Below are 57,671 nucleotides of genomic sequence, written 5' to 3' on the forward strand. Positions count from 1 at the left end.
TCGGGTGTTGAAGCCAGGAGGAGTATTTACTCTAATAGATTTTCACGCTCCCACAAATCCAATATTTTGGCCTGGAGTATCAGTGTTTTTGTTGTTGTTTGAGACAGAAACAGCTTGGGAATTATTAAAAACTGATTTGCCTGGTTTGTTAACCGAAACTGGCTTTGAGGTGGGTAAGCCAACTTTGTATGCAGGTGGTAGTTTGCAAGTTGTACAAGCAAAGAAGTAAAAAATGGGGCGTTTGTATTCAAGACTTTAGTCCTTGCTTTTTTAAGCACTAAAGTGCTTACTACGAACCTCTCAAAACTTTTGCGATAGGCTATCAGTTGGTACTCGCGCACAATCTACCAGACTCACACTATCTCAATTAAAAACAGGAGGCCAAAGTTCTGATACTAAAGTTCCCACTCAGCGAACAAATCACAGACATCGACTGGCGATTTACCAAGAAAAGCAGAAGTTCGTTCGCGCAGCGTGTCGAAGATAGGGCAGAAGGCACTTATGTTAGGAGTAACAATTAAAACTTTAGTTCTGGGTCTAGAGCGGCGTTTAGATAAGTAATTATATTGAGACTGCTTGCAGCAAGGTATAAAACGTCCTTGTTCCAATCCCACTCTTTTAAGGGTGGATTACCTTCTGCCTTCTGCCTCCTGCCTTCTGCCTTCTGAATACATAAGATCCTCGCCTCCAACTTAACCGAATTTACCCATCAATTCAAACTTAATAGACCACTAATCGCAATATATTTTTGCTTAAGTGTCTTATCTGTCTTATCTGTCCTTATATTTCTGCTTAAGTGTCTTAACTGTCCTTGCATCTGTTTTTCAGTCATGTTAAGTTCTTTACGAAGTTTTCGATTGACGTAGAGAAAATCATGAAAAGTATTGCTAAATTCGGACGACGCTTAATATCAGTGTTGTTAGTTGTGGTTGTAAGTACCTTGATGTTTTTGCCATCACCAGCGATGGCGGCTAATTGGGTGACCGTTAATCCAGGAAATCTTGAAAGCGAATTATTAAAATCCGACAAGACTGTAATTGTACTTTTGGTTTCGGATTTGTTCCCTGAAGATGTCAAAACAAAGTTAAAATCTGAAGTTGAAAAGACTTATGGTGATAAATACAAACTTACTGTAGGCAGTATTGAACAGAATGAATTCATTTACAGCACTGTTCTCGCACCACGAATATACCCACCTTTCCCAGGAATTACTGTTGTCAAAAACGGTCAACCGTTACGGGGAATATATATTAATCTAAATAACCCCTCACAAGCATTTGAATTCATCGACGATATAATCGCAGATAGCTAATTTTTAATACCTGAATACGTGCAAACTCATCTCGATGAAGTTTGTCTAGCAGGTTGGCAAGAAGGAGATCGAACAATGGTTCCCGATACCGTCAAATCTAAAAGTTACTTCTCTGCCGTATAGGTTTCTCAAGATTGATAATATGAACTAACAATTAACCCGTTTATGCGGGTTTTTTTATTGTCAAAATGGTTTTACCGTACTTAGTCGGTGTTGGGTTTCACTTCGTTCAAACGCCACTTGCTACCCTATGAGTTCCGCGTTAGCGTTACAAGCCTCTTAACCCGTCCTGCCCCAACCTACAATTTTTGGCTACATTTTAGCTTTGCCACCCCACTACTTAAGATTTACTTTATAAATAGGACTTACGCAAAATCTCTCTCAAACTCTCATTTCTCCGTGACCTCTGCGCCTCTGTGGTTCGATTTTCCGTTAGCTGTGCGTAAGTCCTAAAATAGTTTCTAATTTAGATTTATGCTCATTCAACTTGAACCCCGTAATATTCCGTCGAAAATATGGCAAGTTTTATCACCTATGGTTGCAATACTGGCAACGGTGATTTTAGGATTTATATTATTTTATTCATTGGGGAAGCCGCCGATCGCCGCTTTACAAACTTTATTAATTTCGCCGTTAACCAACTTTTATGGATTGTCAGAATTAACTGTCAAAACAGCACCGATTTTATTAATTGCTGTTGGTTTATCGGTGTGTTTTCAGGGTAAGGTATGGAATATTGGCGCAGAAGGGCAGTTTACTATCGGTGCGATTTGTGGTGGTGCTGTAGCTTTAGCATTTCCTAGTATTAATAATTATAGTTTATTGCTACTTAGCTTAATAGCCGGTGTGTTGGGTGGTGCGATTTGGGCAAGTATTTCTGCTTGGCTGAAGGTGAGATTTAATACGAACGAAATTCTCACAAGCTTGATGTTAAATTATATAGCGATTTCTCTTTTAAACTATTTAGTAGATGGGATATTAAAAGATCCCCAAGGATTTAACTTTCCGGAATCTGCACCTTTTAATAAATTTGCTAGCTTACAACCATTAATTGCTGGTACGAGATTGCATTTAGGTGTAATTTTGGCAGTTGTGGCAGCTGTGTTAATTTGGGGAGTATTGCGACAAACGTTTTTTGGTTTTAGCGTGCGGGTAATTGGTTCTAGCGCTAAGGCTGCGATATATGCTGGAATAGAGAGCGATCGCATTATTTGGCTAACTCTCCTCATTAGCGGTGGATTAGCAGGTTTAGCTGGCGTTTGCGAAGTATTGGGCCCCATTGGTCAACTACGCCCTAGTATTTCTCCAGGTTACGGTTATACTGCTATTATTGCTGCTTTTATCGGCAGATTAAATCCATTGGGTATTATTTTATCCAGTTTACTCATAGCACTTTTGTATGTAGGCAGCGAATTAGTACAGATTAAATTGGGACTTCCTTTAGCTTTAGCTGGAATGTTTCAAGGGATTTTATTCTTTTTTGTTTTAGCAGCAGATATATTAATTTACAATCGAGTAAAAATTAAATGAAGATAAATTTAGTATTCTAAATTATGACCAAATAATTATTAATTTATAATTCATAATTCATAATTCATAATTCATAATTTCAGGTACATGGTATGATAGCCATCCCCCAACAACCCCAAAAAATGACCGTTGAAGAATATCTCGAATGGGAACCTCAACAAGACGTTCGCTACGAATATTTCTATGGCGAAGTGTTTGCCATGACAGGTGGTACAATTCCCCACAATGACATTGCTTTAAATCTCTACACTGCTCTACGTCCTCATCTGCGTTCTAGGGGTTGCCGAGTGAATGTGTCAGATGTAAAAGTGCAAGCAAATTTTCAGAATCAGTACTACTATCCTGATGTTATCGTCAGTTGTGACCCTCAAGACATCAACGCCCGCAAATTTATTCAAAACCCCAAGTTGCTAGTCGAAGTTCTTTCTCCTAGTACAAGTGCTAAAGATAGAGGGGAAAAATTCACTTACTACCTGACAATCCCCAGTTTACAGGAATATATCTTGATTGACTCTGAAAAAATCTCCGTTGAGCGTTACTGTCGGGGAGAAGGAAGAATGTGGCTTTACTATCGTTACACTGCTGGAGAAACGATCGCTTTCTCCAGCATTGAATTTGAGTTTCCTATAGAATTGCTGTATGAAGGTGTTGTCTTAGAAACAGAAGTATAAAAGCACACTTCATGTTGATTTGATGTAATAAATAATTTGTAAGCTAGTTCTTAATGGCAAATGACAATGAAAAATAACAAAAATCAGGAGATTTAATGTGTCCAATGATAAATTATCTGTCAGTTTAAAATTGGTAGTCGTTACATTAGTGACTTGTGTTACTACTTTAGGCATCAGCGTGTTTTTAGGTACAACAAAAATTGATTATTTATTGGGAATTAAACCGCTAAAAAATGAGAAAGCAAGTCAAGATCGGGCAATTATTGGATCTGCACAAGCTGTCTCCTCAACAACAAACCAAATAAATCAAATTCCGAATAAATTTCAGGGAACAGTCATTTATCAAGGAAAACTCAAGCCAACTGAGAAAGTCATCGCCCTAACTTTTGATGATGGTCCCAGCCCTAAAAATACAGGGCAGATATTAGAAATTTTGCAGAAAAATCAGATCAAAGCTACGTTTTTTATGATTGGGCAAATGGTGAAATATTTTCCCCAGGTTGCCAAGCAAGTTGCAGCTGATGGCGAGGTAATTGGCAACCATACATGGCATCATTCCTATCGTCATGTCGATGTAGTTACTGCGGCTAATGAAATAAATACTACAGCAGACATCATTTATCAAACTACAGGAGTGAAAACTACTCTGTTTCGTCCCCCTGGTGGCTTCTTAAAGAATGGATTAGCTGACTATGCTAAAAGCCAGAAATATACTGTCATAATGTGGTCAGAATTATCGGGAGATGCCGAACGTAGTTCGCCTCAAGTGCCAAAGATGGTCAAAGATGTGCTGAAAAATGCCAAACCAGGAGCAATTGTACTAATGCATGATGGTGGCGGAAATCGTTCTCGGACTGTCAAAGCTTTACCGCAAATTATTGATGGTTTAAAGGCACAAGGTTATAAATTTGTGACAATACCCGAACTACTGGAAATACAAGCCCAAGAAAAAAATTTGGTAACACCAGTATCAGCTGTAGTTACAAATCATGAATATCCAAACAATCAGCTTCATCGTTAGCGATAGCATACGGGCAGCTACACCTCTAATTTTTGCAGCATTAGGTGAATTAATAACTGAAAAATCGGGGGTGTTAAACCTTGGTGTTGAAGGAATGATGCTGGTTGGAGCTGCGGGTGGTTTTATTGCGGCTTCAGTTACAGGTAATATTTACTTTGGATTATTAATCGCATTAATATCGGGGATAGCGATCGCTCTGATTTATGCTTTACTAACAGTTACTATAGCTGCCAACCAAGTGGCAACGGGTTTAGCCCTGAGTATTTTTGGTTCCGGACTCAGCGCCTTTATTGGTGCGGGTTATGTAGGCAAAACAATTACCGGACTGCAACCTGTTGACATCCCGATTTTAAAATCAATTCCGCTTTTGGGTAAAGTTTTATTTAATCAAGATATTTTGGTGTATGCCTCAGTTATCTTAGCGATCCTGCTGTGGTGGTTTTTGCGAAGTACGCGGGCGGGTTTAGTGTTGCGGAGTATTGGCGAGTCACCTGATGCTGCTGATGCTTTGGGTTTACCTGTTAGCAAAGTTCGTTATTTGGCGGTAATGTTTGGTGGGGCGATGGCTGGGTTGGCGGGAGGTTATCTTTCCCTTGCATATACGCCGCTATGGGCGGAAAATATGACTGGTGGACGAGGATGGATTGCGATCGCATTAGTTGTGTTTGCTACGTGGAAACCTGAAAGAATCCTTCTTGGTGCATACTTATTTGGCGGGGTTGGTGCTATACAATTAATACTTCAAGGGTTAGGAGTTAATATTTCTCCTTATATTTTGTCTTCTTTACCTTACTTAGCTACTATCTTGGTATTAATATTTATCTCAAGGGATAATACACGCATTAAACTTGAGACGCCTGCATCATTAGGACAACCTTTTAGATCTAGTCATTAGTCATTAGTCACTTGTACTGAGCGGAGCCGAAGTATTAGTCATTTAGGGTTAGTGTAACAAAGGTAAGTTTTCAAGAAGATAAATTTTTAAATTTTCAGTGATTCGACCTTATTTAAATAGTTAATCAAAGATTGCCGATTGTGTGCTTGAGTTCTACCAACAACTAGCAAAAACCTTAACAAATAGTGTCGCAGTTTTAGCAACTGTCACTAGCACCAAAGGTTCCACACCAAGAGAAGTAGGTGCGAAAATGTTTATTAGCGCCGATGGTAAAGCAGTAGGAACAATTGGCGGTGGTGCTGGGGAAGCAAAAGTTTATCAACAAGCTTTGCAATTATTAAAAACAGGTAAAAAACAATTTGTAGAAATCGATTTATCTGGCGTACCCCAACGAGAAACTCAAGGTGTTTGTGGCGGTACAATGCAGGTATTATTAGAGTTATGGTCAGGCTCGGAAAGCTTAAATTTAGCCAATCAAATTATAGATGCTTTAACATCAGGACATTCAGCAGCGATTATCACCCCATTTAACACAGATGAAAAAACTTACTTAATCGAAGAAACAGAAGTAATTGCATCTTTACAAGGTACAGCATTAATTGAACCTTTACTACCGCCGCCAAAACTTTTAATTATAGGTGGAGGACATATTGCAATTTCCCTAGTGCAGATATCCAAAATAGCAGGTTTTCAAGTTATTGTACAAGACGATCGCTCCGATTTCGCCACACAAGAAAGATTTCCCGATGCATCGCTGGTGCTAGCAGAACCCATCACCTCAATTCAAGAAATATTAAATAAAAATAGTAATTTATATGTTGCTTTAGTTACTAGAGGTTATCTGCAAGATTTAGCTGCTTTACGGCTATTATCTAATTATCAACTGTCATATATTGGGATGATTGGTAGCAATAAGCGAGTCAACACCGTATATAAAATACTCCAAGCGGAAGGTTGTAAAACTGACTTTTTAAATCAAATATATGCACCAATTGGTTTAGATATTGGTGCTTTAACACCAGAAGAAATTGCAGTTAGTATCTGTGCTGAGTTAATTAAAGTTCGCCGTGGTGGTACTGGGAATTCTTTATCTAGGGAGTAGGGAGTAGGGAATGGGGAATGGGGAATCAGTAAATAAATGTAGGGTGTGTTATGCCGTAGGCTAACGCACCTCGATAGATTCTACTATATCAATTGAGGTGCGTTACGCTTTGCGACAACGCACCCTACTATTGTTTTATATTTAATTAAATTGACCTACTTAATCAAAGAAAAATTCTATATTTGATAATAATTCTGCAAAATCAAGCAAGAGATTCAAGCCCCAAAATACAGATATGCTGAAGTTTCTTAATGCGTGAATTTTGAATTGGTATTATTTATGAACTTTGCTATTGTTCTCGCAGCCGGAAAATCTACCCGTATGGGTACTTGTAAAACTTCACTTCCTTGGGGTGCAGGTAAGACATTATTAACTTATCAACTAGAACAGTGGTTGAGTTTAGGTTTTACCCCTGTGGTAGTGCTAGGTTTACACAATAGCCAGCAACAAAAAGATTGTCTTTGTGGTAGTTTAAGTGTAATTAATCCTTATAGTGATGCAAGGAAAACAACCTCTCTGTTGACAGCATTGGAATACGTTCCCCAAAACTTTGAAGTATTGGCAATTTCCGCAGTCGATCAACCGAGAAAATTAGAGATTTATCAAAAATTACTTACAGCACACCAAGATAATTTAGCATTGATTACTGCACCCACATATCAAGGCAAAATGGGCCATCCATTGTTATTTAATAATCAAATACGATCGCACTTACAAAATATTCGTGAAGAAACTCTTGGTTTACGCCAAGTTATCCAAGAATTTTACCCTGTAATTTGCAAAGTAGAGTTTAACGATCCTTCTGTATTATTAGATATTAACACGCCAGAAGTTTATTTAGATAATTTAAGATGACAAAAAAATATAGCATAAGTTTGAGATGTTATCCTATGAACTTTAGGCTTAACTAAACTACCATTTAAATCTATTAAAAGAGCGAATTTTTCTAATAACTTATGATGAGAAAACCTCTATCTGGGGAGTGATTTGGCTCATGAGCCAGATGAAGTAAATATAAAGTACAAAAGCAAATGGACATTGTGTTCTATGAAACTGGATTTTGTTACAAAAGGGCTTTCGGTTGTCGGACGTTGGATAGCTACAACATTGTTTTGCGTATCAGCGATCGCTTTTATTTGGCATGGTGCATTTATTGTAAACACCTCAGCAATGGCGAATCCTGCAACAAACTTAATTGCATCTGTTGATGCCGATGATGCTAAAAGCAAAGCTAGTGAAGATGCTAGAAACACCAAGGGTTTCGTGCAAGAGACACGAGACAAGCTAAAGGAAGCAGCAAACAGCAATGCCAATAAAGTAGACAACGCAACAGATAATGGTAGCTTTATTGGACGTAAAGCACAAAGAGATGCAGCTCGAATTGAGAAAAGAGCAGACGAAGATGCATCTCGCACACAGAAAGCAATAGACGATACCAAAAATGTTGTTGAACGCGCTGTTGACAACATCAAGGATGCTTTTAGTAAATAGGCAATAGGGAACGGGCAATAGGCAATAGGCAATAACAAAAGTTATTAGTTGCCTGTTGCACATTTCCTTTTTGCCTCATCCTCCAACATGGACGCCAGGACGGCTTTCGGGATTTTTTTCAGCGCGACGAAGTACTTCACGGGTGAGAACGGCAATATCACCTTCACCAAATAAAATAAAGCGCAGTAAGTATTGTATGGGGTTTCCCTCCACCCAACCGAAGTAAGCATGGGGAATCTTACCTGTTCGATCGCGAATATACAATAATAAAGCAGCGATCGCATTGGGTACTGCCGCACTCTGAGCGCGTAGGATGCGGTAATCTCCAACTTGCACCCCTTTGACTTTAATCACCTCAGCAAATTCTGAAGCATCTGCCACCATAATTTCTAAAAAGAGAATTGGATCGTCAGCTGGAATATGATTGTCTTCACGCACTTCTTTCTCTTTTGAAGAATACTCTTCGATATCTCCTGTATTCAAGCGATTGGCAATTATTCGTATTGCTCCCTGGCTTTCTTCGGCAATGAATTGTTGGGCAATATCATCAATTTCAATTCGCTCAACTCGCAGTTCAGTCGAACGCCAAACGCGAGAAATCAAGGAAGTACAAATGATTGCACCGATAAAACATGCAGCAATGCGAATCCCTTCTGGTCTTTCGATGATATTAACAACAGTGGTATATACAAATAACACTGTAATTGTTCCAAAGATGAAGGTTGCGTGCTTCTCTCTGTGACGGCGAGCTGATAAAGTCACAGCAAAGGCGGCTGAGGTTATCAACACCAGCACCCCAGTTGCGTAAGCCCCACCTTGAGCTTCGACATTTGCTCGAAAGATAATTGTGACAAGAAAAGCGATCGCTGTATAGACTAACACTAAAGGTCGGCTGACTCGTGCCCAATTGGGTGCCATGCCATAGCGCGGCAAGTAACGAGGCACAATATTTAATAGCCCTGCCATTGCCGATGCACCAGCAAACCACAAAATAGAAATCGTGCTTAAATCGTAAATTGTGCCAAAGCTATTGCCTAAATAAAGATGCGCCAAATAAGCCAAGGCGCGTCCGTTGGCTTTGCCTCCCTGTGCAAATTCTGGCGCGGGAATCAGCAGACTAGTTATAAAACTGGTGGTGAGCAAAAAGAAGCTCATAATCACAGCAGCAGTAGTCAGCAGCTTGCGTGTATTTTGAATCCTGGCTCTGGGATACTGGGGAGTGTCGCTGCTGCTACCTTTAACAAGGGGCATAACAGTGACGCCAGTTTCAAAGCCTGATAATCCCAGCGCCAACTTGGGGAATACCAAAAGAGCTAAACCGACTAGTAGTAAAGGATTAGAATTGCGGGCAAATAAGGCAGTTTGCCACTGGGCGATCGCTTCTGGATGATTTAGAATCTGATACGTACCAACGCTAACCACAATAAAGTTCAGCAGCAGATAAACTGCCACCAAAAACACTGCAATACCGATGGCTTCTTTGAAACCTCTCAAGAAAACTGCGCCTAGTAATGCAATTAATATTAAAGTAATAGCGATGGGCCGATCGTGAAGCCAATTTGCAGCCAGGGGATTTTCGATGATATGGGCTGTAGCATCAGCAGCCGACAGAGTAATTGTGATAATAAAGTCCGTTGCTACGAAGCCGAGTAGGCACAGTACGAGTAATTTGCCTTGCCACCAGGAGAGCAAACGCTCTAACATAGCGATCGACCCTTCCCCATAAGGGCTTTCGGCAGCAATGCGGCGATAAATGGGCAATGCGCCAAACAGCGTCAGCAAAACTAGAATCAGCGTCGCCACAGGAGAAAGAGCGCCAGCTGCCAATGCTGCAATTCCAGGTTGATATCCCAGAGTCGAGAAATAATCTACACCAGTCAAGCACATCACTTGCCACCAAGGATGCTGGCGATGTGATTCTTCCTTGTGGTAACGCCCTTGCCGCTTTCGTCTATTTTCTTCCAGCAACCAGCGGATGAACTGTTTGCTGAGCCGTTTTGTTGAAACAATTGATTTAGCCATCAAATACGCTTGTGTTGCAGAAGTCAAAGTGACTGATAGAATCTTTGCTTTTCTCTGTGCGCTCTGTTTTGCAAGAGTGCTCAGCTAGAAGTTAGGAGTTATTATTCTCCTCTTTATCTTCCCACTGCCTGAAGAATTCTTTGCCAACAATTTTACCTACATTGGCATGGCTAAGTCCATCATAAAATCTACCAGAAACTAACGACCAAACCAAACACCTCAAATCAAGGTTATTGTAGATAATCTCATCCAAATGCGATCGCTTGTATTTTAAGCAAGATAAGTCCGATATTTGAGATAATTGACAATATAAGTCTTACTAAAAAAGATCGGGTTAATCCCTATCATCAAGAACGCATCGAAATTACTCCTGGTGTATGCGGAGGTAAACCCAGGATTGCAGGACATCGCATTAGAGTCCAGGATATTGTTATCTGGCACGAACAGATGGGAATGTCGCCTGATGAAATTCTTGAGTGTCATTCTAGTATTAGCCTAGCTGATGTTTATGCAGCCTGAGCCTACGATCGCGATCGTAAAGAATAAATTCGGCAACAAATTGCAGTTGATGAAGAATTCGCTCGCCAACTCCAAGATCGAAATCCATCGCTGTTGCAACGAACAAGGCAAAATACTAAAGAAGCTTAGTTTTCAATATTGAAGCATTATATTTAACCATCGCCTCTACACCGATCGCCATACTTAATTACTTCATCAAAAACATAAATTACAGTCAAATTAATCAGGAAAATACTTAATTCCTTTCTCATTTTCTGGAAATGCTTTCTCAAATCACAGTTTGCTTTCTCATTTTAGTGTTTTCCGCAAGTAAAATCAGGTTTTGCTTTCTCAAATCACAGTTTGCTTTCTCATTTTAGTGTTTTCCGCAAGTAAAATCAGGTTTTGCTTTCTGATTTTAGTGTTTTTATTAAGTAAAAGTAACTTTTGCTTTCTCAAATCACAGTTTGCTTTCTCATTTTGGTGTTTTCCGCAAGTAAAATCAGCTTTTGCTTTCTCATTTGGGTAAATTGTGTACTAATTTAAGTAATTAACGCAGTCAAAACAACGATCCCTTTAAACTAAACTCGTGAGTGCTAAATTATCCGAAATAACCGAGACTTTCATTTACCTTGCTATGATGAACATTTAACCAGACTTTTTAATTTCTGCGCTGGTTGCGTTGTTTACAAAAGCTTGTGGTTTAGTCATAAATGAAAATTGGCATTCAAAAAACAGCAGAAATCTTGGAGCAAGTTCACCAATTAGAATCGACAGTGGGTCTCAAAAATGAAGCCTGCCGTTCTAAATTTTTGATTCACCCTGAATTCACATCAAAAGTTTTTTTGTTTTTGCATGGTTTTACAGCAGGCCCCTACCAGTTTGAGCCGCTTGGTAAAGCCTTCTTTAATAAAGGATATAATGTTTTAATTCCTTTACAACCCGGTCATGGGCGATCGGGCAACTGGAGCCGTCAAAATCCTCCACCACTACCAACAGATATTCAGATATATCAACAATTTCTCCTCGAATGGTTGCAGATTGCAAAAACATTAGGAGAACAAGTTGTAATTGGTGGATTATCATCAGGTGGGACTTTAGCTGCTTGGTTAGGTTTAGAGCATCCCCAGGAAATTGACCGCGCTTTATTGTTCGCGCCTTTTTTCGGTAGCCGTTACTCGCTATTCGATGGACTTATCAAAATCCTGCCAATTTACTTTGAATGGTTCAACAAAGACGCACCTGGAAATTTTGGTTATAAAGGTTTTCGTCTCAAGGCATTACGGATATTTCTTCAACTGGGAGAGGAGGTTTTAGAAAAGGCTCAAAGCTCTGTTTGTGCCCCTGTTTTAATGGTATGTAGTGAAGCGGATACTGCTGTTAGTCGCTCCAAACATCAAGAATTTTTCCGAAGGGTAGTTAAGCAGCAACCGAAATCCTGGTATTACTGTTTCGATGATTCGCTTCACATCGAACACCGAATGATGACAAAAATGGAAGACAATGATTATGAGGAACTAGTAATTACCCTTGCCAAAGCATTTGTTGAGAGCGATTTGACTTGGCTAGAGTTTGAGCAAATGGCAAAGCGAATTGCCCAAGGACAAGCCCATGAACAAATTCTGCAAGAATTAAACCTCGACAGTCAAGTTTCTCAACAGCTATCTGTAATGATGACTCAAGGTTTTGGCTGTGAGGATCTTAAGTGCATCAATCCATATTATTAAATTGGGGAAAGGGAAAAGGGGAAAGATTAAATTTATTCCTTTTCCCCTACTCAAGGACAAGGGGAAAGGAAAAGGGGTAAAGGGAAAAAGGGAAAGATTAAATTTATTCCTTTTCCCTTTTCCCTTTAACCTTTTCCCCTTTCCCTTTCCCCTGCCCCCTACTTATCACCTCAGGAATTGTTAACACCTTAGATCCCAACCATAACCAAGGTGCTACAATCAACAACCATGCTAGGGGTGCCTACATCATCAGGCTGAGATTACACCCTTAACACCTGAGTCTGGGTAATACCAGCGGAGGGAAGCTGTTTACTGAGGAATTCAATATGAGAACAGAATGGGTTGCTAAGCGGCGTGGCCAGAGTAATGTATCTCAGATGCATTATGCACGCCAAGGTGTTATCACCGAAGAAATGCACTACGTCGCCCAACGGGAAAATCTACCTGCTGACCTCATTCGTGAGGAAGTAGCGCGGGGGAGAATGATTATCCCGGCTAACATTAATCACACTAACCTAGAGCCGATGTGCATCGGCATCGCCTCTAAATGTAAGGTAAATGCTAATATCGGCGCTTCACCCAATTCTTCCAATCTTCAAGAAGAAGTAGATAAGCTGAATCTATCGGTGAAGTACGGTGCTGATACTGTAATGGACTTGTCTACAGGTGGCGGGAATTTGGATGAAATTCGCACCGCCATTATCAACGCTTCTCCAGTTCCCATTGGTACGGTGCCAGTATACCAAGCTTTAGAAAGTGTCCACGGCACAATTGAAAAGCTGACTGCTGATGACTTTCTCCACGTCATCGAAAAACACGCCCAGCAAGGGGTAGACTACCAAACCATCCACGCTGGGATTTTGATCGAACATTTGCCCTTGGTGAGAGACCGCATTACTGGTATTGTTTCTCGCGGTGGCGGCATCTTAGCACGGTGGATGTTACATCACCACAAACAAAACCCGCTTTACACCCATTTCCGAGACATCATTGAGATTTTCAAAAAATATGATGTCTCCTTCAGTTTAGGAGATTCCCTGCGTCCTGGCTGCACCCATGATGCCTCGGATGCAGCACAATTGGCTGAATTGAAAACCTTGGGACAGCTAACCCGCAAAGCCTGGGAACATGACGTACAGGTGATGGTGGAAGGCCCCGGACACGTACCAATGGATCAAATTGAGTTCAACGTCCGCAAGCAGATGGAAGAGTGTTCTGAAGCACCTTTCTATGTTTTGGGGCCATTGGTAACAGATATTGCTCCTGGCTATGACCATATTACTTCAGCGATCGGGGCAGCGATGGCGGGATGGTACGGTACAGCAATGTTGTGTTATGTAACGCCAAAAGAACATTTGGGATTACCAAATGCCGAAGATGTGCGGAATGGTTTGATTGCCTACAAAATAGCAGCTCACGCAGCGGATATTGCTAGACATCGCCCTGGTGCAAGGGACAGAGACGATGAACTTTCCAAAGCCCGTTACAACTTCGATTGGAACCGTCAGTTTGAATTAGCACTCGACCCCGAAAGAGCTAAGGAATATCATGATGAAACTCTACCAGCAGACATTTATAAAACTGCTGAGTTTTGTTCCATGTGCGGCCCGAAATTCTGCCCAATGCAAACTAAAGTCGATGCTGATGCGCTGACAGAATTAGAGAAGTTTTTGGCGAAGGAGACTGTTACCCAAAGTTAATTGATGCTGGGTACGGGGCATGGGAAGGGGAAAGGGAAAAGGGAAAAGGGGAAAGGGAAAAGGGGAAAGGGGAAAGGCATTGATTTTTAATTATTCTCCTCTGCCCCTCTGCCTCCCCTGCTCCCCCTCCCTCCCCTGCTCCCTGCTTTCGTGCTTCTCCTCTACTCCCCACTCGCCATTTTTCTTGAGTTATTGTTGTTGGGTAGAAGAAAACTTTTTTAATGACTGCCAATTAAACATATTAGAAAAGGATGCGAGGAGCGATCGTGGGACAGACACAGGAGCTAGGACAGATTATTATCTTGAATGGTGCCCCGCGATCGGGGAAGTCGAGCATTGTCGAAGCGATCCAGGAGATGTTTGATGGCGTATGGATGAACTTGGGTGTCGATAGGTTTATGCAAATGACTCCCGCACGCTACCTGCCAGGAATCGGTTTGCGACCAGGGGGAGAACGCGAAGACATCGAATCCCTCGTTCCTGTTCTCTACAGCGCCATGTATGAATCCATTGCCGCCCACAGTCGCTTGGGACTGAATGTCGTTGTTGATGTCGGACACCATGACGGATATGCAATCAAGCGGGGTATTTTAACCGATAGTGCCCGACGTTTAAAGGGATTGCCTGTCTTGTTCGTAGGCGTTCGCTGCCCCATTGAGATAATTATCGAAAGACGACAAAACACGGGGTGGAAGGCGGTAAGTGTAGCTGACTCTCCATTGCCAAATCCGGTTGAGTTATGGCAACGTGAAGTCCACATCCCCGGCATCTATGACCTTGAAGTCGATACTTCGTTGTTAAGTCCGGGTGAGTGTGCTGAGGTGATACGCCAGCACCTGGTAAATAGTCCAGTACCATCGGCATTTCAACGACTCGCAGCACTATCACCCAACTAAGGGGGTTGGAAATAAAAAATAAATAATCGCTTTGGTAAGCAGCTACGGTGTACACACAAGTCGGAAATACTAGTCTGTCAAGGAATAATTGACGAGTACATTCTCTGTAGAGACGGCGATTTACCCAAGTCTTTCTAACGTGTCAGTCTTTTAGACGCGATAAATCGCGTCTCTACATGAGGGCTTTCTCGCTTATCCCAAGGGTATTGGCTTAAAATGCAATTTCTATGGTGAAGCTGCGAATTTTCCCTGTATCTAGGTTGGCTTTATCTTGCACTTCCAGCGTCCAGTTTCCTTGGGGACTTTTACCTTTAAAGGCAGCAAGTTTGGGGGTGTTCACTTCGTCATAGGTTGTTTTGATATTATCTGAAGATCCGCCGAGGCGATCGTGGAGAATTATCGGAGGTACGCCTGTTTGGGCTGGGGGGTTGAGAGTAACTATGAGGTCAGCAATGTAAGTATGCTCGATGTCTACGGTAACTTTGATAGATTTGATGAGGTTGGTATTTGCGATCGCCAATGGTAATTTTGATGTTTGCAAGTCGGCAATTGGTACATCTTGCACTGCTTGGAATATGCCGATGGGTGATGGTTGATTTGGCTTGGCTAATTCCACGGCTTTGAGAGCATTGATTCGACCGTAACCGTAGAAGGGACTGCGACCGTTGGCATCATATTTACCTCCGACTGGATCGATGCGATCGCAGGAGCGTTTAATGATGTCTCGTACTTCATCCCACCGCAGATTTGGGTTTCTGGCAATGATTAAGGCTACTACACCAGCTGCACCCGGACAAGCGCTAGAAGTTCCACCGAATTCATTTGTGTAGTTACCTCCGGTGTCACCCAAGCTGACTTTACCAGAGTTATAGCCAACTGTACCAGAGCGATCGGTTGTCCAAATTCCAGGAGTTTGAGAAGCATCACCATTATTGCTGGGAAAGGCGCACCAGATTGCTTTACCAAAGTCGCTATAAGCGCTTCTTGTGCCGTAGTCGTTACAAGCTGCCACAGCAATCACATTTTGGTAGCTGGCGTAGCCGTCGTTATCCACGCTTTCGTTACCATTACCAGCAGCGAACAAAACTACACAGCCTTTGCCGTTACGTCCATTATTAATCGCAAAATCGATCGCCAGTCTTGTAGAGTCGGGTAGAGGCACTTTTTGGTTGTGTAGAGGATCGTTTGGTTCAAACCAAACACCGTCTGCGGGGCCCCAGCTACAAGAAATCACATCAGCACCATTTTGAGCCGCCCAAACAAAGGCATCAGCTTCGTTTTGCGATCCCAGTGCTGAAGCTAAACGAATCGGTATCAATTTTGCTCCGGGCGCGACACCAGATGCGCCAAAGTTACCGTTTGCACAGGCTACTCCAGCACAGGCTGTGCCGTGGTTATCATCGTTTCCTGGTCTGGGATCGTTTGTTTTACGCGTGACATCACGCGGGGCAACAATTTTTCCAGAGGAACGGAATTCTTCATGATCGAGATCCACGCCGTCATCGATAATTGCAATAGTCGCTCCTGTACCATCGCTCAATTTCCAAGCTGCCTCAACGTTGGCATGGGCGTTGATAACTTTACCATTAATTGTTGTTTGCTTGAGATGCCACTGCTGGGGAAAAACCTGACGCGGGCGTAATTCACGCACTAATTCCGGATGGCACAACTCGACTGATTGCTCGTTGAGAAGTGTCTGGGCGATATCAAAGATGGCTAAACCAGTATTAGCAGGTGCGCTGACAAAATAAGCATTTCGCGCATACTCAAGTTTGCGTTTGATTGTTAAGTTGTAACGTCCTAAAACTTCCTCACACACCCTTGACTCTTGGCGATTATCGAATTTAACGAAGAGGTTTTCGGTATAGATTACAGGTTCTTGGGATCTGGGATCGACGAGAACGCGTCCGGCGAATTCAACTTTAGGTTCTTCATTAAGAATAGCCCTGGCGCGATCGCGCAGAGCTACACCTTGAGTCGGAACTTTTGCACGCAGAATTTCTACACCCGCTTGTCGAAACCGCGCTGTTAACTCGAATTGATTAAGGATGCTACGAGCTGCAATAGATACAGGTGCAACTTCAAAGGGCCTTTGACCGATCAAAGGGCTGCGGTTTTCGGTACGAACTACAATGTGTTCATCACTAATTGCAAGTTCATAACGTTGACCATTTTCACCACCATAGCGAACTTCAACCATAATTTAATCTCCTATATTTATTGGGCATGGTGGATGGGGCTGAGGGGCTGAGGGGCGGAGGGGCTGAGGGGCTGAGGGGCGGAGGAGAAAGAATTTGTACAACAACTCTCCCCTGCTCCCCATCTCCCCTGCTCCCCATCTCCCCATCTCCCCTGCTCCCTCACTCCCTCATCTCCTTTATCGATTTTCATGTGTTATATCTGGATTAGGGCAAAGAAAAGATATAGCTTAAACAGAATTTAATCTCTCTAAGTTCATACAAGTCTTGAATTCTTCTTTCCAGAAAACAAGGGATTGAAACTCAGGTTGATTTACGAATCTTCACTGTATTTGTGCAGCTGTAGGAAAGATTTGTATTTGATACCACTAAAAAACGCTATAACATCATTAGAAGTTAAGAAAAATGATCTATTTTCCAGCTGAGTATTTTCTGACGATATATTCTCTACCCCGGATTGCTGAAGTGAGATTCCAAAAAGATTACTTTTCTGAGTATCCCCAACAAATTCGCGTTGGCAGTGAAGGCTCTGTTGTATCTTACACTCGTCAGCCTGGATACTATGCAATACATTACAATCAACCCAGCACAGTGGCTCCAGGAGCAATTTTACAACTTAACGAAGGAGCGATCGCAGTTTTTTCCGGCGAACCCAATCAATCAGAAAAAAATACATTGAGTCCAATTTATACACTAGAACCCAATGGTTCCCTTGCTGTACCAACTGGGCTGGTTTTCATTCGTTTTGCTGAAGGTGTTGATGTGGAATCTCAGCACCAAGCCATCAATCGAGCAGGTTACGAGGTAGAGCAAAGTCTCACCTATGCGCCCCACGCTGCCTGGCTGCGTCCCAAATCGGGTAATATTATGGATGCGATCGCTGGAATTTCTCGCTTAGAAGCCATACCAAATGTTGAGAATGTCGAACTTCAAATGCTGATGGAAAGAAGTTTGAAGCTGGGGAAGAATAGCTAATAACAAATTATCAATGACTAATGGCAAAAGGTATTTTATGACTAGTAATTTGCTGAAAAATACGGAAGATTCACTATCAAAAGTTAGCTATTCAGTATTAGTTGAAGCCAAAGAAGGCGGATATCAAGCAACAGTTTGGGGTTTACCAGACTGTCAGGTATTTAGTGCAACGCGGGAAGAAGCCCTGAAAAATTTACACGAACTGGTGAATTCTCGATTTCAAAATTTAGAAATTGTTACTCAAGAAATAGCAGCGGCAAAATCAGAACATCCTTGGATGAAATTTGCAGGTATGTATAAAGATAATCCTTTATTTGAGGATGTTTTATCAAACATCGAAGCTTATCGCTGTGAAGTCGATACAGAAATAGATATAGAGGATTGATTTTCATGATATGGATACTAGATACGGATAGCCTCACGCTTTTTCAAAATCAGCACGTTTTAATTACACAACGTATAAATCAGGTAAATTTTGAAGATATTGCTATTACTGTGATTACAGTTGAAGAACAAATGCGTGGGTGGTTGGATGCTATCCGCCAGTCTTCCGAAGCTCAAAGACTAAGATGGGGCTATTTAGGATTGCGGCAAGGAATACAATTTTTTAACACAATTAAAATACTTGATTTTGACGATAAAGCTATAAATTATTACACAGAATTAAAAAGACAAAAAGTTCGTATTGGTACTCAAGATTTACGAATAGCGTCAATTGCAATTGCTAATAACGGAATTTTGGTAACGCGAAATCAGCCTGATTTTTCTCGCGTACCTGAGTTACAGTTTTAACATTGGACGGTGGAAAATTAGCGCGTAATTTACCGCCGTAGCTATGGCACATAAATTATTATTATGCTATTTAATACTTTCAAAAAAAATAAATCTAATATTTCACCAATAGAGATTCCCTTTAGCTGGTATGTCGTTTGGGGAACATTAAATACTCTAACAGAGGATGTAGTCTGGCAAGATGACAAATTTGCTATCATTTCTGCGCTAACTACAGAACAATTTGCACTCAGTTCTACAGAACAATTCGTAGTAGTTGGAGATTTGTGGCTAAGTAACCGACTGGAGTTGCTGCAAAAATTAGGAGTTGATGTAAATAGTTTTTCTACAAACAATTGTCAATTAATTGCTGAACTTTGGGAAAAATTTGGTTGCGAATGTCTGAAATTATTGGAGGGAATGTTTGGGTTAGTAATTTGGGATCGCCAGAAACAAGTATTATGGCTGGGACGCGATCGCATTGGTAGCCGGACTCTCTATTACACTACTGCTGGTGCAATTCGCGCCATCGCGCCAAAAATGCGATCGCTTGCATTCTATCGTTCAACAGATGTAGATTTGGTGGCGTTGCGGGATTATCTCTGCTGCGCCTTCGTACCGGGAGAACGCACACTTTGGGAACAGGTGCGAGAAGTGCGTCCGGGAACTGTTATCGAAATGCCTGCAAACAAAGTTTATACTTACTGGGAATTGCAACAGCAGATTACAGGAGAGAATGAATCTTTAGTATGGCATGGCGATCGCTTGCGTTCTCTACTAAATCGAGTTGTTCGAGAATATTTACCGCAAAACGCACCCGTTGGTGTTTTCCTTTCTGGTGGTTTGGACTCTAGCAGCATCACCGCTTTAGCAGCAAAGTTTCATCATCAACCAGTGCATACTTACTCGATTCATTTTGGTGCTGAATGTCCCAATGAATTAGAGTTTTCTAATTTGGTAGCCGAACATTGTCAAACTCAACACCACATTCTCGAAATTACTTTTAAAGATATGTGGGAACGCTTACCCCAAACAATAGCCTATCTTGACGATCCGATTGGCGATCCGCTGACAGTCCCAAATTTTCTTTTGGGAAGAATGGCGCGAGAAAATGTGCGAGTTATTCTCAATGGTGAAGGTGGCGATCCGTGTTTTGGCGGCCCGAAAAATCAACCGATGCTAATTAATAGTTTATATGGTTCAATTAATAATCAAGATTCATTACAAGCATATTTAATTGCTTTTCAAAAGTGTGCGTTAGACTTGCCGCAACTTTTTAAACCAGAAGTTTGGACAGATGTTAAAACAGAACCATCTGTATTTTCGCGTGATTTAAATTCTGATGCCAGTTACTTAAATCGATTAATGGCACTGAATATCAAATTTAAGGGAGCAGACCAAATTTTAACAAAAGTAAATAACTTAACTCAAGCAGCAAATTTACATGGGCGATCGCCACTTTTTGACCAGCGAATTGTTGACTTGAGTATGCAAATTCCTCCACAATATAAACTTTCTGGAGTAGAAGAAAAAGCAGTACTAAAACAAGCCGTTGCTGATATTTTACCAAACTCGATTATTCATCGTCCCAAAAGTGGAATGATGGTACCCGTACAAATGGGATTTCGGAAGTACTGGCAACGAGAAGCTAAGAAATTATTGTTAGATAATAAAAGTGCGATCGCGCCTTATTTTAATCAGTCCCTACTACGTAATTGGCTACACTATAAAGGCGATATTTGGGGGCGCTATGGTGTTAAACTTTGGTTATTGGTAAGCTTAGAAATTTGGTTGCGGGTAAATAAAAAGTAGAGTTATGAAAATGTATTAACCTTTACCCACGTCTAAATTTATAACCTCCCACCATGCAACGCTATCCACTGACCCACAAATCTAAAAATTCCATCAGCCTGTCTCAAATTCAAACGCCTGTTGTAGGTGAGGGAAAGGTTATACGCATAGACGGCAATGGCTACGGGCACGTCATTATTCAGCTAGAACCAAATTTTGATGGAGACGGCTGTTTTATGTTGTGGTCGGTCACCGAAAACAGCACTTTAAATGACGATACGAATTACTTACTGACAACGCGATTTTTAGCAGATGTGTATCAGGGATTGTGTGAGGCGATCGCTGAAGATTCAAACAAGTTTGCCTCTATTAAATACGTTCCTTTTCCCTATGAAAACACGAATATTAGAATCATTGGCGGTTCTGAGCATTCTATTGATTCTAGACCCTACTCTTATCGCATCGCTGCTTACCTAGCTTTAGAACAAGCTATGTCAAAGATATTAGGATTAGAGTTACAAGAACCTCGTTTAAAGCTCAAAATTGAGGTTGACTCACCTCCAGATGAACCCATCATTGAAAATCCAAAGTATCATCATTTACAAATGAGTCTGCGTCAAAAAAACTGGCGAGTTGCAGACGATCTGACCCGTAGAATGATTTTTGAACTCAGTGGAGGAGAATACTACAGTCCAGATGACACTTACTGGCTATCCCTAAATTGGGCGATGAAGATTCCTGGTGCAGATTTGCAGGAGATCGATCGCCTATGGACAACTTACAGTCGGGGTCACTTTGGCTTGAGCATACAGAAACAAATCTTTTTAGAGTGTGGCGGCCAACTGGGCGATCGCAGCGAACAACAAGTATGGGAATGTTTTGGCGATTGCGTTGGTTGGAGGTTGAGCAATCAACGCTGGATTTGGTTAGAAGATGCAAAATTCGATCTGTCGGCTCCCAAGGGACATCTGCCTTGTTTGGAGTGGTGGGGGCAGGGCATTAAACACGATATTATGAAGTTGCTTTTGTCAAGTAATTTATAGCAGTGAAATTGTAGGAGCGAATGGCCCTTCGCTCATACTAGAGATTGTGGTTCAAATAGATGAAAAATGCTATTTAGCGGTAAAGCGATCGTGCAATCGGCACAGGGCGATCGCATTTACATACTATATAAATAAGTAAGTGGACATAATTATTTAGAAGACGCATTTCGACCCTTCTCTACGAGAGGCTTCGCCAACGGCAAGCTCAGGGCATCGCTGCGCTCAATGCTCCAACCTTGAGAAAATGAGGGTTGAGCGAAGTCGAAACCCGGCAACCTCAAGTTAGCTTTAATTTAGTCCTTCTACTTAGTAGAATTTTCCAGTAGGATTGCTAACTCGATACAAACTTATAAACCTAGATAAAATTTAGCTTTCTTAATGCGTGAATTTTAAATTGATATGAGGCTTATCCATGATGGCTGAATTGAAATCTGATGTTGTAACCGTCCTATCTCAGGCTGCGGCTGCATATCGAGGAGAAAAAGCTACACGTCCTAGTGCTGAAATATTAGTAAATGCGTTATTAGAAGCAGAAAAAACTGCCAAGCAACAACGGCTGAACTATGGGTTTGAGTCTCTTATAGGAAAATGGCGGCTTTGCTTTGCCACTGGTACAAAAAAAGTTAGAGAACGAGGAGGAATTGTATTAGGTAAGGGTCTGTATGTGCCCAAATTTGTCGGAATTCATATTTCCTTTAGTGCAAATATAGAACAGGGTTTAGGCAAAGGTGAAATTGGTAATCAGGTGGAATTATTTCCTCTATTGTTAAAGCTTACTGGGCCAATACAATACACGGGTAAGAAAAATTTGTTGGCATTTGATTTTAATAATATGCTCATCAGTCTATTTGGTCGTATTGTTTATAACAAAAAGATTCGCTCTGGCAAAGTCAAGTCCGAAGATTTTTATAGCCAGCCCATAGCTAAATTACCCTTCTTTGCCTTCTTTATAGTTACAGAAGATTTCATTGCAGCTCGTGGGCGTAGCGGAGGGCTAGCACTTTGGATTCGAGAAAAATGATAAAACAGAATTCAGAATTCTGAATTCTGAATTTAGGATTTAGGAGACTGTGAGAAATAATGCTAAAGAATTTGCGAAGGGGACTGATTTAAGATTTCTAAAAGCGATCGCTCTATAATTTCACTGACAAATTGATTGCCTTGCAAGTTAAGGTGAATGTGGTCGTGAAACAAACTTTTCGGATCGGGGTTAGAATTAAATATTGGTAAAAAATCGATATATTTAATTTGCTGGGCTTTAGTAAAATCGTTCAAGCGATCGCGTGCTTTAATTTCATAATCGCGGGAACCAGGTTCGCCAATTTCTCGTAGCAAGGGAGTCATGACAAGCAAAAATTCGCTCTGAGTTTGGCGAGTTAACTCTTGAATTTTACCAATTGCCTCCAGATTAAGCCCAACGCGATCGCCTGCTTCATTATGAACTGCTTTCATTTCTGGAATTGGCTTTTGCTTAGTGAGATAACGCTGCCAAACTTCCACTAATCCCAAGGATGGTTTACTATCTGGATAGTTGCGATCGCGTCCCACTGGTAAAGAAGTCGGAGCAGTAGCAAACAAATCATCGGTATTAATTAGTAATACTATTACCTGAGCATTAAAATTGCTAAACTTATGTAAATAAGCTAATTCATTTCTTGGCCCCCAAGAGTTAGCTGAAGCATTTAGCACTTCTACTTGCTGATAATTACTGTTAGTAGCTGATGCCAGGGAACGCATCATCAAACTAGATATTGTATTATCTTGCTCCGTCCACCAACCGCCGTTAGCAATAGAATCCCCTAAAAGTAAGACTCGCAGCGTCGAAGGTGCAGGTATCTTGGCGATCGCACTACCTCGCATAGAATACTGATTAATTTCAATGCGATTGCCAAAACGACGGGTACGCTGGTTAGGAGCCAATAAATAACCTATTTGCTCATCAGCAACATAAATCAAGGGATTGCCAAAGCCAAAAAGCGATCGCAATCCTATCTCCAACACCAAAACCAATCCCACAACCACTGCCAAAATTACCAACACCAATATTTTCATCATTAGTCATTTGTCCTTAGTCATTAGTCATTAGTCATTTGTCCTTTGTTATTTGTCATTTGTCATTAGTGAAAAACTAATCCCTTATGCCCCATACCCGCGGAGGCAGGGGAAAAGGTTAAAGGGAAAAGCAATACATTTAATCTTTCCCTTTTCCCCGGTTGGTGAGCTTGTCGAACCATACCCCTTTCCCTTTCCCCATTCCTATACCCCATGCCCCATGCCCCATACCCATCTTCCTAAAGAAGTAAGTAATTGTGGCGATGGAAAAGTTGCCAAGCTTAAACAAAATAATATTGGGAATTTAATGTTATCCGCCAATATAACGACTACAATCAAAACGGACAAATCTTTCACGCTGTAACAGAGGAGGATTACAAAACTGTGTCCGACTTAAATCGAGGAATTATGAAGTTTGAGGGGGCAGATTCCCCAAAAGTAGTCACCATCTCTACCGTGCTGCTTCTGGGGTCGATCGCTGCTCTGATCGTTTGGGCGCTCCAAGCCGCCTATGCCCTAAACTAAAACCATTTTTAGCCTAAAGGGACACTGGCAAAAACGATCTCCGTCTTCGCCAAGTGTCCTTTAGGAAGAATACAGAATTGGTGAATTCAGAATTCATAAGTAAAGTAAAACAGGCATGATGGCTGCTTGAAAGCTAGTTTGTGTAGTTTAGCTTAAGATATCCTGTCTTTATAGGGAGTCTAGGTATGATTGGTATATTCATTCATCAAATATTCTCCTGACTTGTGAATTCTGCCTCCTGAATTCACCAATTCTGACTCATGAATTCCTTTTGTTTAAAGTGCCTTTATAACCATCAAAAATTTCATAAAAATTTTAGAGTTGAGATTTGAGATTTTAGATGGCAAATTTAATCTAAAATCCAAAATCCAGAATGTTTGAACTTTGGGCTGTCTTGGTTATTTTAATTGTCTGCCCTCTCTTGGGCGGATTGCCGCTGATTGGATGGATTACTTACGCCCTCAAGGGTAAGCAATTATCACAAGTTGGCACAGGAAACATCAGCGTATCAGCTGCTTTCTATCACGGAGGTACATTTGTCGGAATTCTGGCAGTTTTGTCAGAAGCTTTAAAGGGTATTGCGGCGGTCTTACTGTGCCGCGCTTTCTTCCCAGATGGCTCATTTTGGGAAATAGTCGCTCTCATTGCTCTGGTAATCGGTAGATACTGGATAGGCAGAGGGGCAGGTACGACAAATGTTGTCTGGGGATTTGTCGTACACGACCCACTGGTGGCAATATTTGTATTTTTCTTTGCAGCCATTAGCTTTTCGCTTATGCACTCCAGACAGGTAGTGAAATTTGGGGTTTTGCTACTGTTTCCTTTGTTTGTAACGCTTTTGCACCTGAGCGATATCCCCAAAATCCTTGCGGCTGTTGCTTTAGCTGGCCTAATGGCCTGGATTTATACAAAAATTCCTGACGATATGAATCTGTCAGCCGAAGAAGCACAGACAGAATCGCAAGCGATGTTGGAATTTTTACGCGGCGAGCGAGTAATGGTTTCTTTAGATGAAGAGTTAGATGCTGCTATCGTTGGCGAAAAGGCAGCTAAATTATCTCAAATTAAGCGCTGGGGTTACTCAGTTCCAAAGGGATGGGTACTTGCCCCGATTGATGAAGATCCGCAACTGTTAACGGAATTTCTCCAACCATCAGAATTATCTCCCTTGGTGGTGCGTTCCTCTGCTATTGGTGAAGATTCAGAACACGCTTCTGCGGCTGGGCAGTATAAAACAATTTTAAATGTTACCAGTCCCCAAGCATTACAAGAAGCGATCGCCGAAGTGCAAGCTTCCTACAATCATCCTTCTGCTGTACAATATCGGCGCGATCGCGGTTTAAAAGAAACAGCAATGGCAGTGCTGATTCAACAACAAGTCCAAAGTGTCTTTTCTGGCGTTGCTTTCAGCCGCGATCCCATTACCCAGCAAGGTGACGCAATTATTATTGAAGCCCTCCCAGGCAGTCCGACACAAGTCGTTTCTGGAAAAGTCACACCAGAACAATATCGCGCTTTTATTTTTGAGGCAGAAAATTCTTCCTCCGTACAATTGGAGGGTGAGGGACGAGTCCCACAAGCATTAATCAAGCAAGTTGCATACTTAGCTTACCGACTGGAAAAACGTTACAACGCCGTTCCTCAAGATATCGAATGGAGTTACGACGGTCAAACGCTTTGGGTATTGCAATCTCGCCCAATCACCACTTTGCTACCCATCTGGACGCGGAAAATAGCCGCTGAAGTAATTCCGGGAGTCATTCACCCCTTAACATGGTCGATTAATCGTCCCTTAACTTGTGGAGTTTGGGGGGAAATTTTTACTTTAGTTTTGGGCGAACGTGCTGACGGCTTAGATTTCAGTGAAACGGCAACTCTGCATTATTCGAGAGCTTACTTTAACGCATCCCTCTTAGGAGATATTTTTATCCGCATGGGATTGCCGCCGGAAAGCCTAGAGTTTTTAACCAGGGGAGCGAAACTCAGTAAGCCGTCTTGGAAGTCCACTTGGGAGAATTTACCAGGACTAGGGAGGTTACTCAAGCGAGAGTTAAGTTTAGAAAAGGACTTTAAAGAGGATTATTACAAACACTTTATTCCTGGGTTGTCGCAGTTGGCGCAGGAAGATATAACTAACTTGGAAGCGCCACAGCTGTTGGCAAGAATTGACTTGATTTTAGAATTGCTGCGTCAAGGAACGTATTACAGCATTTTAGCTCCCTTGAGTGCTGCCCTCAGACAGGCGATTTTTCGGGTGAAGGATAAGCAAATCGATCGCAGCGTCACCCCAGAGGTAGCAGCATTGCGATCGCTATCTGCAATAGCCGCAGATGCCAAAGAGATATTACCTCACTGCGAACCACAACAGGTGTTTGAAGAGTTAAAGCAAACCCCCGAAGGAAAGAAAATCCTGCAAGAATTTGACGAATTGCTTCAAGATTATGGCTATTTAAGCGAAGTCGGAACAGATATTTCCGTTCCTACTTGGCGGGAGAATCCGCAATTCATCAAGCAGATGTTTGTGCAGTTAATCCAGGGGAACGAACTACAAGCAGGCGCTAAAGACAAGAACAATAACATCTTTTTCAGTCCCCGCAAACGTGGGTTTGTCCAGCGGCGCGTGGATATCAAAGGACGAGTCACCGAAGTTTATTCAAGGCTTTTGGCTGAATTGCGTTGGTGTTTCGTTGCTTTAGAAAAGATTTGGTTAAAGTCTGGTTTACTCAATAAAACAGGCGATATCTTTTTTCTGCACTTTGATGAAGTGCGGCGTTTAGTAGCTCTTGAAGATTCCACATTAGCTGAAAACTTGGTTGAGTTAGTGGAATTTAGGCGATCGCAATTTGTCCAAGATAGCGAGATTACTCAAGTACCCTTTGTAGTCTACGGCAATACGCCGCCTCATCCCTTAGCGCCTTCTGCTCTCTATTCTGACCAAATTTTACAAGGCATTGGAGCTAGTCACGGACAAACCGAAGGCAGAGTAAGGGTGTTGCGGAATTTACAAGATGTACCGAACATCGATCGCGACACAATATTAGTAGTACCTTACACAGATTCCGGCTGGGCGCCATTATTATTAAGGGCTGGAGGATTGATTGCCGAAGCTGGCGGACGGCTTTCTCATGGTGCGATCGTTGCACGCGAATACGGCATTCCCGCAGTTATGGATGTTCGCGGTGCAACATGGTTATTGCAAGATGGTCAACGGGTACGGATTGATGGAACTAGGGGTATTGTGGAATTGTCCAACGATTTGAGACCCGAATGATTACTATGGCAGGCAATCGGCAATAGGCTTGAAAGAACAATTCGCAATTGTGAGGACAAAGAGTATACTCTGAGAAGAAAGTATAGCAGTTGCCAGCTAGGTCGGGACATAAAGCGATCGCAAAACCCGACAGCAAGAAACTTTCTTTGCCTGTTGCCTATTGCCTATTCCCTACCATATCTAACGAAAATTAGAATTGTGGCGTATCAGATTCATAAATTCCTGACGAGTCCGGGCATCATCGGCAAAAACACCACGCATTGCACTAGTAACAGTCCAAGAACCGGGTTTTTGCACGCCACGCATTACCATACACATATGGGTTGCTTCTATTACCACTGCAACTCCTTGGGGTTTGAGTAACCCTTGCAATGCATCAGCAATTTGCACCGTCAGACGTTCTTGTACTTGTAAACGTCGTGCATACATCTCGCAAATACGGGCAATCTTTGATAACCCTATAACTTTACCATTGGGAATGTAAGCAACATGAGCACGGCCAATAATCGGCAAGATATGATGTTCGCAGGAGCTGAAAATATCGATGTCCCGAACTAAAACCATTTCATGGGCATCTTCTGTAAAGACTGCTCCATTTAGCAGGTCATCCAAAGACTCATGATATCCTTTTGTGAGAAACTGCAACGCTTTCACCAGCCTTTTTGGAGTATCTTTTAGTCCTTCGCGGTCTGGATCTTCTCCTAATCCAATCAATAAAGTACGTACAGCCTGCATCATTTCGGTTTCTGTGACAGTCTGCTGTTCTTCAGTCACTAAAGATGACAGTCTCTGATCGGCAGAATTTAGATCGGGACGAATCGATAGAATCATTTTGTAAGTTCTGTGGGAATGTTTGACAAATCAGCCTTTTGCCAGATGTGTGTTTCCACCAGCTACTGACTCGCCACTCAGTTTAACATAACTTTATATTTATTTAAATATGCATTAATACGGTTCATGTAAGAAAGTTTTTCGGTGGAAGCAAGGGAACAGGAAACAGGAGTGAGAAAAAACAGGTTTATCTGAGCTGTATTGAAATATGCATAAATAATATTTTTTCAGCCGCAAAATGAAGCAAGTATGTGGCTTGTGGAAACGCTAACGGGAAATTCACTTTTCTACTGCGTCTGTGTGGAGAGAAGTAGTGTTTGTTTAAAAAAGTATGCGACTAAGTAACATCAAAAATTTAAGTATTTTTAAATACTTTTTAAACAGTTTTCACTTAGCATATCTTTTTGGCGATCGCCTTCAACTTTCTTTGAGAAAATCAAACTGCATTTTCATAAAACCATCTAATGTGAGATATTTGGACGCAATTCTTATAGTTATGTTTTTATTTATAGCTTTAGAAGTTTTTTCACTGAAAATATTTCCATAAATACTGATTTTAAAAGTAGTTATTAAAAGTTAGGTAGAAAACTTATAGCTACAATTCATAGCATGAATTATTGATAAACAAGCTTTTAAGTAGATAGACATAATTAAATGTAAAAAACAAAAGTTTCAAAATCTGGTAAAAACTGGCTTTTCCCTTCTGCCTAGCCTGCGGCAACGCTTACGCGAACTACCTCCTGCTTTCTTAACAATACAGAAAAAAGTCCGCGATCGCGGACTTTAGTAAGGGCTTCTGTCACTTTTTTCGGCTACAATCATGTATGAATCATGATATTTTTATTTTTAATGATTATTTCCTAAAATGCAAGTGCTTGAGTTTAAAATAATAGACATAATTACTTTAATTATATCTTTTACCTGAAATAGGTAAAAATGTTATTTTGGAATGAAATTATATCCGAATATAAATTTTTTTAAATTCTGCTTGCAGCCGATAATAATAACACAAAATAGCTATTTAAATGCAATTGTTTTTGGACAAAACACAGATAGATATGTCTTTTCAAACTTCAGTAATCACAAGATTTTTACATTAAAAAGGTAAAGGTGGTCAGGTATAACAGCCCCAGGAATGAATTCTCAATCCTGGGGTTTTACTTTCTATGAACATGCCATTACCACCAAAGAGGGGGGGAGCAGGAAGCTTTCTAGCAAGGGGTAAAACTGAAACAGAGCTTGTACTCGCCAAGAGCAACGCCCTAGAAGGGCGAGGCACCCTCCCTATCTTCCACAACGCTTGTCGCAGTTCTTGAAAGGACTTGCTCCCCCTGCTCCCTGCCCCCTTTCCCCCTGCTTCTTCGGTCAGATAGATTCAAAACTGCATTAGCCATTGTTGTTAGTTCCTGTTAATTTTGAATTGTTCTCATCCCACCGTCACCATTCGGCGAATTTCGTCGCTGCGAAACCCGATCGCCATTGGACGACGCACCCCTGGTAAGGCTACCACGTCGTATAATTCCGATACCACCCCTTGTAAGCGTAAAGAATGAACGAGATCGCCGCTCCTCAGGTCAATTACCAGTAACCCACAGCGAGGTTCGACATTTTTCTGTTGCAATTTCTCGTCTAAAAGCAAGCCACTGAAGGTTTTGTTATGTCTGGGTTGGGAAATTCCCACCACAGCAAAGTTGCCATAAAAAGTACAACCGCGCAGATATCCTGGGCAAAAGGTGACTGGTTCAAACACTCCCCGTTCTATGTCTGCAAACCCAAACTCTCCCGTACCAGAGTTGAGCAGCCAGAGTTTGTTCTGATACCAGCGCGGTGAGTGGGGCATGGATAGGTCGCGCAATATGATTTCATTACTCTCGACATCAATTACGCAACCTCCATTTCGCCGATGCTCCCGCCAGCCTTCTGACACATCCGACTGGCTGACAGCAGTGACGTATTTGGGTTTTCCTGCCTGCATTGCCAAGCCATTCAGGTGACACCTATCTTCGGCTGCTAGCTTGCTGATAAAGCTTGGTTGCCATAGAGGAACGAAACTGTGGGTTTCACTAACTGTTGCCAAACAACTAAATAATGTATTGACAAATACTAGCTTTTGTGGATTCTGAACTTTTTCTTCTATTTGACTCAAAGCAACATCGTGAATATCCAAATCTCCCGTGACATAACTCATCTGCGGCAAATAAACAGCATCGTAGTCTTGGTGGTTTTGTCCGGGTTGGATGATGTTTTCAAATCGCCACAGCTGATACAGGGAACTCATGTAGAGGCTGGTGTCATTGGCATACAATCCCATACACCGTTCAAAGGTGCGTTCAAATACAGATAATCTGCCGTTTGGTTGCAAGCCAATGAAAAATAATTTTCCTGCTTGATAGGTAGTGAAGGATAAACTCAGGTTTTGCTCATACAGCCAAGCGGTGAACTGACGAGAAGCCTCGATTTCTAAAGATGGTTTTTCACTGGGATTCACTTGGCTTTGACTCCTTGATAACTCTGGTGTTGAAATGATAAAAATTCCCGACTGGGCAGAAACTAGTAGATGATACCAAGAGAACTTTGGTGAAAAAAGTTGACGGCTAAGTATTTATATAGTATATTTGTACTATATACAGAATTCAGTGTTGTATAAAACTTTAACACTTGCGACTAGGCCAACAGGAGAGCAAAATTAATGAGGCTATCTAAGGTAGACTTGAGCAGTTTAGTAGCGATCGCTCACTCTGACGGATATTTGCAGTTGTTACTCGATCGGGGTAACGAGCTAGAGTTTTTGGAAATTCCCGCACCGATACAAGCTTATGAAGGATTGCAAGAACTTAACGAAGCCATCGCTGAAACTACTGCACTACCCTTTGAAGAAGAACCAATTGCTATGTTACCAGTTAGCTCATCAATGGCGGCAGCTGTGGGTTACAATCCTGGCGAACAGATTTTACAAGTTGAGTTTCAAAATGGCGCTGTTTATCAATACTTAGGCGTAGACGAGGATACTTGGGAAGATTTACATGATTCAGACTCAATTGGCAGCTTTTTCAATCAAGAAATTAAAGGCAGATATGAGTGCGATCGCATAGATGGCACTGATTATAGTAATTATTAATGTGGATGATATCACAATCTGTAGAGACGTTGCAATTGCAACGTCTCTACATCTGGATTCATACCAAAATTGAGCAACGTCTAAAATAATGCATTATTAAAATGATTTCTAGCGAAGAAAATACCAACGCTGACGAGTTTTGACTTTGCTCCACTCCCGACTATGAAGTTGGTTGCGCGACTTGCCGTGAGCGGAGTCGTTGGCGCAGACTCTCGTAGAGAAGGGAGTCGAAACCAACGGCTAGGGTAAATTCATTAATGGAATTCACCTAAACCGCAGAGGGCACAGAAAAATCAAAAGATTACGCTATTTTTGATCCACTAAATTGCCTACTTGCGCTACTAAGTTATATATAGCAGGCAACAGGCAATATGTTTGGAAGTCTTTTGATGTCTGGGTTTTACGGTCGGCTTATGTTCTAAATTATGCTTCAAATGCTATATATTTATTTACATAGATTAGATTAATCTTACCTACTTACTTATAGAAAGAGAATCTTGCTCGTTAGATTAGCTTTAGAAGAGGGAATCAAATGTGCAACTAAACATACACCAGTAACGCTTTGTTCAGCGAGAATAGAAAAAGCCCACATAATGTTGACGCAGTTATGACAACTACACTTACCTCTCGTGTTAAACCAAGAGCTGAAGATAGTTTTACCATTAGCTTTGCACCATTGTCTCTCGAAGAGATTTATACCAAGTCTGACGATCCAGCTAACGGTGCGGTAGTTGTGATGAGTGGAATGGTTCGCAATCAAACTGATGGTAAACCTGTGGTTGCCCTAGAGTATCAAGCTTATGAACCTATGGCATTGCAAGTATTCTATCAAATTGCTAGTGATATTCGTTCATCTACGTCTGATGTGAATCGAGTAGCAATTCATCATCGCATCGGACGTTTGAGAGTTGGAGAAATCAGCGTTTTAGTAGCGGTGGGTTGTCCTCATCGCAGTGAAGCGTTTGAGGCTTGCCGCTATGCCATTGATACCCTCAAACACAATGCACCTATATGGAAGAAAGAACATTGGCAAGATGGTTCTAGTTGCTGGGTGAGTATCGGTGCTTGCGAACAGTTAGGACAAAATTGTTCTTAGAAATTGGGCATGGGGCATGGGGCATGGGCAAGCAGGAAGTGTGGGAGGTGTGGGAGGATGTGGAAGAAATCTTTCCCTCCACACTCCCCACACTTCCCACACTTCCCCATCTCCCCATCTCCCCATCTCCCCTGCTTCCCCTGCTCTCTTACCTCCTTCATCCCCAGTCCCCAGCCCCTTGTGTTATTTACAGTAGTCTTTAGCACTTTGAGTGGAATGGACGGTTACTTGCGACCATTCTCTAATGACAAATTCGCTTAAACCGACGTGTGGCGATCGCTTGGGGTCGAGTTTTTGCCAATCGCTATGACTTCCCCAATCGTAAGTATATCCTAGTTGTGTCCACGGGTAATTAATAGCGCCAGCTGATGCATTACTTGATGAACCGTAGCGACTCTTAAATTGCTGGGTAAACCAATCTTGGTAGCTGTTTGAGATTGACTCAAAGGCATTAGGTAAAGGAAATTCCAGTTCTGCCTCATGGTCGGTAATGTTAGGATCTTTACTAGGACGAAATAGCGATCGCGGTTCTACCCAAAGTTCAACAATATATCTGTTTGCAGTTCCAGTATCTGGCGGTAAACCCAAAACTTGGTTGAGTCGATAGTCTAAAGATGTTTGAGTTGTGGAACGATAGGCTTTGCAGAATTTTTGTAAGTCGGGGACAGCAGTAACCCACAAATCGCGGGGTAAAAGCATCGAGTTGCCCACATTTTCTGCATATCCACGAAAGCTTGTCCAGGCTACTACTAAAACACGGCTCTTGTCCCATTTCAGATCTGAATTATACCAGACAATGGGAGTTAGGTTGCGATAGATTTCACGAGGTTCTGCGATTTTTGCATCCTCCACCGCATCCACATAGGCTTGTGGTAAAGGTGGTTGCTCCGACGAAGCATTTCCTGTTGTTTGCGCCACAGATACACAATCAACAAATGCTGCGGTAATACTGGCAATAATAGCAGCATAAGGGAAAATTCGTTTTTTGGCGCGATCGCCAGCCCGAACAAAATTCATTAACAGCATTATCCTATTCAGTTTTTTGATTTAGCAGATATTAATTCGATCGCAAATAACCCTCCTCTTTTGTCTAAAAACAACATCGGGGAGATAGTTCTAGCAACTGGCTCAGTATTATTACTTGTGAAAATCAAGATCGTCAATAGTCATCGATCGCTTATCATCACTGGCGATCGGATCCCCGACTTCTTCAAGAAGTCAGGGATCTATAAGCCCATCAAAATTAATGGGACAGACTATTAGAAACAAATGACAAATGATTATTTATATTTTGTTGCATTTGTTTACATCAACTGCCTGCTTTTATTGAGGTTTGTGAATATTTTGTATTTCTCAAAGGAATATTCCTTTAGACTGAATTTCAATATGAAAAAGCTGGGGATAAATACAAATGCCTTCGTTAAATCTATTCTGTCACGAATTTGTAGTTGCTGTTTCTTTTGTGGCTTGCATCATTGGACTGGCGTTACTGTGGGACAGTAAGCAGCACAAAAGTGATGTCCAAGAAACAGAGCAAATTCTGTTTAGAATGAGCTTTTCTTATTGGTTGGTTTATTGTATAGCTTTTGGCATAGAAAAAATAGTTTTACCCGAATGGGAATCTGTGCTAATGAGTTTAAGAATAACTACTGCGCTTTCATATTTCTTAACTTTTTCTTGCATCGTGAGTCTGCCGCTACACAAATTTGCAGTACGCCGTATCGAGGAATAGATATTAGGATATAAGGGCATAGGGCATGGGGCATTGGGCAAACAGGGCAAACAGGGCATGAGTGTGAAGATAACTTATAATGACCGATGACTAATAGACTTCTTGCAGAAGTCGGGAAAAGGGGAAGGGGAAAAGGGGAAAGGTTTGGTATTTTCCCTTTCCCCTTTAACCTTTTCCCTTTTTCCCACAAGAGTGCAAAAAGCACTTTTGCAAGAGGTCTAATGACTAATGACCAATGACCAATAACCAATGACTAATGACAAAATTATCATTTCATAGCGATCGCTAATGCCGCTTCTAATTGTTCTTGGGTCAAAGTAGTTAAAATAAAGACCTCTTGTACCGTTTTACCCTGCCGTGCGATGACTTTATAGCCTCCGCGAATTGGTACTGAGACGCGAAGTTGCATTTTTGGGCAATGACCTTTTACCCGGCCGATGACTCCCGGCGTCACAGTTTGGATGCCATCCTGTTGACACAGACGCTCTAAAATTGGGATCAAACCAGAAATGTGTGTCGAGTGATTCCAGACTAGTCTGGCAGTTTTTTGAGAAGCTGTCCGGTCGGGATCTGCGGTGGGTTTGCCCATAATGATTAAGCTGCTTCTAGGGGTGCCATTGTCAAACCTGCGCGGCGCAGCTGCTGGTGATAAAGTTCCGCAGGTTCTTGGGGGCCAACCCAGACGATCGCTTGACCTTCATAGTGTACCTGATTAGTTAAATCCCAAGCGCGATCGCCGCTCATTCCTGGAATATATTTCATCAAACACTCGGCTACATGTTGGAATGTATTAAAATCGTCGTTTAATACAATCACTTTGTAATTCGGATAAGTCTTACGGACAACTTGATTAGACCGTTCAGGAGCTACAGTTGGTGCTGTGCCCATCCCGTAAACATTAGACTTCTTGCAGAAGTCGGGAAAAGGGGAAGGGGAAAGGGGGAAAGGTTTGGTATTTTCCCTTTCCCCTTTAACCTTTTCCCTTTTCCCACAAGAGTGCAAAAGCACTTTTGCAAGAGGTCTATTCGCTGAAAGTGGCGTAACCATAACAAAGTAGGGGACAGGATTTTACAAAACTACATTATAAGTAACTAGTTTAGTGCATTGTCTGGGCATTGGGCATTGGGCATTGGGCATTGGGCATTGGGCATTGGGCATTGGGCATTGGGCATTGGGCATTGGGCATTGGGAGAGACAAGGGAAATAGAGATAAATTTAACCTTTCCCCTTTCCCCCTTTCCCCTTTTCCCTTTCCCCCTTCCCCAATGCCCTTTTACCGATACAACCAAACACGCAAGAGTGAAAGCAATTGTTCGGTATCTACGGGTTTTGTGATATAGTCTGATGCTCCTGCTTCGATGCACTTTTCGCGATCGCCTTGCATGGCTTTGGCGGTGAGTGCAATAATTGGCAAGGATTGAAAGTGAGTGTTTTGGCGGATTAAACGCGTTGTTTCGTAACCGTCCATTTCTGGCATCATTACGTCCATTAAAACGACATCAATATCTGGTGTAGTTTCTAACAAGGTAATTCCTTCTCTGCCGTTTTCAGCATATAACACCTGGATTTGATAGCGCTCTAACATGCTTGTGAGGGCGAAGATATTTCGCATATCGTCGTCTACAATTAGGGCTTTTTTGCCAGCAAGTAAGTAGTCTCTGGAATGGAGTTGTTCGAGGATTTGTCGCTTGGGTTCTGGCAAATTTGCTTGGACTCGGTGCAAGAATAAGGCTGTTTCATCTAAAAGACGTTCGGGCGATCGCACATCTTTTATAATAATTGTCTCTGCAATGCGTCTGAGTTCGGTTTCTTGAGCTTTGCTAATTTCTCTACCCGTGTAGACAATAATTGGTAGAGATTTACCGCTAGGTAACTGCTTGATTTGCTCGATGAGTTCAAACCCAGTCATGTCTGGTAGTCCTAAATCGAGGACGAGACAATCAAAATGCTGGGTGCGGATGGCCTCTAAGGCTGCTGCACCTGTGGCAACGGCGGTGGTAGCAACGTCGCTGTTGCCAATTAGCTCCACAATGCTATGGCGTTGGGTGTCGTCGTCTTCCACTACTAGGAGATTTTTTACTTGGCGTTCGACGAAACCTTTAATTTTATCCAACGCTTCCGATATTGTCTCACTAGTTAAGGGTTTTTGCAGATATGCGATCGCTCCTAATTGCAAACCGCGCTGTCTGCCTTCCTCTACGGTCATGATGTGTACGGGAATATGACGAGTATTCGGGTCGTGTTTGAGACGATCTAATACAGTCCATCCATCCATTTCGGGCAATCTGATGTCTAGGAGAACGGCTGAAGGTAGAAATTGCTGGGCTAGCATCAAGCCTGTGGTGCCAGTTTGGGCAGTTATTACCTTAAATCCGTGCTGTTGCGCCATATCTAGCAGGATACGGGCAAAATTAACGTCATCTTCGACGATTAATAATACGCGATCGCCAGCGCTAATTGTAGTGCGATCGTCATTTATCAGTGGGGAGTGGGGAGTGGAGGCTGGGGACTGGGGGTTGGGGACTGGGGATTGGGGGTTGGGGACTGGGAGACGGTCTGAAGTAGAGAAGCGCTGAAATATTCTGTCTATTTGCCCGTTTCCTGTTTCCACGCCTCCGCCTTGTGGTAAATAGAATGTAAAGGTGCTACCTTCACCGGGTTGACTGGCTAATTTGATTTCACCGCCAAACAAACGGGCAATTTCGCGGCTAATTGATAAGCCTAAGCCGGTGCCGCCGTATTTGCGACTGGTAGAACCATCGGCTTGCTGGAATGCCTCGAATATGACTTTTTGTTTGTCGAGGGCAATGCCAATACCTGTATCGGTGACTGAAAAGGCAATGACTAGCTGGGCGCGATTTAAGGTTTCGTGGTCAGAACTCCATCCTTGCTTTGCCACCGCAACCCGCAACCGGACTTCTCCTTGTTCTGTAAATTTAAAAGCGTTGGAAAGGAGATTTTTCAACACCTGTTGTAAGCGTTTGACATCCGTATAAATGCTCAGGGGCAATTCCGGAACAAATTCGATTGTGAAACCAAGCCCTTTGCTGTTGGCTACTTGCCGGAAGGTGCGCTCAATTTGGTCGCCCAACTCTACTATAGGCATTTGGGTCATTTCAATTGACATGGTTCCAGATTCAATTTTGGCAAGGTCGAGAATGTCGTTAATTAACGCCAATAAATCTGTACCTGCTGAGTAAATTGTCTGGCTGTATTCGACTTGTTTGTTATTGAGGTTGCCATCAATGTTATCTGCTAATAGCTTGGCTAAAATTAACAAGCTATTCAACGGTGTCCGCAATTCGTGGGACATGTTAGCAAGAAACTCTGACTTATATTTTGAAGAGAGGGCGAGTTGTTCGGCTTTTTCTTCCAAAGACGTTCTGGCTTGTTCGATTTCTCGATTTTTGCGCTCGACTTCTTTCTTTTGTTGAGCCAGTAATTCTGCTTTTTCTTCTAATTCGGCGTTGGTTTGTTGGAGTTCTTCTTGCTGTCCTTTGAGTAAATCTTCTGAAGCTTTGAGCGATTGCGCTTGCTGTTCTAAGCGTTTGTTGGTTTCCCGGAGTTCATTTTGCTGGGTTTGTAGTTCTTCGGCCAATGATTGCGACTGCTTGAGTAATTCTTCAGTTCGCATGGAGGCGGCGATGGTGTTCAAGACGATCGCTATACTTTCTGTAAGCTGGTCGAAGAATGTCAAGTGGATTTCGCTAAAGCGGCGGAAGGATGCTAATTCAATGACTGCTGTGACTTGTCCTTCAAACAGAACGGGCAAGACTACGGCATTCAAGGGCGTGCCTTCTCCTAAGCCAGAGCCAATTTTGATATAGTCGTTGGGTACTTCTGTCAGCAGAATTCGCTCTTTTTCTAAGGCGCATTGTCCCACCAAACCTTCGCCCATGTAGAAGCGATTAGCTAGATGTTTGCGTTCCCGATAGGCGTAGCTACTAATTAGTTTCAAATACGAGCTATTTTCGGCGGCGTCCATCAAGTAAAATACGCCGTGTTGCGCTCCTACTAAGGGTGCGAGTTCTGAGAGAATTAATTTGGATACGGTTTCCAAATCTCGCTGACCTTGGAGCATTCGGGTAAATTTCGCCAGGTTAGTTTTCAACCAGTCTTGTTCGGTGTTTTTCTGGGTTGTTTCCCGCAGGTTGGCAATCATCTGGTTGATGTTGTCTTTGAGGATGGCAACTTCCCCTAATGCTTCCACGGCGATGGAACGAGTGAGATCGCCTTTAGTTACAGCTGTAGCAACTTCCGCGATCGCTCGCAACTGGGTTGTCAGTGTAGCAGCGAGTTCGTTCACGTTATCGGTCAAGTCTTTCCAAGTTCCAGCTGCCCCAGGTACTCTTGCTTGTCCGCCTAATTTTCCTTCGATTCCCACTTCCCGCGCCACGGTGGTTACCTGGTTGGCGAAGGTGGCTAGGGTATCAATCATCTCGTTGATGGTTTCTGCCAAAGTTTCGATTTCGCCTTTGGCGTCTAGCATTAATTTGCGTTTCAAGTCGCCGTTCGCAACTGCCGTTACAACTCTGGCAATACCCCGCACCTGTGCCGTTAAGTTCCCCGCCATCGAGTTTACGTTGTCGGTTAAATCTTTCCAGGTACCTGCAACGCCTTGGACTTGGGCTTGTCCGCCCAACTTGCCTTCGGTGCCCACTTCCCGCGCTACCCGCGTTACTTCCGATGCAAAGGAACTGAGTTGATCCACCATTGTATTGGTGGTATTCTTCAAGTCCAAAATTTCGCCTTTGGCATCGACGGTAATTTTCTTGGAGAGGTCGCCATTCGCCACCGCCTTGGTAACTTCGGCGATGTTGCGGACTTGTCCGGTGAGGTTCCCCGCCATTGAGTTTACGTTGTCGGTTAAATCTTTCCAGGTGCCGGCAACTCCTCTAACGTAGGCTTGCACGCCGAGTTTTCCTTCGGTTCCCACTTCTCTGGCAACCCGCGTTACTTCTGATGCAAAGGAATTAAGTTGATCCACCATTGTGTTGATGGTAATCTTCAACTCCAGAATTTCACCTTTGACATCAACGGTGATTTTCTTAGAAAGGTCGCCGTTGGCTACCGCCGTTGTCACTTCGGCAATGTTCCGCACCTGGGCCGTCAAGCTTCCCGCCATGAAGTTTACACTGTCGGTTAAGTCCTTCCAAGTCCCGGCAACTCCTTTAACTTCGGCTTGCACGCCCAACTTTCCTTCGGTTCCCACTTCCCGCGCCACCCGCGTTACTTCCGAGGCAAAGGAATTAAGTTGATCCACCATTGTGTTGACGGTGTTTTTCAACTCCAAAATTTCACCTTTGACATCGACGGAAATTTTCTTCGAGAGGTCGCCATTTGCCACAGCCGTTGTCACGGCGGCAATGTTTCGTACCTGTGCCGTTAAGCTTCCCGCCATGAAGTTCACGCTGTCGGTTAAGTCTTTCCAGGTACCAGCCACGCCGCGCACGTCTGCTTGAACGCCGAGTTTACCTTCACTACCTACCTCCCGCGCAACCCTCGTTACTTCACTTGCAAAGGAGTTGAGTTGATCCACCATTATATTGATGGTGTTTTTCAACTCCAGAATTTCACCTTTGACAGCTACAGTAATTTTCTTAGAAAGGTCGCCGTTAGCGATCGCAGTGGCAACTTCCGCAATGTTTCGCACTTGGTCGGTCAAGTTCCCCGCCATTAAGTTTACATTGTCGGTTAAGTCTTTCCAAGTCCCCGCAACTCCCCGCACTTCTGCTTGTACGCCCAATTTACCTTCGGTTCCCACTTCCCGCGCCACCCGCGTTACTTCCGATGCAAAGGAACTCAGTTGATCCACCATTGTATTGATGGTGTTTTTCAACTCCAAAATTTCACCCTTCACATCAACGGTGATTTTCTTGGATAGGTCGCCATTGGCTACAGCCGTGGTCACGTCGGCAATGTTCCGCACCTGTGCCGTTAAACTGCCTGCCATGAAGTTCACGCTGTCGGTTAAATCTTTCCAAGTGCCAGCCACACCGCGCACATCCGCTTGCACGCCGAGTTTACCTTCACTGCCCACCTCACGGGCAACCCGTGTTACCTCCGATGCAAAGGAACTCAGTTGATCCACCATGATATTGATGGTGTTTTTCAACTCCAGAATTTCGCCTCTAACATCAACGGTGATTTTCTTCGACAGGTCACCGCTGGCGATCGCTGTGGCAACTTCGGCAATATTTCGCACCTGTCCGGTGAGGTTCCCCGCCATTAAGTTAACGTTGTCGGTTAAGTCTTTCCAAGTGCCAGCCACACCCCGCACTTCTGCTTGTACGCCGAGTTTGCCTTCGGTTCCCACCTCCCTAGCAACCCGCGTGACTTCCGATGCAAAGGAATTCAATTGATCCACCATTGTATTGATGGTGTTCTTCAACTCCAGAATTTCGCCTTTGACATCCACAGTAATTTTCTTGGAAAGGTCGCCATTTGCCACCGCCGTCGTCACTTCGGCAATATTCCGCACCTGTGCCGTTAAGCTTCCCGCCATGAAATTCACGCTATCGGTGAGATCCTTCCAGGTACCTGCCACTCCCCGCACTTCTGCTTGACCGCCGAGTTTGCCTTCTGCACCTACTTCCCGCGCCACCCTTGTAACTTCCGATGCAAAGGAATTGAGTTGATCCACCATGATGTTAACGGTGTTTTTCAACTCCAAAATTTCGCCTTTGACGTTGACTGTAATTTTCTTCGACAAGTCGCCGTTAGCTACCGCTGTTGTGACTTCGGCAATGTTGCGGACTTGGGCGGTTAAATTACCCGCCATTAAGTTAACGTTGTCTGTGAGATCCTTCCAAGTTCCTGCTACTCCTTTAACTTCGGCTTGCACGCCCAACTTACCTTCGGTTCCCACCTCACGGGCGACTCTGGTTACTTCCGATGCAAAGGAATTCAATTGATCCACCATTGTGTTAACGGTGTTTTTGAGTTCCAAAATTTCGCCTTTGACATCGACGGTGATTTTTTTGGAGAGGTCGCCGTTGGCGATCGCTGTGGCAACTTCCGCAATATTGCGGACTTGCCCGGTAAGATTTCCCGCCATCAAGTTCACATTGTCGGTGAGATCCTTCCATGTGCCAGCCACGCCGCGCACTTGGGCTTGCACGCCGAGTTTACCTTCGGTGCCCACCTCCCTAGCAACCCTGGTAACTTCCGAGGCAAAGGAACCGAGCCGGTCTACCATCGTGTTGACAATATTGGCAGTTTGGAGAAACTCACCTTGGAGCGCTCTGCCTTCAATTTCTGTGGCGATGGTTTGCGATAAGTCACCGTTAGCCACAGCCCGAATGACGCGGGTTGTTTCTGCTGTGGGTTGGACTAAATCTGTAATTAAAGTGTTGACAGAATCTACACAATCTGACCAGGAACCGCGAACATCTCCTAAAGAAGCGCGATCGCTAATCTTACCTTCTTTGCCGACGACATTACCAATTCGCTGAAGCTCCGTCGCCATCCGCTGATTTTGATCGATTATATCATTGAGCGTATCAGCTATTTTCCCAGCTACACCAGTATGGTCTATGGGCATCCGAGTCGAGAAGTCGCCGTGCTTGACAGCTGTCAGCGTTCTGAGTAGCTGATTTAAATCGAGATTGTCGCTGTCTCTAGTCAACTGTCCGGTCGCCATAGCCTTATCCTTAAACGCGATTCTTGCAGAATTTGTTATATTTTTGCACCCCGTACCTAGTCGAGCCAAAAATCTGCTTGTGAGGTCTGGTGAAAGGGGAAGGGGTAAAAGGTAAGGAATTTAAAACCTTTCCCCTTTCCCCTTTCCCCTTTCCCCCACCAAATTTTCTTGGCGAACTACTAGTGACAATACTTTTAGGTAATGCTTATCAAAATAGAGAGTAGGGAATAAAAAGTAGACTAACTAATTTTTATGGGTGCGAGTGTCAGCAGTTAATAAATACCGCTAACTAAATGGTAGTAGCGTTTATGTATCTGCCATACCACTTAGCTAATCATAGCTATTCAATCTCCTTTGTGGATAATTAGCCAATATTTTCTCTCGGTAGACTGGCAGAAATCCGAAGCACTGGAAAGCATGATTTTTAAACATAATTTGTATAAATTAAAATTTTTTAATAAGTCTTTGTGATTTGTCAATAAGTATTTGAACTGGATTAATGTGAGTTCGATAGCTTAAATTTCAGATCGATCGAAAAACCTCTCCCTGGTTTTACTACGCAAAACCCTCCCTCTCCAATTCGGCTACCGCGTACACACAAGTTTGTTAAAGCTATTGTGTAAGACACAGAAGGTTAATTTTTGCTTTTCGATGCAACAAAGGTGCAAGGCGATGCAACAAAGATGCAAGGCGATGCAACAAAGGTGCAAGGCGATGCAACAAAGGTGCAAGGCGATGCAACAAAGGTGCAAGGCGATGCAACAAAGGTGCAAGGCGATGCAACAAAGGTGCAAGGCAATACAACAAAGTTACAGGTCAAGAGACTTGTGTGTACACCGTAGCTCCGATTCGGAGAGGGACAGCCTTGAACTAAAGTTCAAGGCTGGGAGAGGTTCGTCGAACTCACGTTGGATGAACGAGTATTTGAACGGGATGAATCCACCTTTGAACCGGATGAACGAGTATTTGATATTTGAAAAACTCGCCTTTGCTAGAAAAGGCTGACGGCATAATTTCAAAAATCAAAGCAGATTACTATAATCTATACGCGAATCTTACTTTTGGAAGAGAAGATCTTTAATACTATGGGTATAATTCTAGCCCTACTAAGTTAAACTCATGTCTAAACAAGTAAAAATATAAATATATAAATAATTTTAATTTCCTTTTAATTAATTGAAGAGAAACCACCTCAAATCATTATTTAGTATACAAGATGACATCTAGGCGGTCTTCCAAAAAGTCTCAATCTAATTCCACCAGCGACAAAGGTGGCAATAACGAAGAAAAACCAGAAAATCAGACAGAATTATTTCCGATTGTGGCAATGGGGGCGTCTGCGGGTGGATTACAGGCGTTTACACAATTGCTCGTCCATTTGCCAAACGATACAGGTATGGCATTTGTGGTGATTCAACATTTAAGCCCGAATAAAAAAAGTTTGTTGAGCGAAATTCTCTCCCAAACAACTCAGATGCCCGTACATGAGGTGCAGGATGGCATGGTGGTGGAACCAAATCACGTGTACGCGATCCCGCCCAATGCCAAGATGACTATTTCTGAGGGGGTGTTGAAACTGTCGCCACGGGAGAAAAGGCGCGGTCATTTTATGAGTGTGGATGCTTTCTTTATTTCCTTAGCAGAGGAGCGGGGAAGTAAAGCGATCGCCGTGGTACTATCAGGAGGCGATGGCGATGGCACAAGGGGATTGGAAGTCATCAAAGGGGCTGGCGGCATTACCTTTGCCCAGTGTGAAAACACAGCACAAGTTAATAGTATGCCGAACACCGCCATCGCTTCCGGTTATGTAGACTTTATCTTACCCCCAGAAGCGATCGCCGAAGAACTCATAAAAATTAGTCATCATCCCTATATCGCTAGTCCTAGCCCAATCGAACCTACTGAGGTATTGCCGGCGGACAACACAGATGCCCTCTCTACAATCTTTAGTCTGCTGCGAATTCTTTCTGGAGTTAACTTTGGTCAATACAAGCAAACGACTTTAAAGCGGCGGATCTTGCGGCGGATGGTTTTGCACAAGCTGGAAAACCTGGAAGATTATGTCAAATATCTCCAGGCTCGTCCTGAAGAAGTGAATGCTTTGTATCAAGATGTGCTAATCCCTGTCACCTACTTTTTCCGGGATAGCGAAGCTTTTGACCTTTTAAAAACCAAGATATTTCCGATTATTACCAAGGATCGAAGTCCAAATGTGCCCGTGCGAATCTGGGTAGCGGCATGTTCCACAGGTGAAGAAGCTTATTCCATTGCTATTTGCTTACTGGAATATTTAACAACTCAAGGAATCAATCTGCCCATTCAGATTTTTGCTACAGATGTTAACGAAGTAGCGATCGAAAAAGCACGTTATGGCATTTACAAACCCAGTCAAATAGCAGATATCTCTCCAGAACGTCTACGTCGCTTCTTTGTCCAGGTAGAAAACGGTTACCAAATTAGTAAGGTAGTGCGGGAATTGTGCGTCTTCGCCAGACAAAACCTGATAAGCGATCCGCCTTTTTCCCAGATGGATTTGATTACTTGTCGAAATGCGTTGATTTATTTGGCAAGCTCAGTCCAAAAAAAACTCTTACCAATCTTCCACTATGGTCTCAAGCCAACCGGCTTTTTGATGTTAGGGACTTCAGAAACAGTGGGTGAGTTTACAGAGTTGTTTGCTTTAGTAGACAGAAAGTACAAGATTTATTCGCGGAGGATGGCATCTGTTCGAGTGAGTATCGAGCCGATCGCCAACCCTTATCCTACAGAAAATATCCACTCTCAACCCACACTCAGCGACGATGGATTAAACGATTTAGAAATCCAAAAACAAGCCGATCGGATTGTATTGAATCGATACTCTCCAGTCGGTGTAATTATCAACAGCGATTTAGAAATTCTGCAATTTAGAGGGCACACTAGTTCCTATCTACAACCTGCACCCGGAAAACCAACCTTTAATTTGCTGAAGATGGCCAAAGCAGATTTGCGCCTAGAGTTACGCACCGCCATTCACCAGGTAAAAAAGCTGCAACAGTCTGTTACCAGGGAAGGTTTACAACTTAGAGAAGGCGATGGAGTTAGGCAAGTTAAGTTTGATGTAATTCCGTTCAAATCTCCCACAGCAGCAGAAACCTACTTTTTAGTTCTGTTTGAAGATATATCCTCTTCACCACCTGCTGCACCAGAAGCAACTGGTGAAGTCGCCATCGGATCTAGGCATTCAAAGGTTCAGGAGCAAGAAATAACCCAACTCAAACAAGAGTTGGCAACCACCAAAGAGCATCTGCAATCGATTATTGAAGAACAGCAAGCCACTAATCAAGACCTCAGAGCTGCCAACGAAGAAATCCTCTCAAGTAACGAAGAGTTGCAAAGTACTAATGAGGAACTAGAAACCGCCAAAGAAGAAATTCAGGCAACTAATGAAGAACTGAACATCATTAACGACGAACTGCAACGGCGGAATATCGAATCAACTCAAGTCAGTAACGATCTATTAAATCTGCTCAGCAGTATTAATATTCCCATCCTGATGTTAGGAGGCGATTTGCAGATTCGGCGTTTTACACCCTCAGCGCAGACAATTTTCAATCTAATTCCCACCGATGTAGGGCGACCGTTGAGTGATATTAACCACAATCTCAATATCGCAAATTTACAAGAACAAGTCTTAGAGGTGATTAACACCCTCAACTTGAAAGCTCAGGAAGTCGAAGACCAACAAGGTCATTTCTATGATTTGCGAATTCGACCTTATCGAACAATAGACAATAAAATAGATGGTGCTGTAATCGTGCTGGTTGACATTGACACCATCAAACGCACTGGGTTCCAGCTCAAAAAGTCTCGCGATTATGGCAAAGCAATTGTAGATACCGTCCGGGAATCCTTGGTAGTACTGAATACAGAATTACAGGTGGTTAGCGCCAACCAAGCTTTCTACGAGATGTTCAATGTTCTACCAGCAGAAACAGAAACTCGCTTAATCTTTGAAATCGGCAACGGAGAGTGGAATCTCGAATCGTTGCGATCGCTCCTAGAAAGTATTCTCTCCAATGACACCCCGTTTCAAGACCTTGAGGTTGAGTATAACTTCGAGAAGGTGCAAAAAACCGTCCGGTTTAATGCTCGAAAAATGCCTAAAATAGACGAGCGACAGATGATTCTCTTGATGATTGAGGACATCACGCAACGCAAAAATTGGGAGATAGAACGCGCTTATCTATTGGCTCAAGAACAATTAGCCCGCACTGCCGCAGAGAGAGCCAATCGCGCCAAGGATGAGTTTTTATCTACAGTTTCCCACGAACTGCGAAACCCACTTAATGCCATACTCGGCTGGGCACAACTGCTGCGAACGCATCAGCTCGATAGCGATACTATTAGTCAAGGGCTAGAAGCGATCGAACACAGCGCCAAGGTTCAAGCCAAGCTAATTGAAGATCTCTTAGATATCTCACGCATCACCTCAGGTAAGCTACGTCTAAACCTCGAACTCATTGAATTTGGCATTGTGGTTGAGTCAGCCCTAAATCTATTACGTTTATCAGCAGAATCGAAAAATATTCAAATCGAATCTCGCCTCGAACCTTCCACCAGAAAAGTTTTAGGTGATGCCATTCGCTTACAACAAGTCATTTGGAATTTACTTTCTAACGCTATTAAATTCACCCCCAGCGGCGGCAGAATTGAAGTTTTACTACAATACTTTGACGAACAAGCACAAATCCAAGTCAGCGACACAGGTCAGGGTATCAAAGCTGACTTTCTTCCCTATGTGTTCGATCGCTTCCGCCAAGCAGATAGCAGTAGAACTCGCACAAATCCTGGACTGGGACTAGGGCTTTCCATTGTGCGTCATGTGGTAGATCTCCACAGCGGTACAGTGGAAGCTCACAGCCCAGGTGAGGGACAAGGGGCAACCTTTATCGTCAAATTACCGCTGCAAAGTAACCCTGAAGAAAGTTCTGCGTCAAATGCTACGGAACTAGTTGGCTCATTAGAGTTAGCAGCGTCAGATAATAACATGCGTTCGCTCGATGGTGTGCGCGTACTTGTGGTGGATGACGAACTATCTGTACGCGAGTTATTTACAACACTGCTTGAGGTTTGTGGAGCTGAAGTGACGGCGGTTGCTTCTGCAAGGGAAGCATTATCAAGGCTGATGACAAATCCTGGTGGGTATGACTTGCTTTTGTCTGACATCAGTATGCCAGAGGAAGACGGCTATACACTGATTCGCCAGGTGAGAGCGCTGAGTGTTGAGTTAGGAGGACAAATTCCCGCCATAGCAGTAACCGCCCATGCTAGAGATGACGAGCTTACAGTGGCTTTGAGTGCAGGTTTTCAAATGCATCTGACTAAACCCGTTGAGCCAGATAGATTAATATTTGCAGTTGGTTCTTTGATTGTTAAGAAAGATGCGGGTAATGCATAGCCGATGCTTTGGGGAGGGGCTGGGGGCATTGGTGTCAACTTAACGTGAAACCCTAGTGAAAACGTGATGAGCGAGTTCTACTCACTTAGCATCAAGATCCGCGTTACCCCACCCCGGTTTTGCTGGTGCAAAACCTCCCCTCCCCTTAGCAAGGGGAGGGGTTGGGGGTGGGGTAAAATGCCTGTGGGATAAGCGTTTGAGCTTAAGTTGACACCAATGGGCTGGGGGTGATACCGTTTCACCTTAAGATTGATACAGATGGCAAGCAGGGGAGGCAGGGGAAGCAGGGGAGGCAGGGGAGGCAGGGGAGGCAGGGGGAGCAAAAATGCTAGACTTCTTGCAGAAGTGGGGAAAAGGGGAAGGGAAAAGGGTAAAAACCTCGCCCCGCACTTCGTACCGCTACGCTAACGTGGGCGACTTGTTCATTCCTTTTCCCTTTTACCTTTAACCTTTTCCCCTCTTTATCGGCGCAGGTAAGTAAAATTTGGATCGGGTCTACCAACAAAGCAAGAATGAGTAAAGTTATATTTTTTGATAATCGCTAATGATGTTGTCGCTTCAGATTTATTATTGCCAAAGTCAAACATCCAATGGTTGCCGTCTACAATTTTCCAGCGATTATTGATTCGATTAACGGTTGTAGTAGCAGGATTAAAAGATACACAATCTTCACCTTGTAGCGAACCAGAAGGAGCGCTACTATTTACCAATAGATATTGGAGCGATGGTTGGGGTCTTCCAACAAAACAGGATTTATTCATGCCATAGTGCTTGATAACTTTGAGGGCACGTGTGGCTTCATCTTTTTTGTTACCAAAGTCAAACATCCAGCGATCGCCATTTTCAACTATTTTCCAGCGATCGCTAACTTGGTTAACACTAACATTATTAGGATTGAAAGTAATACAGTCTTCTTGAACTGCTTGTGTCTCTTGTGTTAATGACACTAAATTAGAACGATATTCTTTGTTGGATCTTCTATCTTTTAAAATGATATATATCGATTGAGGTGGTACTTCACCTTGTTCAACTGCAAACCAAAGAGACTTTAAATTTTCAGCAGAAGAAAATGCACAAAAGCCATAAATTCGTTGGTTGCTTTGACCATTATAAATATTTACCCAAGTCCGAGAAGAATTATTATTTTCTCCACAAGGAGGTAAATTTGGAGCTTTTGTAAATAAGTTGTCAGGGAATGCATTCCAGTTTGCTACTGATAATTTATATCTTTGAAAATTCTTGCCTGATACTGTATATGGTTCTGTTCCGATAAAAACTAGTTTTGGTTGGGGTATGGAATTGGATGCAAGATTAAAAAGATTTGTATTTGTAGTATTCTTGCTCCAAGTATCTGCTATTTGGAAGTTATCAGCAGCATAAGCAGCAGCAAAATTAGATAACATCCATCCGACGCTGAGTAAAGTTGCAAATTTGTTATATTTTTGTAATTTCATTTTAATGGAACCTCAAAAAAAGTAATCCTATTTAGAATGCGAACATCGGAAAAAATCTCACGCACGAGGCAAGAGAGGAGAGATGAGAAAATATTCTCTGGTCGCGAATAAATTAGGCTTGCTGTATTACTACAATTGGTTGGTTTGCATTTCCATATTTTTTTGATTGGGAATTCAAATTTTGCTATTTAATATCGACGAAAGTCGGAGAAGGTGAATTCGGTATTTGTGTTTGAGTTCTTTGGTTAGCTGGACGCAAAATAATGTATATCTGATTTGACGGATATCGACAAGCATCATTAAAAGCGACTATGGACACAGTTGGCAGCACAACTCCATCATCGGGCTACATCTTGGCGCTAGACTTGGGTACTACCGGCAACCGCGCTTTTGTGTTTAACGCAGAAGGTAAAATTGTCGGGCAGGCATACAAAGAATTGACTCAGTATTATCCACAGCCAGGATGGCTAGAACACGACCCCGAACAAATCTGGCAGGATACCTGCTGGGTGATGGAAACGGCGATCGCCAATGCCAAAATTTCCCCATCAGCGATCGCAGCGTTAGGATTGACTGTGCAACGTGAAACCTGTTTGATTTGGGACAAAACTACAGGAAAACCACTTCATAAAGCGATCGTTTGGCAAGACCGGCGCACTGCTCCACTGTGTCAGAAGTTACAACAGGAAGGCTATGCTCCAGAAATTTACGATCGCACCGGATTAATTATCGATGCCTACTTCTCTGCTACTAAGCTCAGATGGCTATTAGACAAGTTTACAGATGTAGATCTAAACAATGTCTTAGCAGGAACTATTGATACTTGGGTGCTATGGAAACTTACAGGCGGAAAAGTTCATGCTACCGACCACAGCAACGCCAGTCGAACAATGTTAATGAATCTCAAAACGTGTGAGTGGGATGAGGTTCTCTTAAAGTTGTTCCAGATTCCGGCTGAAATTTTGCCCCAGATTCAGCCGAGTTTAGGGGTATTTGGAGTTACTGATGCTACCTTATTGGGTGCGGAAATTCCCATTAGTGCGATTTTGGGGGATCAGCAAGCTGCTTTGTTTGGTCATGGCTGCCATCGCCCTGGTTTGATGAAATGTACTTACGGTACTGGTAGCTTTTTGGTAGCTCACACTGGCTCTCAAATTGTGCGATCGCCCGAAAAACTCATTTCCACAGTGGCATGGACGCAAAGGAATCCCAGCGGCGTTTTGGATATTGGCTATGCCTTAGAGGGCAGTATGTTTACTAGTGGTGCTTGTATCCAATGGTTGCGCGATAGCTTGAAGCTGATTAAAACTGCGGCTGAAACTGAAGCAATGGCAAATCGAGTTACAGATAATGGCGGCGTATATTTTGTACCTGCATTTAGCGGACTGGGCGCACCCTACTGGGATATGAGCGCCAGGGGAGCATTTTTCGGGATTACCGCCAGCGCACAACCAGAGCATTTAGTACGCGCCGTGTTAGAGGCGATCGCTTACCAAGTTGTGGAAGTAGTGCAGGCGATAAATGCATCTAGTAGTACGCCAGTTGGGCGATTAACCGTAGATGGTGGTGCTTGCGAGAACGATTTTTTGATGCAATTTCAAGCTGATGTCTTAGGCATCCCGGTTGAACGTCCGATAATGCGCGATACTACCGTTCAGGGTGCGGCATTCGCAGCAGGTTTAGCCGTGGGATTTTGGCAGAACTATGAAGCATTGGTGCAGCAACGTCAGATTGAGTGCGTATTCGAGCCAAAGAGCAATTTGTCGAATTTTACTACTTGGCAAAAAGCAGTCAAACGCACTCTCGGTTGGATGGACTAATACCAATTCGTAATTAAGAAGTTTAGGAGTCAACATTACTCAAATTTTGTTCCATATAGCGTGGATCGCGTACTTCTAGGTGCAAAAGCAGTGCTGTAAGCAATCCACCGATAGCTGCCACCCAGAAGGTAGTTTGATAGTTAATATTGTCCGCTATCCATCCGCCTAGTATGGGAGCAATGATGGTGGCAGGGGCGATAAGGGTATTACCCAGACCAATATAGGCTGGTCGTTGGTGTTGGTTACCAAACTCTAAAGTCATGACAGCAGCAACATTTTGCAGAGCGATCGCACCTATTCCTGCTCCGATAAACACCAAGTAAAACCAGTTTACATTTGGTGCTAGCCCAGCTAGAGCCGAACTGATAGCACAGGCAATACAACCAGCCTCCAAAGCTAACTTGTTACCCCAGCGATCGCCAATCCAACCCAAAACCAATCCAGAAATAGTTTGCGTGAGCATCAGTAAAGCAGTAATGAACCCAACAGATTCTTGTCCCATACCATATCGATGTACGGCATAGAGTGTATAGAACGGAAGGGGCATCAGTGCTAACTGTGAAATCAGACGTGCGATCGTAAAGTAACGGAAATTCCTATCCCATCGGAGAATCGCACTAAGGCTATCCCAAAATTCACGTTTACTCTCAATGGGAGATGATGAGTTACTTATCGGCTCTCGCGTTCTAGACATAAAAAACCAAGATAGAGCCATCGCCAAACTCGCACACAAAAAACACAGAGCAAAGTTAAATGGTTGGGCAATTTGCTTAAGCAATAAACCAGCTATCACAGCACCACAAACGCTCATCAGATTAGCAGACGCAGTTAAGGAACCGTGAAAAATACCAAGCTTTCCAGAGGGAACAATTTTAGCAACCATACTCTGCCAAGGAATAGAACTAAATCCGCTGCCTAGTCCCTGCCAAATGAGTACGGCAAATGTTAGTTCTAAGATAGTTTGGTTATTGAGTTTCAAGTCTAACAAAGCCACCAGTGCTAATCCCAGAAAAGGAAGTTTCTGGTGAATTGTTAACAGCATTACAGTCGATTTGTAATATTGTAGTCGAGCTACTTTATCAGCGGTTAATAGCTGAGGTAATTGGTAACCTAAACGGGGAATAGCCGGTATCAAACCGATGAGCAATGCAGAATCGGTAAAACCACTAACAAATAGAGGAATAATCGTGATATACGAAGCAAAACCGCTTCCTAATCCAAAAAATCCACTTTCAACAACATTAACAGCAAAATTATAACGAAGGTCTTTTTGAATTTCAGAATTGAGCATTTTTAAATTGCAAAAATATGGGCAGCATTTTCAACAGGTTTATGTACTTTTTAGGCACTTAGTAAGTGCTAAGTACAGAGCAAAAACCTGAATCCCATAAATTGTTCCCAGATGTTGCACTTAAATCACATTCAGAGAATATTTTTCTCCAAAAAAATCCAAGTTATTTGTCTGCAATGTTTGTGGCAATTTACACCCACTTAACTAGGAATAAATACTCTAAATTGCAATGATGCCAAGTTATGGAAAGAGCAAGAGAGATTTAAAGCCTTTTAAAGATTGTTGAAAAAATGAAGAGTAAATAGTTGGAAATCAGAGTTTCCCGATTGCATGGTAAGTTTGATTTTGGTCTAAATTCTCGTCTTAAAATTTAATAACTGCTATAGCACTCCCATCTGATTTTTGATACAATTTGCCTTCAACTCAAAAAATTTTCTTTCCTGTTGCCTATTGCCTGCGAAGCCAACTAAGTTCAAAAATCAAAGCGGATTACTATAAGTGTTTTAAAATACCACTTAATATATAAAGTTAAGATGGCGATCGCATGACTACTAAACCGAAGATTTTCATTGATGGAGAATCAGGAACCACAGGCTTACAAATTTACTCACGCCTCAACCAACGGGATGACATCGAGATCGTTAGCATTGAGGCATCTAAACGAAAAGATGCCACTGAGCGAGCTAAACTGCTTAATGCTGTGGATGTTGTCATTCTCTGCCTGCCTGATGATGCCGCCCGTGAAGCTGTGAGCTTAGTTACTAATACTAGCGTTAAAATTCTTGATGCCAGTACTGCCCATCGTACAGCACAGGGTTGGGTATATGGCTTTCCGGAACTAAATCCAGGACAGCGAGAAAAAATCGCCAGCGCCCAGTTTGTAAGCAATCCCGGTTGTTACCCGACGGGATTTTTGGCTTGTATCCGTCCGTTAATTGCCAAAGAAATTTTAAAGGCTGACTTTCCCATCACCGTGAATGCAGTGTCAGGTTACTCTGGTGGCGGTAAAAATCTGATTCAAAAGTACGATGCTTTCCACCAACAGCAAGCCGGGGGAGAATCGCTTTATCCCTATGGCATCTACGGTTTGCAGTTTGGGCATAAGCACGTTAAGGAAATGCACTACTTTTCTGGGTTAGCATCGCCGCCGCTATTTGTACCGTCAGTGGGGGATTTTGAGCAGGGGATGTTAGTTCAAGTGCCTTTGCCGTTGTGGATTTTGGATAATCCGCCATCAGGTGAGGTAATCTATGAAGCGATCGCTGACTATTACCAAAGTGAAAAGTTTGTCCAAGTTGCTCCATTTAAAGAACCCACACTTCTCAGAGACGGAACGTTTCTAGATGCCAAAGCAATGAACGGCACCAACTTTGTTCAGATTTTTGTCTTCGCCAATGACGCTACCAAAGAAGCGCTGCTAGTTGCTCGTCTTGACAACTTAGGCAAAGGCGCATCCGGCGCCGCAGTCCAAAATCTCAATATCATGCTGGACTTTCCGGAAGAGTTGGGATTATAAGGGTTGGGGCACTTGTACTGAGCGAAGTCGAAGTATGGGGCATTGGGCATGGGGCATTGGGAAATAAGTTTGAGCGTTGAGGTTTTGAACTGAAATGTTGAGGTTTTGAATTGAAAGGTTGGGGTTTTGAATTGAAACGTTGGGGTTTTGAACTGAAATGTTGAGGTTTTGAATTGAAACGTTGAGGTTTTAAACTGAAACGTTGAGGTTTTGAATTGAAACGTTGGGGTTTTGAATTGAAACGTTGAGGTTTTGAACTAAAACGTTGAGGTTTTAAACTGAAACGTTGGGGTTTTGAACTGAAATGTTGAGGTTTTGAACTCAAACGTTGGGGTTTTGAACTCGAACTTTGAGCCTCTAAGCTTCAACTTTCAGTTTTAAATCTCCGCAATAATCTTGTAATGATTCTCAGTCAAGGTATGAGGTTGGCAAACACGCATCATGATTAATAGGAATCGCGTTAAACGCCTGTTACCAATCTTATCACCATTGATTGCGATCGCATCTGCCCTACTCGTTGGTGCAATTCTCATCTTGTGCGCTAGAGCAAATCCCATCGTTGCATACACAGCTTTATTTCAAGAATCCCTTTCTACTTACTTTGGATTGGGCAATACTCTTACCAAAATGACACCGCTATTATTCGCTAGTTTAGGAGTATTGGTGGCGCTGCGTGCCGGTCAATTTAATATCGGTGGCGAAGGACAAATTTATCTAGGTGCTTTGGGAAGTACTTTAATTGGGTTATATGTGCAAGGATTACCAGCTTTCATTCACATTCCGCTGTCGTTGTTAGCAGGATTTTTTCTAGGTGCAGTTTGGGGTTGGATTCCTGGTTATCTGAAAGCAGTGCGCGGAGTGAATGAGGTAATTACTACGTTGCTGTTGAATTATATTGCAGTGAATTTAGTTAGCTATTTGGTGCAAAATCCTCTGAAAGCACCAGCAGCACCTAGTCCTTATTCGCCACTGATTGCTAAATCTGCTCAATTACCGATTATTTTACCGGGGAGTCTTGCCCATGCGGGGATTTTGCTGGCGTTAATTGCGGCGGCGATATTGTGGGTATTGTTAGTGCGATCGCCTTTAGGATACCAAATTGCAGCTGTGGGATTTAACCCGAATGCTGCTCGTTATGCTGGTATTTCCGTACAACGCACTATTATGCTGGTGATGGCGTTAGCGGGTGGTTTAGCCGGGTTAGCTGGTGGAACCGAGGTGATGGGGTTGAAATTTCGGTTATTTGAACAAGTTTCGCCTGGTTATGGATTTGATGCAATTGCGATCGCTTTTTTAAGTCGTGGTAGTGTTTTCGGTGTAGTGTTAACTTCCCTATTTTTTGCTGCACTTCGCAGTGGCGCCAATGTCATGCAACGTAGCGCAGGTGTGCCGTTGACTGTAGTTTACGCGATTCAGGGATTGGCTGTGCTATTTATTGCGATCGGTTTGGCGGTAGAACAGCGAATAAGCGCAGATTAATTTTGTGATTAAACACAACAGTCTGCATTTGCCAGTTAAAGTAATTTTAGGGGAAGCTTATAACCTCACAAGCCAGGTACATAAAAGATGGTACATAGCTTTACATTTCCACAAGAAATAATTACTAGCATTCAAGAAAGGTTAGAAATACTTGAGAAATGCTTGAATGATGCTAACCCACAAGATGAAGCGATGGCGGAGATACTTGAGTTGGCTAATAGTCGCCAGATATCTCTCGATCGGCTTGCAGACGATATAAAACTCTATCGGCAAAAAACTGATAAGCTGATTAGACTATCTAAAAAAACTGAGGAAACAGTAAAACAAGGTGAGCCACAAGTTCTACTGTTTGTTAGATGCAATTTTTTATTAAAACAAATTTTGGATGAATACTCGGACTTTCTTTTAGATAAAGGTGGTAAAAAATATCTCAAAATTCAGACAGATGGTTTTGTAGAGTTATACAAGCAATTTAAAAGTGAGAATATCTCTACTGGCGATCGAAAAGATGAAGACTACGTTATTGTAGAAACTCTAAAACACGTACTACAATCAATAATCAGAGTTAGTTTACGAGCAAACGCATTATCTCAAGAAGATATTAATGCGTTAGATTTGGGAGATATCACTCCTCAAGAATCAGAAGTTATGCTTACTTTTTTGGCTTCCAAGAAAAAATGGGATTGGGTTTACAAAAATCTTGCATAGTCGTAATTTTTTTGAAAAAGAACAGGTGTTAAGTATACATAGCGATCTGATTCGTGAATATGGCGGCTCACTAGGTATACGCGATGAAGGCTTGCTAGAATCTGCTATTTTTCAACCTCAAGCAACTTTTGGAGGAGAGTTTTTACATCCCACAATAACGGAACAAGCAGCAGCATACTTGTTTCACATAAATAATAATCATGCTTTTGTAGATGGAAACAAGCGAACTGCTTTTGCTGTTATGGTGGCATTTTTGAACTTAAATGAATACGAACTTACTATGACAAAAGAAGAAGCTTATCAATTAACAATGCAAGTTGCTGAACACAAAGTCAGTAAGGAAGAGTTAATTGAAGTACTGAAAAATCACATTATAGAATTATTTTAAATTATTCAAGATTGAAATAATTGTTCTTCACCCCAAGCATATACGACGTAGTGTAGGTGTACCGATGAAAGTAGTTTACGCGATTCAAAGATTGGCTATACTATTTATTGTCATCGGTCTAAGGGTATAACAATGCATAAAAGTTATGGAATCTCAAACTAAGGCAGATTAATTAGGGATCTAAAAATTTGACAATAAATATCTAAAAATTTGGCAAATTTATCAAAATCTTGTTTATCCCAATAAGTAGAACGGCGCAAAAAAACCGAAGTATGTAACTGAAAGTAAAGTCGCTCAAAAAACCTTAACTTCTGCACTTCGGCTACGCTCAGCGTCAACCTTGTGGCTTCTGCCTCCTGCCTTGTCATAACGACAATTTTCAAAACCCGCCTACTTATCATATTTAGCCAAAATATAATTTTATTCTCCAAAATTTTTAGCGAATTCTCTTCATTTATTGAATAAAAATATCTACAAGTTTGGTAAATCTATCAAAACATTTTTCATTGCCGCGATCGCTTAAATCACATAAATTGTAAATGTAGGTAGCATTGGTTAAAGATTGATTATCTATATTTTGACAAGATAAACAAACAATACCAGAGCTACTAACTAGCTTGCCAACACAAAAGTCATGGAAGAGACTTAATCTTGTATTTCATATAGCTATATGAATTTCATTGAAATTTTTGAACAGAAAATCTGATTTAAAGCTGGCTAGATAAACTTTTTAAGTTTACTAAAAATAGCAATATTTAAGTCAGATTACTGTAAGCTAGGAAGATTTTTATGCTTACAATTTAGGAGGATTAGTGATGGCAGATATAACTAATAGTGGTGGCGGTAACTCTTCTACTGATGGGGACAATCCATTAAGAAATTCACCCTTCGGCCGCCTGAGTGAAGTTCTCAGTCCAGAGGAACTCTCCAATCTATTCAGCGGTGTTGGTGATGGAGAAAATAGTGGTAGTCCATTCGGTGGTGGTGGCGGCGATAATTTACCCTACAGTGGTAATCCTTTTGCTGGCGACAACTTTTGGAATATCTTTGCAGGCGGTGTAAATCCATCTGCTGGAGGCGGTAACCGCGATCCTTTGACAGGCGCTGGCAGTCAAAGCACTACTATCAGCACAACTGAAATACCAGACGGATTTAATTTAAGAGTTACTATTGACAACCTGGTTAATTCAAAGTTGGACGAAGAACTGGGTGATGGACAAACCCCATCATTCGATCCTAGTCAAATCCCATCATTTGGTGATGGACAAACCCCATCATTCGATCCTAGCCAAATCCCATCATTTGGTGGTAGTAATGGTGGACAAATCCCATCATTCGATCCTAGCCAAATCCCATCATTTGGTGGTGGAGAAATCCCATCATTTGGTGGTAGTAATAGTGGACAAATCCCATCATTCGGTGGCGGACAAATTCCATTTGCTTAATCAACACAGTAATTATAATTCTTAAGTAAATCACTCGATCGCCATAAGGAAATAATAATGATTTTTTCAGTACATACTATGCTAATTAGCCGTGTTATGCACTGAAAATTTTTACTATAAAGCCTTGAGGCAAAATTTTCTCTCTCGTTCACAACCAAAACGATAAAAGCCTTTATTTAAATAAATTTTTGGAGCAAATAGGAGAATTAATGCCAATGGA

46 protein-coding genes, 1 pseudogene and 1 riboswitch (2 of these 48 running past the window's edge) are annotated in these 57,671 nt (G+C 42.5%); of the genes and pseudogenes, 35 read left to right on the forward strand and 12 right to left on the reverse strand.

What is annotated here, in order from left to right; genetic code table 11:
• From NSTC745_RS23890 to NSTC745_RS23935, 10 genes and pseudogenes are all read left to right on the forward strand, one after another.
• Positions 1-229 carry the final stretch of a class I SAM-dependent methyltransferase gene (locus NSTC745_RS23890; protein ID WP_445633179.1) on the forward strand. The gene continues 395 nt to the left of window position 1, outside the view, so only the last 229 of its 624 coding nucleotides appear in the window; the start codon falls outside the window, past its left edge; its stop codon occupies positions 227-229.
• 645 nt (positions 230-874) lie between these two features.
• Positions 875-1,312: a hypothetical protein gene (locus NSTC745_RS23895; RefSeq protein WP_445633180.1), complete on the forward strand. Its 438-nt coding sequence runs from the start codon at positions 875-877 to the stop codon at positions 1,310-1,312.
• A gap of 12 nt (positions 1,313-1,324) precedes the next feature.
• Positions 1,325-1,435, forward strand: a pseudogene (locus NSTC745_RS23900) (peroxiredoxin); the annotation flags it as partial.
• Positions 1,436-1,786: 351 nt separating this feature from the next.
• Positions 1,787-2,842, forward strand: a complete 1,056-nt coding sequence (locus NSTC745_RS23905; protein ID WP_445633181.1) for an ABC transporter permease — start codon at positions 1,787-1,789, stop codon at positions 2,840-2,842.
• A gap of 92 nt (positions 2,843-2,934) precedes the next feature.
• Positions 2,935-3,513, forward strand: a complete 579-nt coding sequence (locus tag NSTC745_RS23910; RefSeq protein WP_445633182.1) for a Uma2 family endonuclease — start codon at positions 2,935-2,937, stop codon at positions 3,511-3,513.
• Positions 3,514-3,610: 97 nt separating this feature from the next.
• A complete protein-coding gene (locus NSTC745_RS23915; RefSeq protein WP_445633183.1) occupies positions 3,611-4,534 on the forward strand; it encodes a polysaccharide deacetylase family protein in 924 nt (307 codons plus the stop codon).
• Positions 4,503-5,429, forward strand: a complete 927-nt coding sequence (locus NSTC745_RS23920) for an ABC transporter permease (protein ID WP_445633184.1) — start codon at positions 4,503-4,505, stop codon at positions 5,427-5,429. Before NSTC745_RS23915 ends, NSTC745_RS23920 begins: the two co-directional genes overlap by 32 nt.
• A gap of 142 nt (positions 5,430-5,571) precedes the next feature.
• Positions 5,572-6,531 carry an XdhC family protein gene (locus NSTC745_RS23925; RefSeq protein WP_445633185.1) on the forward strand — a complete coding sequence of 320 codons (960 nt, stop codon included), beginning with the start codon at positions 5,572-5,574 and terminating at the stop codon, positions 6,529-6,531.
• Between the two features lie 279 nt (positions 6,532-6,810).
• Positions 6,811-7,386, forward strand: coding sequence for a nucleotidyltransferase family protein (locus NSTC745_RS23930; RefSeq protein ID WP_445633186.1), 576 nt, complete (start codon positions 6,811-6,813; stop codon positions 7,384-7,386).
• A gap of 192 nt (positions 7,387-7,578) precedes the next feature.
• Positions 7,579-8,022, forward strand: a complete 444-nt coding sequence (locus NSTC745_RS23935; protein WP_445633187.1) for a hypothetical protein — start codon at positions 7,579-7,581, stop codon at positions 8,020-8,022.
• Between the two features lie 75 nt (positions 8,023-8,097).
• Here the strand turns inward: NSTC745_RS23935 and NSTC745_RS23940 are convergent, their stop codons facing one another.
• Positions 8,098-10,044 (reverse strand): amino acid transporter, encoded by a 1,947-nt coding sequence (locus NSTC745_RS23940; RefSeq protein ID WP_445633188.1) that lies wholly within the window; start codon positions 10,042-10,044, stop codon positions 8,098-8,100.
• A gap of 411 nt (positions 10,045-10,455) precedes the next feature.
• Between NSTC745_RS23940 and NSTC745_RS23945 the strand changes: the two genes are divergently transcribed.
• The 4 genes from NSTC745_RS23945 to NSTC745_RS23960 all read left to right on the forward strand — a co-directional run bounded on the left by NSTC745_RS23945 (position 10,456) and on the right by NSTC745_RS23960 (position 14,865).
• A complete protein-coding gene (locus NSTC745_RS23945; protein ID WP_445638673.1) occupies positions 10,456-10,563 on the forward strand; it encodes a DUF433 domain-containing protein in 108 nt (35 codons plus the stop codon).
• Between the two features lie 692 nt (positions 10,564-11,255).
• On the forward strand, positions 11,256-12,269 hold the full coding sequence (locus tag NSTC745_RS23950) for an alpha/beta hydrolase (RefSeq protein ID WP_445633189.1): 1,014 nt from the start codon (positions 11,256-11,258) through the stop codon (positions 12,267-12,269).
• Between the two features lie 223 nt (positions 12,270-12,492).
• A riboswitch (TPP riboswitch) is annotated at positions 12,493-12,589 on the forward strand.
• A 6-nt stretch (positions 12,590-12,595) separates the two neighbouring features.
• Positions 12,596-13,969, forward strand: coding sequence for a phosphomethylpyrimidine synthase (thiC, locus tag NSTC745_RS23955; protein WP_445633190.1), 1,374 nt, complete (start codon positions 12,596-12,598; stop codon positions 13,967-13,969).
• 251 nt (positions 13,970-14,220) lie between these two features.
• Positions 14,221-14,865 carry a chloramphenicol phosphotransferase CPT family protein gene (locus tag NSTC745_RS23960; RefSeq protein ID WP_445633191.1) on the forward strand — a complete coding sequence of 215 codons (645 nt, stop codon included), beginning with the start codon at positions 14,221-14,223 and terminating at the stop codon, positions 14,863-14,865.
• A gap of 211 nt (positions 14,866-15,076) precedes the next feature.
• On the opposite strand, the gene NSTC745_RS23965 is transcribed toward NSTC745_RS23960, so the two are convergent.
• Positions 15,077-17,065, reverse strand: a complete 1,989-nt coding sequence (locus NSTC745_RS23965; protein ID WP_445633192.1) for a S8 family serine peptidase — start codon at positions 17,063-17,065, stop codon at positions 15,077-15,079.
• 403 nt (positions 17,066-17,468) lie between these two features.
• Here NSTC745_RS23965 and NSTC745_RS23970 point away from each other — a divergent pair, with 403 nt between their 5' ends.
• The 6 genes from NSTC745_RS23970 (at position 17,469) to NSTC745_RS23995 (ending at position 22,664) form a co-directional block, all read left to right on the forward strand.
• The gene (locus NSTC745_RS23970) at positions 17,469-18,038 is read left to right on the forward strand and encodes a hypothetical protein (protein ID WP_445633193.1); all 570 of its coding nucleotides are present in this window, start codon (positions 17,469-17,471) and stop codon (positions 18,036-18,038) included.
• Between the two features lie 37 nt (positions 18,039-18,075).
• A complete protein-coding gene (locus tag NSTC745_RS23975; protein WP_445633194.1) occupies positions 18,076-18,423 on the forward strand; it encodes a type II toxin-antitoxin system HicB family antitoxin in 348 nt (115 codons plus the stop codon).
• Between the two features lie 5 nt (positions 18,424-18,428).
• Positions 18,429-18,830: a type II toxin-antitoxin system VapC family toxin gene (locus NSTC745_RS23980; RefSeq protein WP_445633195.1), complete on the forward strand. Its 402-nt coding sequence runs from the start codon at positions 18,429-18,431 to the stop codon at positions 18,828-18,830.
• Between the two features lie 63 nt (positions 18,831-18,893).
• Positions 18,894-20,621 carry an asparagine synthetase B family protein gene (locus NSTC745_RS23985; protein WP_445633196.1) on the forward strand — a complete coding sequence of 576 codons (1,728 nt, stop codon included), beginning with the start codon at positions 18,894-18,896 and terminating at the stop codon, positions 20,619-20,621.
• A gap of 53 nt (positions 20,622-20,674) precedes the next feature.
• Entirely contained in the window at positions 20,675-21,643 is a 969-nt protein-coding gene (locus tag NSTC745_RS23990) for a GUN4 domain-containing protein (protein WP_445633197.1), read from the forward strand.
• A gap of 412 nt (positions 21,644-22,055) precedes the next feature.
• A complete protein-coding gene (locus tag NSTC745_RS23995) occupies positions 22,056-22,664 on the forward strand; it encodes a hypothetical protein (RefSeq protein WP_445633198.1) in 609 nt (202 codons plus the stop codon).
• A 62-nt stretch (positions 22,665-22,726) separates the two neighbouring features.
• On the opposite strand, the gene NSTC745_RS24000 is transcribed toward NSTC745_RS23995, so the two are convergent.
• Complete coding sequence (locus tag NSTC745_RS24000; protein WP_445638674.1) at positions 22,727-23,695, reverse strand: SGNH/GDSL hydrolase family protein; 969 nt, start codon at positions 23,693-23,695, stop codon at positions 22,727-22,729.
• A gap of 384 nt (positions 23,696-24,079) precedes the next feature.
• Between NSTC745_RS24000 and NSTC745_RS24005 the strand changes: the two genes are divergently transcribed.
• Complete coding sequence (locus NSTC745_RS24005) at positions 24,080-24,220, forward strand: hypothetical protein (protein WP_445633199.1); 141 nt, start codon at positions 24,080-24,082, stop codon at positions 24,218-24,220.
• Positions 24,221-24,593: 373 nt separating this feature from the next.
• Entirely contained in the window at positions 24,594-27,491 is a 2,898-nt protein-coding gene (locus tag NSTC745_RS24010) for a glycerol-3-phosphate acyltransferase (RefSeq protein ID WP_445633200.1), read from the forward strand.
• A gap of 180 nt (positions 27,492-27,671) precedes the next feature.
• On the opposite strand, the gene folE is transcribed toward NSTC745_RS24010, so the two are convergent.
• Positions 27,672-28,322 carry a GTP cyclohydrolase I FolE gene (gene folE, locus NSTC745_RS24015; RefSeq protein WP_096542252.1) on the reverse strand — a complete coding sequence of 217 codons (651 nt, stop codon included), beginning with the start codon at positions 28,320-28,322 and terminating at the stop codon, positions 27,672-27,674.
• 1,426 nt (positions 28,323-29,748) lie between these two features.
• The gene (locus tag NSTC745_RS24020; RefSeq protein WP_445633201.1) at positions 29,749-30,810 is read right to left on the reverse strand and encodes a TIGR03032 family protein; all 1,062 of its coding nucleotides are present in this window, start codon (positions 30,808-30,810) and stop codon (positions 29,749-29,751) included.
• A gap of 201 nt (positions 30,811-31,011) precedes the next feature.
• On the opposite strand from NSTC745_RS24020, the gene NSTC745_RS24025 reads away from it, so the two are divergent.
• The 3 genes from NSTC745_RS24025 (at position 31,012) to NSTC745_RS24035 (ending at position 32,732) form a co-directional block, all read left to right on the forward strand.
• The gene (locus NSTC745_RS24025) at positions 31,012-31,440 is read left to right on the forward strand and encodes a KTSC domain-containing protein (protein WP_445633202.1); all 429 of its coding nucleotides are present in this window, start codon (positions 31,012-31,014) and stop codon (positions 31,438-31,440) included.
• Between the two features lie 607 nt (positions 31,441-32,047).
• Positions 32,048-32,536, forward strand: coding sequence for a molybdenum cofactor biosynthesis protein MoaE (locus tag NSTC745_RS24030; protein ID WP_096542260.1), 489 nt, complete (start codon positions 32,048-32,050; stop codon positions 32,534-32,536).
• Between the two features lie 16 nt (positions 32,537-32,552).
• On the forward strand, positions 32,553-32,732 hold the full coding sequence (locus NSTC745_RS24035) for a hypothetical protein (protein ID WP_445633203.1): 180 nt from the start codon (positions 32,553-32,555) through the stop codon (positions 32,730-32,732).
• On the opposite strand, the gene NSTC745_RS24040 is transcribed toward NSTC745_RS24035, so the two are convergent.
• Positions 32,720-33,553 carry a hypothetical protein gene (locus NSTC745_RS24040; RefSeq protein ID WP_445633204.1) on the reverse strand — a complete coding sequence of 278 codons (834 nt, stop codon included), beginning with the start codon at positions 33,551-33,553 and terminating at the stop codon, positions 32,720-32,722. The two genes, NSTC745_RS24035 and NSTC745_RS24040, sit on opposite strands and share 13 nt — an antisense overlap.
• A gap of 394 nt (positions 33,554-33,947) precedes the next feature.
• On the opposite strand from NSTC745_RS24040, the gene NSTC745_RS24045 reads away from it, so the two are divergent.
• On the forward strand, positions 33,948-34,268 hold the full coding sequence (locus NSTC745_RS24045; RefSeq protein ID WP_445633205.1) for a hypothetical protein: 321 nt from the start codon (positions 33,948-33,950) through the stop codon (positions 34,266-34,268).
• A 268-nt stretch (positions 34,269-34,536) separates the two neighbouring features.
• On the opposite strand, the gene NSTC745_RS24050 is transcribed toward NSTC745_RS24045, so the two are convergent.
• From NSTC745_RS24050 to NSTC745_RS24060, 3 genes are all read right to left on the reverse strand, one after another.
• Positions 34,537-34,857: a DUF2103 domain-containing protein gene (locus tag NSTC745_RS24050; protein ID WP_445633206.1), complete on the reverse strand. Its 321-nt coding sequence runs from the start codon at positions 34,855-34,857 to the stop codon at positions 34,537-34,539.
• Between the two features lie 5 nt (positions 34,858-34,862).
• Entirely contained in the window at positions 34,863-35,156 is a 294-nt protein-coding gene (gene clpS / locus NSTC745_RS24055) for an ATP-dependent Clp protease adapter ClpS (RefSeq protein WP_445633207.1), read from the reverse strand.
• Positions 35,157-35,541: 385 nt separating this feature from the next.
• Positions 35,542-41,910, reverse strand: a complete 6,369-nt coding sequence (locus tag NSTC745_RS24060) for a HAMP domain-containing protein (RefSeq protein ID WP_445633208.1) — start codon at positions 41,908-41,910, stop codon at positions 35,542-35,544.
• A 641-nt stretch (positions 41,911-42,551) separates the two neighbouring features.
• Between NSTC745_RS24060 and NSTC745_RS24065 the strand changes: the two genes are divergently transcribed.
• Positions 42,552-42,752 (forward strand): hypothetical protein, encoded by a 201-nt coding sequence (locus NSTC745_RS24065; protein WP_445633209.1) that lies wholly within the window; start codon positions 42,552-42,554, stop codon positions 42,750-42,752.
• A 374-nt stretch (positions 42,753-43,126) separates the two neighbouring features.
• Positions 43,127-47,350 carry a chemotaxis protein CheB gene (locus NSTC745_RS24070; protein WP_445633210.1) on the forward strand — a complete coding sequence of 1,408 codons (4,224 nt, stop codon included), beginning with the start codon at positions 43,127-43,129 and terminating at the stop codon, positions 47,348-47,350.
• Between the two features lie 461 nt (positions 47,351-47,811).
• On the opposite strand, the gene NSTC745_RS24075 is transcribed toward NSTC745_RS24070, so the two are convergent.
• Entirely contained in the window at positions 47,812-48,804 is a 993-nt protein-coding gene (locus NSTC745_RS24075) for a hypothetical protein (protein WP_445633211.1), read from the reverse strand.
• Between the two features lie 311 nt (positions 48,805-49,115).
• Here NSTC745_RS24075 and glpK point away from each other — a divergent pair, with 311 nt between their 5' ends.
• Entirely contained in the window at positions 49,116-50,624 is a 1,509-nt protein-coding gene (glpK, locus tag NSTC745_RS24080) for a glycerol kinase GlpK (RefSeq protein ID WP_445633212.1), read from the forward strand.
• A 22-nt stretch (positions 50,625-50,646) separates the two neighbouring features.
• Here glpK and NSTC745_RS24085 read toward each other — a convergent pair whose 3' ends face one another.
• Positions 50,647-51,915: an MFS transporter gene (locus tag NSTC745_RS24085; RefSeq protein ID WP_445633213.1), complete on the reverse strand. Its 1,269-nt coding sequence runs from the start codon at positions 51,913-51,915 to the stop codon at positions 50,647-50,649.
• Between the two features lie 544 nt (positions 51,916-52,459).
• On the opposite strand from NSTC745_RS24085, the gene argC reads away from it, so the two are divergent.
• The 4 genes from argC (at position 52,460) to NSTC745_RS24105 (ending at position 56,006) form a co-directional block, all read left to right on the forward strand.
• Positions 52,460-53,431 (forward strand): N-acetyl-gamma-glutamyl-phosphate reductase, encoded by a 972-nt coding sequence (gene argC, locus NSTC745_RS24090; protein ID WP_445633214.1) that lies wholly within the window; start codon positions 52,460-52,462, stop codon positions 53,429-53,431.
• Between the two features lie 441 nt (positions 53,432-53,872).
• Entirely contained in the window at positions 53,873-54,910 is a 1,038-nt protein-coding gene (locus NSTC745_RS24095; RefSeq protein WP_445633215.1) for an ABC transporter permease, read from the forward strand.
• An 87-nt stretch (positions 54,911-54,997) separates the two neighbouring features.
• A complete protein-coding gene (locus tag NSTC745_RS24100; RefSeq protein ID WP_445633216.1) occupies positions 54,998-55,618 on the forward strand; it encodes a hypothetical protein in 621 nt (206 codons plus the stop codon).
• Positions 55,611-56,006: a type II toxin-antitoxin system death-on-curing family toxin gene (locus NSTC745_RS24105; RefSeq protein WP_445633217.1), complete on the forward strand. Its 396-nt coding sequence runs from the start codon at positions 55,611-55,613 to the stop codon at positions 56,004-56,006. The genes NSTC745_RS24100 and NSTC745_RS24105 overlap by 8 nt, the downstream gene beginning before the upstream one ends.
• A gap of 158 nt (positions 56,007-56,164) precedes the next feature.
• Here NSTC745_RS24105 and NSTC745_RS24110 read toward each other — a convergent pair whose 3' ends face one another.
• Positions 56,165-56,374 (reverse strand): hypothetical protein, encoded by a 210-nt coding sequence (locus NSTC745_RS24110; protein ID WP_445633218.1) that lies wholly within the window; start codon positions 56,372-56,374, stop codon positions 56,165-56,167.
• Between the two features lie 447 nt (positions 56,375-56,821).
• Between NSTC745_RS24110 and NSTC745_RS24115 the strand changes: the two genes are divergently transcribed.
• Entirely contained in the window at positions 56,822-57,451 is a 630-nt protein-coding gene (locus tag NSTC745_RS24115) for a hypothetical protein (RefSeq protein WP_445633219.1), read from the forward strand.
• 215 nt (positions 57,452-57,666) lie between these two features.
• Positions 57,667-57,671 carry the 5' end (the start) of a hypothetical protein gene (locus NSTC745_RS24120; RefSeq protein ID WP_445633220.1) on the forward strand. The gene runs 1,228 nt beyond the window's last position, so only the first 5 of its 1,233 coding nucleotides appear in the window; the start codon lies at positions 57,667-57,669; its stop codon lies beyond the right edge, outside the window.

The sequence above is a fragment of the Nostoc sp. DSM 114161 genome, from assembly GCF_052692665.1.

Bases quoted from the DNA above. Each gene is read 5' to 3' on its own strand.
- NSTC745_RS23895 (WP_445633180.1), top strand. From the start codon at position 875: ATGAAAAGTATTGCTAAATTCGGACGACGCTTAATATCAGTGTTGTTA.
- NSTC745_RS23905 (WP_445633181.1), top strand. From the start codon at position 1,787: ATGCTCATTCAACTTGAACCCCGTAATATTCCGTCGAAAATATGGCAA.
- NSTC745_RS23910 (WP_445633182.1), top strand. From the start codon at position 2,935: ATGATAGCCATCCCCCAACAACCCCAAAAAATGACCGTTGAAGAATAT.
- NSTC745_RS23920 (WP_445633184.1), top strand. From the start codon at position 4,503: ATGAATATCCAAACAATCAGCTTCATCGTTAGCGATAGCATACGGGCA.
- NSTC745_RS23930 (WP_445633186.1), top strand. From the start codon at position 6,811: ATGAACTTTGCTATTGTTCTCGCAGCCGGAAAATCTACCCGTATGGGT.
- NSTC745_RS23935 (WP_445633187.1), top strand. From the start codon at position 7,579: ATGAAACTGGATTTTGTTACAAAAGGGCTTTCGGTTGTCGGACGTTGG.
- NSTC745_RS23940 (WP_445633188.1), bottom strand. From the start codon at position 10,044: ATGGCTAAATCAATTGTTTCAACAAAACGGCTCAGCAAACAGTTCATC.
- NSTC745_RS23950 (WP_445633189.1), top strand. From the start codon at position 11,256: ATGAAAATTGGCATTCAAAAAACAGCAGAAATCTTGGAGCAAGTTCAC.
- thiC (WP_445633190.1), top strand. From the start codon at position 12,596: ATGAGAACAGAATGGGTTGCTAAGCGGCGTGGCCAGAGTAATGTATCT.
- NSTC745_RS23960 (WP_445633191.1), top strand. From the start codon at position 14,221: ATGCGAGGAGCGATCGTGGGACAGACACAGGAGCTAGGACAGATTATT.
- NSTC745_RS23965 (WP_445633192.1), bottom strand. From the start codon at position 17,065: ATGGTTGAAGTTCGCTATGGTGGTGAAAATGGTCAACGTTATGAACTT.
- NSTC745_RS23970 (WP_445633193.1), top strand. From the start codon at position 17,469: ATGATCTATTTTCCAGCTGAGTATTTTCTGACGATATATTCTCTACCC.
- NSTC745_RS23975 (WP_445633194.1), top strand. From the start codon at position 18,076: ATGACTAGTAATTTGCTGAAAAATACGGAAGATTCACTATCAAAAGTT.
- NSTC745_RS23980 (WP_445633195.1), top strand. From the start codon at position 18,429: ATGATATGGATACTAGATACGGATAGCCTCACGCTTTTTCAAAATCAG.
- NSTC745_RS23985 (WP_445633196.1), top strand. From the start codon at position 18,894: ATGCTATTTAATACTTTCAAAAAAAATAAATCTAATATTTCACCAATA.
- NSTC745_RS23990 (WP_445633197.1), top strand. From the start codon at position 20,675: ATGCAACGCTATCCACTGACCCACAAATCTAAAAATTCCATCAGCCTG.
- NSTC745_RS23995 (WP_445633198.1), top strand. From the start codon at position 22,056: ATGATGGCTGAATTGAAATCTGATGTTGTAACCGTCCTATCTCAGGCT.
- NSTC745_RS24000 (WP_445638674.1), bottom strand. From the start codon at position 23,695: ATGAAAATATTGGTGTTGGTAATTTTGGCAGTGGTTGTGGGATTGGTT.
- NSTC745_RS24010 (WP_445633200.1), top strand. From the start codon at position 24,594: ATGTTTGAACTTTGGGCTGTCTTGGTTATTTTAATTGTCTGCCCTCTC.
- folE (WP_096542252.1), bottom strand. From the start codon at position 28,322: ATGATTCTATCGATTCGTCCCGATCTAAATTCTGCCGATCAGAGACTG.
- NSTC745_RS24025 (WP_445633202.1), top strand. From the start codon at position 31,012: ATGAGGCTATCTAAGGTAGACTTGAGCAGTTTAGTAGCGATCGCTCAC.
- NSTC745_RS24030 (WP_096542260.1), top strand. From the start codon at position 32,048: ATGACAACTACACTTACCTCTCGTGTTAAACCAAGAGCTGAAGATAGT.
- NSTC745_RS24035 (WP_445633203.1), top strand. From the start codon at position 32,553: ATGGGGCATGGGCAAGCAGGAAGTGTGGGAGGTGTGGGAGGATGTGGA.
- NSTC745_RS24040 (WP_445633204.1), bottom strand. From the start codon at position 33,553: ATGAATTTTGTTCGGGCTGGCGATCGCGCCAAAAAACGAATTTTCCCT.
- NSTC745_RS24045 (WP_445633205.1), top strand. From the start codon at position 33,948: ATGCCTTCGTTAAATCTATTCTGTCACGAATTTGTAGTTGCTGTTTCT.
- NSTC745_RS24050 (WP_445633206.1), bottom strand. From the start codon at position 34,857: ATGGGCAAACCCACCGCAGATCCCGACCGGACAGCTTCTCAAAAAACT.
- clpS (WP_445633207.1), bottom strand. From the start codon at position 35,156: ATGGGCACAGCACCAACTGTAGCTCCTGAACGGTCTAATCAAGTTGTC.
- NSTC745_RS24060 (WP_445633208.1), bottom strand. From the start codon at position 41,910: ATGGCGACCGGACAGTTGACTAGAGACAGCGACAATCTCGATTTAAAT.
- NSTC745_RS24070 (WP_445633210.1), top strand. From the start codon at position 43,127: ATGACATCTAGGCGGTCTTCCAAAAAGTCTCAATCTAATTCCACCAGC.
- NSTC745_RS24075 (WP_445633211.1), bottom strand. From the start codon at position 48,804: ATGAAATTACAAAAATATAACAAATTTGCAACTTTACTCAGCGTCGGA.
- glpK (WP_445633212.1), top strand. From the start codon at position 49,116: ATGGACACAGTTGGCAGCACAACTCCATCATCGGGCTACATCTTGGCG.
- NSTC745_RS24085 (WP_445633213.1), bottom strand. From the start codon at position 51,915: ATGCTCAATTCTGAAATTCAAAAAGACCTTCGTTATAATTTTGCTGTT.
- argC (WP_445633214.1), top strand. From the start codon at position 52,460: ATGACTACTAAACCGAAGATTTTCATTGATGGAGAATCAGGAACCACA.
- NSTC745_RS24095 (WP_445633215.1), top strand. From the start codon at position 53,873: ATGATTAATAGGAATCGCGTTAAACGCCTGTTACCAATCTTATCACCA.
- NSTC745_RS24100 (WP_445633216.1), top strand. From the start codon at position 54,998: ATGGTACATAGCTTTACATTTCCACAAGAAATAATTACTAGCATTCAA.
- NSTC745_RS24110 (WP_445633218.1), bottom strand. From the start codon at position 56,374: ATGACAAGGCAGGAGGCAGAAGCCACAAGGTTGACGCTGAGCGTAGCC.
- NSTC745_RS24115 (WP_445633219.1), top strand. From the start codon at position 56,822: ATGGCAGATATAACTAATAGTGGTGGCGGTAACTCTTCTACTGATGGG.